The sequence below is a fragment of the Clostridium bowmanii genome (genome assembly GCF_018861315.1).
Lineage (GTDB): Bacteria > Bacillota > Clostridia > Clostridiales > Clostridiaceae > Clostridium_AD > Clostridium_AD bowmanii.
In genome coordinates, this window is the sequence record NZ_JAHLDL010000012.1 from 57,672 (window position 1) to 115,342 (window position 57,671).

General features: G+C 31.5%; 48 protein-coding genes, 5 tRNA genes and 3 other annotated features (2 of these 56 cut by a window edge). Of the genes, 44 read left to right on the forward strand and 9 right to left on the reverse strand.

Annotated elements, in window-relative coordinates:
* Positions 1 to 2,835 carry the 3' portion of a 2-hydroxyacyl-CoA dehydratase gene (locus KPL51_RS09895; protein WP_216160316.1) on the forward strand. Its footprint begins 1,446 nt before the window's first position, so 2,835 of the gene's 4,281 nt are visible here — the last part of the coding sequence; its start codon lies beyond the left edge, outside the window; its stop codon occupies positions 2,833 to 2,835.
* A 998-nt stretch (positions 2,836 to 3,833) separates the two neighbouring features.
* Here the strand turns inward: KPL51_RS09895 and KPL51_RS09900 are convergent.
* Positions 3,834 to 4,856, reverse strand: coding sequence for an ABC transporter substrate-binding protein (locus KPL51_RS09900; RefSeq protein ID WP_216160319.1), 1,023 nt, complete (start codon positions 4,854 to 4,856; stop codon positions 3,834 to 3,836).
* A 200-nt stretch (positions 4,857 to 5,056) separates the two neighbouring features.
* Positions 5,057 to 5,297: a binding site (T-box leader), on the forward strand.
* Between the two features lie 73 nt (positions 5,298 to 5,370).
* Here KPL51_RS09900 and KPL51_RS09905 point away from each other — a divergent pair.
* The 3 genes from KPL51_RS09905 to KPL51_RS09915 all read left to right on the forward strand — a co-directional run bounded on the left by KPL51_RS09905 (position 5,371) and on the right by KPL51_RS09915 (position 10,681).
* Positions 5,371 to 8,013 (forward strand): valine--tRNA ligase, encoded by a 2,643-nt coding sequence (locus KPL51_RS09905; protein WP_216160322.1) that lies wholly within the window; start codon positions 5,371 to 5,373, stop codon positions 8,011 to 8,013.
* Positions 8,014 to 8,200: 187 nt separating this feature from the next.
* Positions 8,201 to 9,553, forward strand: a complete 1,353-nt coding sequence (locus KPL51_RS09910) for a bifunctional folylpolyglutamate synthase/dihydrofolate synthase (protein ID WP_216160523.1) — start codon at positions 8,201 to 8,203, stop codon at positions 9,551 to 9,553.
* Between the two features lie 246 nt (positions 9,554 to 9,799).
* Positions 9,800 to 10,681, forward strand: coding sequence for a YncE family protein (locus KPL51_RS09915; protein WP_216160325.1), 882 nt, complete (start codon positions 9,800 to 9,802; stop codon positions 10,679 to 10,681).
* 41 nt (positions 10,682 to 10,722) lie between these two features.
* On the opposite strand, the gene KPL51_RS09920 is transcribed toward KPL51_RS09915, so the two are convergent.
* Entirely contained in the window at positions 10,723 to 11,250 is a 528-nt protein-coding gene (locus tag KPL51_RS09920) for a DUF4364 family protein (RefSeq protein WP_216160328.1), read from the reverse strand.
* Positions 11,251 to 11,486: 236 nt separating this feature from the next.
* On the opposite strand from KPL51_RS09920, the gene pdaB reads away from it, so the two are divergent.
* Positions 11,487 to 12,236 (forward strand): polysaccharide deacetylase family sporulation protein PdaB, encoded by a 750-nt coding sequence (gene pdaB, locus KPL51_RS09925; protein ID WP_216160331.1) that lies wholly within the window; start codon positions 11,487 to 11,489, stop codon positions 12,234 to 12,236.
* Between the two features lie 225 nt (positions 12,237 to 12,461).
* Positions 12,462 to 13,154: a single-stranded DNA-binding protein gene (locus KPL51_RS09930; protein ID WP_216160334.1), complete on the forward strand. Its 693-nt coding sequence runs from the start codon at positions 12,462 to 12,464 to the stop codon at positions 13,152 to 13,154.
* Between the two features lie 346 nt (positions 13,155 to 13,500).
* Here KPL51_RS09930 and dapD read toward each other — a convergent pair whose 3' ends face one another.
* Positions 13,501 to 14,211, reverse strand: a complete 711-nt coding sequence (dapD, locus tag KPL51_RS09935) for a 2,3,4,5-tetrahydropyridine-2,6-dicarboxylate N-acetyltransferase (RefSeq protein WP_216160337.1) — start codon at positions 14,209 to 14,211, stop codon at positions 13,501 to 13,503.
* A gap of 295 nt (positions 14,212 to 14,506) precedes the next feature.
* On the opposite strand from dapD, the gene KPL51_RS09940 reads away from it, so the two are divergent.
* The gene (locus KPL51_RS09940; RefSeq protein WP_216160340.1) at positions 14,507 to 15,670 is read left to right on the forward strand and encodes a pyridoxal phosphate-dependent aminotransferase; all 1,164 of its coding nucleotides are present in this window, start codon (positions 14,507 to 14,509) and stop codon (positions 15,668 to 15,670) included.
* A gap of 86 nt (positions 15,671 to 15,756) precedes the next feature.
* On the opposite strand, the gene dapB is transcribed toward KPL51_RS09940, so the two are convergent.
* Both dapB and dapA read right to left on the reverse strand, forming a co-directional pair.
* Positions 15,757 to 16,512 (reverse strand): 4-hydroxy-tetrahydrodipicolinate reductase, encoded by a 756-nt coding sequence (gene dapB, locus KPL51_RS09945; protein ID WP_216160343.1) that lies wholly within the window; start codon positions 16,510 to 16,512, stop codon positions 15,757 to 15,759.
* Positions 16,512 to 17,405 carry a 4-hydroxy-tetrahydrodipicolinate synthase gene (dapA, locus tag KPL51_RS09950; RefSeq protein WP_216160346.1) on the reverse strand — a complete coding sequence of 298 codons (894 nt, stop codon included), beginning with the start codon at positions 17,403 to 17,405 and terminating at the stop codon, positions 16,512 to 16,514. Before dapA ends, dapB begins: the two co-directional genes overlap by 1 nt.
* A gap of 1,318 nt (positions 17,406 to 18,723) precedes the next feature.
* On the opposite strand from dapA, the gene KPL51_RS09955 reads away from it, so the two are divergent.
* The 14 genes from KPL51_RS09955 (at position 18,724) to KPL51_RS10020 (ending at position 27,998) form a co-directional block, all read left to right on the forward strand.
* Entirely contained in the window at positions 18,724 to 19,659 is a 936-nt protein-coding gene (locus KPL51_RS09955; protein WP_216160349.1) for an ABC transporter permease, read from the forward strand.
* A 10-nt stretch (positions 19,660 to 19,669) separates the two neighbouring features.
* A complete protein-coding gene (locus KPL51_RS09960; protein ID WP_216160351.1) occupies positions 19,670 to 20,587 on the forward strand; it encodes an ABC transporter permease in 918 nt (305 codons plus the stop codon).
* A 12-nt stretch (positions 20,588 to 20,599) separates the two neighbouring features.
* Complete coding sequence (locus KPL51_RS09965; protein ID WP_216160355.1) at positions 20,600 to 21,619, forward strand: ABC transporter ATP-binding protein; 1,020 nt, start codon at positions 20,600 to 20,602, stop codon at positions 21,617 to 21,619.
* Positions 21,619 to 22,584: an ABC transporter ATP-binding protein gene (locus KPL51_RS09970; protein WP_216160358.1), complete on the forward strand. Its 966-nt coding sequence runs from the start codon at positions 21,619 to 21,621 to the stop codon at positions 22,582 to 22,584. Before KPL51_RS09965 ends, KPL51_RS09970 begins: the two co-directional genes overlap by 1 nt.
* Positions 22,585 to 22,941: 357 nt before the next feature.
* Complete coding sequence (locus tag KPL51_RS09975) at positions 22,942 to 24,639, forward strand: peptide ABC transporter substrate-binding protein (protein WP_216160361.1); 1,698 nt, start codon at positions 22,942 to 22,944, stop codon at positions 24,637 to 24,639.
* A gap of 182 nt (positions 24,640 to 24,821) precedes the next feature.
* The gene (locus KPL51_RS09980) at positions 24,822 to 25,061 is read left to right on the forward strand and encodes an alpha/beta-type small acid-soluble spore protein (RefSeq protein ID WP_216160363.1); all 240 of its coding nucleotides are present in this window, start codon (positions 24,822 to 24,824) and stop codon (positions 25,059 to 25,061) included.
* A 103-nt stretch (positions 25,062 to 25,164) separates the two neighbouring features.
* Entirely contained in the window at positions 25,165 to 25,908 is a 744-nt protein-coding gene (locus KPL51_RS09985) for a class I SAM-dependent DNA methyltransferase (protein ID WP_216160365.1), read from the forward strand.
* 26 nt (positions 25,909 to 25,934) lie between these two features.
* Entirely contained in the window at positions 25,935 to 26,816 is an 882-nt protein-coding gene (hslO, locus tag KPL51_RS09990) for an Hsp33 family molecular chaperone HslO (RefSeq protein WP_216160368.1), read from the forward strand.
* Positions 26,817 to 27,069: 253 nt separating this feature from the next.
* Positions 27,070 to 27,145 (forward strand) — tRNA-Val (locus tag KPL51_RS09995).
* Positions 27,146 to 27,150: 5 nt separating this feature from the next.
* Positions 27,151 to 27,227 (forward strand) — tRNA-Asp (locus KPL51_RS10000).
* Positions 27,228 to 27,274: 47 nt separating this feature from the next.
* Positions 27,275 to 27,350: transfer RNA gene (locus KPL51_RS10005), tRNA-Phe, on the forward strand.
* A 5-nt stretch (positions 27,351 to 27,355) separates the two neighbouring features.
* Positions 27,356 to 27,430 (forward strand) — tRNA-Gly (locus KPL51_RS10010).
* An 18-nt stretch (positions 27,431 to 27,448) separates the two neighbouring features.
* Positions 27,449 to 27,523 (forward strand) — tRNA-Cys (locus KPL51_RS10015).
* A 124-nt stretch (positions 27,524 to 27,647) separates the two neighbouring features.
* Positions 27,648 to 27,998, forward strand: coding sequence for a hypothetical protein (locus tag KPL51_RS10020; protein ID WP_216160371.1), 351 nt, complete (start codon positions 27,648 to 27,650; stop codon positions 27,996 to 27,998).
* 495 nt (positions 27,999 to 28,493) lie between these two features.
* Here KPL51_RS10020 and KPL51_RS10025 read toward each other — a convergent pair whose 3' ends face one another.
* Positions 28,494 to 29,189, reverse strand: a complete 696-nt coding sequence (locus KPL51_RS10025; RefSeq protein ID WP_216160374.1) for a DUF6873 family GME fold protein — start codon at positions 29,187 to 29,189, stop codon at positions 28,494 to 28,496.
* Positions 29,190 to 29,344: 155 nt separating this feature from the next.
* On the opposite strand from KPL51_RS10025, the gene ytxC reads away from it, so the two are divergent.
* From ytxC to KPL51_RS10135, 22 genes are all read left to right on the forward strand, one after another.
* Positions 29,345 to 30,247, forward strand: coding sequence for a putative sporulation protein YtxC (ytxC, locus tag KPL51_RS10030; protein ID WP_216160377.1), 903 nt, complete (start codon positions 29,345 to 29,347; stop codon positions 30,245 to 30,247).
* A gap of 141 nt (positions 30,248 to 30,388) precedes the next feature.
* Positions 30,389 to 30,499: a sequence feature (ribosomal protein L20 leader region), on the forward strand.
* 32 nt (positions 30,500 to 30,531) lie between these two features.
* Positions 30,532 to 31,059, forward strand: coding sequence for a translation initiation factor IF-3 (infC, locus tag KPL51_RS10035; protein WP_216160380.1), 528 nt, complete (start codon positions 30,532 to 30,534; stop codon positions 31,057 to 31,059).
* A gap of 20 nt (positions 31,060 to 31,079) precedes the next feature.
* Positions 31,080 to 31,277 (forward strand): 50S ribosomal protein L35, encoded by a 198-nt coding sequence (gene rpmI / locus KPL51_RS10040; protein ID WP_165414228.1) that lies wholly within the window; start codon positions 31,080 to 31,082, stop codon positions 31,275 to 31,277.
* 27 nt (positions 31,278 to 31,304) lie between these two features.
* A complete protein-coding gene (gene rplT / locus KPL51_RS10045; protein WP_216160383.1) occupies positions 31,305 to 31,664 on the forward strand; it encodes a 50S ribosomal protein L20 in 360 nt (119 codons plus the stop codon).
* 145 nt (positions 31,665 to 31,809) lie between these two features.
* Entirely contained in the window at positions 31,810 to 33,162 is a 1,353-nt protein-coding gene (locus KPL51_RS10050; RefSeq protein ID WP_376770083.1) for a TrkH family potassium uptake protein, read from the forward strand.
* Positions 33,163 to 33,173: 11 nt separating this feature from the next.
* A complete protein-coding gene (locus tag KPL51_RS10055; protein ID WP_216160388.1) occupies positions 33,174 to 33,833 on the forward strand; it encodes a potassium channel family protein in 660 nt (219 codons plus the stop codon).
* 12 nt (positions 33,834 to 33,845) lie between these two features.
* Positions 33,846 to 34,628 carry a TrmH family RNA methyltransferase gene (locus KPL51_RS10060; RefSeq protein ID WP_216160391.1) on the forward strand — a complete coding sequence of 261 codons (783 nt, stop codon included), beginning with the start codon at positions 33,846 to 33,848 and terminating at the stop codon, positions 34,626 to 34,628.
* Positions 34,629 to 34,705: 77 nt separating this feature from the next.
* Positions 34,706 to 34,919: a binding site (T-box leader), on the forward strand.
* Between the two features lie 68 nt (positions 34,920 to 34,987).
* A complete protein-coding gene (pheS, locus tag KPL51_RS10065; RefSeq protein WP_216160395.1) occupies positions 34,988 to 36,007 on the forward strand; it encodes a phenylalanine--tRNA ligase subunit alpha in 1,020 nt (339 codons plus the stop codon).
* A gap of 91 nt (positions 36,008 to 36,098) precedes the next feature.
* On the forward strand, positions 36,099 to 38,477 hold the full coding sequence (gene pheT / locus KPL51_RS10070; RefSeq protein ID WP_216160399.1) for a phenylalanine--tRNA ligase subunit beta: 2,379 nt from the start codon (positions 36,099 to 36,101) through the stop codon (positions 38,475 to 38,477).
* A 180-nt stretch (positions 38,478 to 38,657) separates the two neighbouring features.
* Positions 38,658 to 39,257: a cell division protein ZapA gene (locus KPL51_RS10075; RefSeq protein ID WP_216160402.1), complete on the forward strand. Its 600-nt coding sequence runs from the start codon at positions 38,658 to 38,660 to the stop codon at positions 39,255 to 39,257.
* A 259-nt stretch (positions 39,258 to 39,516) separates the two neighbouring features.
* Positions 39,517 to 40,335 carry a transporter substrate-binding domain-containing protein gene (locus tag KPL51_RS10080; RefSeq protein ID WP_216160405.1) on the forward strand — a complete coding sequence of 273 codons (819 nt, stop codon included), beginning with the start codon at positions 39,517 to 39,519 and terminating at the stop codon, positions 40,333 to 40,335.
* A gap of 36 nt (positions 40,336 to 40,371) precedes the next feature.
* Positions 40,372 to 41,022 (forward strand): amino acid ABC transporter permease, encoded by a 651-nt coding sequence (locus KPL51_RS10085; protein ID WP_216160409.1) that lies wholly within the window; start codon positions 40,372 to 40,374, stop codon positions 41,020 to 41,022.
* Positions 41,015 to 41,737, forward strand: a complete 723-nt coding sequence (locus KPL51_RS10090) for an amino acid ABC transporter ATP-binding protein (RefSeq protein WP_216160412.1) — start codon at positions 41,015 to 41,017, stop codon at positions 41,735 to 41,737. Before KPL51_RS10085 ends, KPL51_RS10090 begins: the two co-directional genes overlap by 8 nt.
* A 456-nt stretch (positions 41,738 to 42,193) precedes the next feature.
* Positions 42,194 to 43,828 (forward strand): S41 family peptidase, encoded by a 1,635-nt coding sequence (locus KPL51_RS10095; protein ID WP_216160415.1) that lies wholly within the window; start codon positions 42,194 to 42,196, stop codon positions 43,826 to 43,828.
* Between the two features lie 475 nt (positions 43,829 to 44,303).
* On the forward strand, positions 44,304 to 46,016 hold the full coding sequence (locus KPL51_RS10100; protein WP_224854061.1) for an ABC transporter substrate-binding protein: 1,713 nt from the start codon (positions 44,304 to 44,306) through the stop codon (positions 46,014 to 46,016).
* A 148-nt stretch (positions 46,017 to 46,164) separates the two neighbouring features.
* The gene (locus KPL51_RS10105) at positions 46,165 to 47,127 is read left to right on the forward strand and encodes an ABC transporter permease (protein ID WP_216160418.1); all 963 of its coding nucleotides are present in this window, start codon (positions 46,165 to 46,167) and stop codon (positions 47,125 to 47,127) included.
* 11 nt (positions 47,128 to 47,138) lie between these two features.
* Complete coding sequence (gene opp4C / locus KPL51_RS10110) at positions 47,139 to 48,056, forward strand: oligopeptide ABC transporter permease (RefSeq protein ID WP_216160421.1); 918 nt, start codon at positions 47,139 to 47,141, stop codon at positions 48,054 to 48,056.
* 12 nt (positions 48,057 to 48,068) lie between these two features.
* Positions 48,069 to 49,046 carry an ABC transporter ATP-binding protein gene (locus KPL51_RS10115; protein ID WP_216160424.1) on the forward strand — a complete coding sequence of 326 codons (978 nt, stop codon included), beginning with the start codon at positions 48,069 to 48,071 and terminating at the stop codon, positions 49,044 to 49,046.
* Complete coding sequence (locus KPL51_RS10120) at positions 49,047 to 50,012, forward strand: ABC transporter ATP-binding protein (RefSeq protein ID WP_216160428.1); 966 nt, start codon at positions 49,047 to 49,049, stop codon at positions 50,010 to 50,012.
* 80 nt (positions 50,013 to 50,092) lie between these two features.
* Positions 50,093 to 50,296: a hypothetical protein gene (locus tag KPL51_RS10125; protein WP_216160432.1), complete on the forward strand. Its 204-nt coding sequence runs from the start codon at positions 50,093 to 50,095 to the stop codon at positions 50,294 to 50,296.
* Between the two features lie 122 nt (positions 50,297 to 50,418).
* Positions 50,419 to 52,353, forward strand: a complete 1,935-nt coding sequence (locus tag KPL51_RS10130) for an ABC-F family ATP-binding cassette domain-containing protein (RefSeq protein ID WP_216160435.1) — start codon at positions 50,419 to 50,421, stop codon at positions 52,351 to 52,353.
* Between the two features lie 55 nt (positions 52,354 to 52,408).
* The gene (locus KPL51_RS10135) at positions 52,409 to 54,775 is read left to right on the forward strand and encodes an ATP-dependent DNA helicase (RefSeq protein ID WP_216160438.1); all 2,367 of its coding nucleotides are present in this window, start codon (positions 52,409 to 52,411) and stop codon (positions 54,773 to 54,775) included.
* 522 nt (positions 54,776 to 55,297) lie between these two features.
* On the opposite strand, the gene KPL51_RS10140 is transcribed toward KPL51_RS10135, so the two are convergent.
* On the reverse strand, positions 55,298 to 55,750 hold the full coding sequence (locus KPL51_RS10140; RefSeq protein WP_216160441.1) for a MarR family winged helix-turn-helix transcriptional regulator: 453 nt from the start codon (positions 55,748 to 55,750) through the stop codon (positions 55,298 to 55,300).
* Positions 55,751 to 56,081: 331 nt separating this feature from the next.
* On the opposite strand from KPL51_RS10140, the gene KPL51_RS10145 reads away from it, so the two are divergent.
* Positions 56,082 to 56,558 (forward strand): zinc ribbon domain-containing protein, encoded by a 477-nt coding sequence (locus KPL51_RS10145; RefSeq protein ID WP_216160444.1) that lies wholly within the window; start codon positions 56,082 to 56,084, stop codon positions 56,556 to 56,558.
* A 138-nt stretch (positions 56,559 to 56,696) separates the two neighbouring features.
* On the opposite strand, the gene KPL51_RS10150 is transcribed toward KPL51_RS10145, so the two are convergent.
* Both KPL51_RS10150 and KPL51_RS10155 read right to left on the reverse strand, forming a co-directional pair.
* On the reverse strand, positions 56,697 to 56,942 hold the full coding sequence (locus KPL51_RS10150; protein WP_125004371.1) for an AbrB/MazE/SpoVT family DNA-binding domain-containing protein: 246 nt from the start codon (positions 56,940 to 56,942) through the stop codon (positions 56,697 to 56,699).
* Between the two features lie 328 nt (positions 56,943 to 57,270).
* Positions 57,271 to 57,671: the 3' portion of a YajQ family cyclic di-GMP-binding protein gene (locus KPL51_RS10155; protein ID WP_216160447.1), read on the reverse strand. Its footprint extends 91 nt past the window's final position; 401 of the gene's 492 nt are visible here — the last part of the coding sequence; its start codon lies beyond the right edge, outside the window; the stop codon is at positions 57,271 to 57,273.

The window sequence follows — 57,671 nt, forward strand, 5'->3', positions numbered from 1 at the left end:
AGATGTACTGTATTTATGAATTCAAGAGTTAAGCAAGTTCAAAAGGAAGGTGCATCAGTAGGGGACATATCAGCAGGACTTTCTTATTCTGTAATTAAAAATGCACTGCTAAAGGTTATTAAAATAAGAGATCCCAAAGACATGGGCAAAAAGATAATTGTTCAAGGCGGAACCTTTTATAATGATGCAGTACTTAGGGCTTTTGAACTTATTTCTGGTAGAGAAGCAGTTAGACCAGACATTGCAGGTTTAATGGGCGCTTTTGGCGCAGCGCTTATCGCAAAAGAAAGAAATGAAGAGTGCAAAGTTTCTACATTATTAACACTAGAGCAACTGGATAGTTTTGTTGTAGAAACTTCCATGGGCAGATGCAAGCAATGCGCTAATCAATGCGTTCTTACTATTAATAAATTTGATAATGAAAGAAAATTTATATCTGGCAACCGTTGTGAAAAAGCACTAGGACTTAGCCATAAAAAAGAAGAAATACCAAATGTTTATGACTACAAATATAAAAGAATATTTAACTATATTCCACTAAAGAAGGAAGATGCAATTAGAGGGGTAATAGGTATTCCAAGAGTGCTTAACATATATGAGAATTATCCATTTTGGTTTACATTCTTTACTACTTTAGGTTTTAGGGTAGAATTGTCCCAAAGATCGTCTAAACAGATATATGAAATGGGAATAGATACAATACCCTCAGAATCTGCTTGTTACCCAGCTAAAATAGCACATGGGCATATAATGAGTCTTATTAATAAGGGAATAGACACTATATTTTATCCTTGTATTCCCTATGAAAAAAAAGAGCAAGCGGGAGCAGACGATCATTATAACTGTCCTATAGTAACTTCTTATCCTGAGGTAATTAAAAATAATATGGATATTTTGAAAGAAAGAAATATTGTTTTTCTAAGTCCGTTTATATCTTTAGACAATAATAAAAAATTGATTGTGAGATTAGCTTATGAGTTTGCTAGTTTTGGTATTGATAAAAGCGAAATAACCTCAGCAGTTAAAAAAGCATGGGATGAAACTGATAAGGTAAAATTAGATATTCAAAATAAAGGTGAAGAAGTAATAGAATATATTAGGCGCACTGGGAAAAAGGGAATAGTTTTAGCTGGGAGACCTTATCATATTGACCCAGAAATTAATCATGGCATACCAAGTGTTATAACGGATTTTGATATGCCTGTACTAACAGAGGATTCCGTAGCTCATTTAGGTGTTGTTGAAAGACCGCTAAGAGTGGTAGATCAATGGGTTTATCATTCTAGATTATATGCAGCAGCTAGTTTTGTAGCAAAACAGCCCAATATTGAGCTTATTCAGCTGAATTCTTTTGGGTGTGGACTTGATGCAGTTACTTCAGACCAAGTTCAGGAGATTTTAAGTAATAATGGAAAGATATATACAACACTAAAAATAGATGAAGGAAATAATTTGGGGGCAGCGAGAATTAGAATTAGGTCTTTAAAGGCTGCACTTAATGAAAGAGATAAAAATGGAACTTTACCCAAAAAAACTGAGGAGATCCATAGTAGGATTATTTTCACAAAAGAGATGAGGAAGAAACACACCATTTTATCTCCACAAATGTCTCCAATACATTTTCAATTTATACAGGAAGCTTTTAACTGCTCAGGGTACAATTTAGAGATTTTACCTTCAGTGGATACTCAGGCTGTAGAAGAAGGCTTAAAATATGTAAACAATGATGCTTGTTACCCAACAATAATTGTGGTAGGACAAATAATTGCTGCGCTAAAATCAGGTAAATATGATATAGATAATATCTCTGTTATAATTTCTCAAACGGGTGGTGGTTGTAGAGCTACAAATTATATTGGATTTCTTAGGAAGGCCCTTAAGGAAGCTGGATTTCCAAATGTTCCAGTTGTATCCTTAAATGCTGCTGGCCTTGAGTCAAATCCAGGGTTTAAATTCACACATTCATTGGTTAAGAAATCAATAATGTCTTTGGTGTACGGAGATTTACTTATGAGGGTACTTTATAAGGTTAGACCATATGAGAGGATACTGGGCTCGGCTAATTTGCTTTATGAAAAGTGGGTAAAAACTTGTAAAGAGTCAGTAATAAAGGGTAGTAGCAAAGAGTTTAAATATAATGTTTCTGCTATAGTGTCTGATTTTGATAATTTAGAACTTAAAAATGTTTCAAAGCCTCAGATAGGTCTAGTAGGAGAGATTTTAGTTAAGTTTCACCCTACAGCTAACAATAACATTATAAATGTTATTGAGAGTGAAGGCGGAGAGGCAGTGATGCCTGATTTAATTGATTTTTTCTTATACTGCGCTTTTGATGCCAACTTTAAATATGAATATTTGGGTAAGAGTAAGAAAGATCAAATATTAAGTAATATAGTAATTCGTTATATAGAAAGTTTTAGAAAACACATGAAGTCAGTGCTTAATAATAGTAAAAGATTTCATGCACCAAAAACTGTACGGGAATTAGCAGCGGGTGCATCCCCTATTTTATCATTAGGTAATCAAACTGGTGAAGGATGGTTTTTGACTGGTGAAATGGTTGAACTTATTGAAAGTGGTACAAAAAATATAGTGTGTATGCAGCCTTTTGCTTGTCTTCCTAATCACGTTACAGGTAAGGGAATGATTAAAGAATTAAAGAGAAGGTATCCTGGTGCAAATATAACTGCTATAGATTATGACCCAGGTGCTAGTGAAGTCAATCAAATTAATAGAATAAAACTTATGATGGCTGTTGCATTGAAAAATCTTAATAGTGAGGTAGAGGTTCAAGATGCACACGCAGAAGTAGCTAGTGATAAAAAAATAGATTAAAACAGAAATTACATTGAAAGATTTTTCTTAGATTATGCTTTAACGAAAAGTATAGTGCTGGAATGCTCTCGCTTCGCTAAGTAATTCTAAACTAATTTTATTGGAAGATACTAAAAAGTGCAAACTCGCATACGCTCAAACATGCACTTTTCTTAACGCATCTTCCACTAAAATTAGTTAAGAATTACTAAAGCTTGTTCGAATGCATTCTGCGCAATATATACTTTTGTTAGCATAATCCAAGAAAAATACATAGGTTTAACGACATTTCAGCAGGAAAGTCTCCCACGTCTATAAGTGGGAGTTACATACCCTAACAAGTAAGAAAACTTTAGGGGGTGATATAAATCTCCTTCTAAAGTCGTTAATATTGCAGCTCCGCAGGAGATGATTTAATGTTTATTGACGTATTAGTGCAAGTCACTGGGTGGAAATTTCATACTTTATTCTAAGTAGCCCTATGGGAATGTATTGGTAGGGTTAAGAGGGAGTTATATTTAGAAATTTAAAGCAGACCTCCGGGCATTGTGGGGGAGGGAGAGAACGACATAATAACTGTAAATTGTTATGGTTCCTAGGATGTTTACGGAAGTTGTCATTGCAGGGGAAATGAATGTAAATGTGTATAAGTAAAATATAATTATGAAGGTTCGGCATTTAGGAGTGTGAAAGATAGTATATAATGAGTCTGTTAACGAATTATATACTCCGTACAATAGGGGTTAAGATAAAAAAGTATGAAAATTATCCGTAGTGAATTGCAATAAGATGCGAATAAACATTGAAATTACATTTAGTAATTCTTCTTTTGCGAATATAAAATTTTCGTGAGCCTGCCAGGAAGGCGAATGCATAACAATTAATAATTGTTATGTCCCCCAGAGAACTACCCAGAGGAGAGCGACAGAGAATTTTATATTTGCAAAAGATTAGAACTTTTTAATGAAATTTATCGTTTCGAGCTCATATTGCAAGGCACGCAGGAAAATTTTCATACTTTATTTTAAATCTTTTACTGCCTTTTCACCAAAGGTATTGTTTACAATTTTATCAAAGGCAGGCCTTTGTGGGATTAAATCTGCTTTGTAAGATTGAATTATATCCATGAGCTTAGTTAAATCTTCTGATTTTAGTATTGGGTCTTGTGAAAAAGCATTTATATTTCTATAGTTTTTAATGGATCCAATAAGCGCCGTCTCATCTGCACCAGGGAAGAAAGACTTAATTGAAGTAATTACTTGCTCATCAGAATGACTATTTACCCATTTTTGACCTTTGTAAATGGCTCTTGTCATCTTTTCTATTATTACTGGATTTTTTTCTATATAGGATCTTGTTGCGAAAAAGCAGGTATAAGGCATAGTTCCAGCAGATGCACCGATGGAAGCTACAATATGTCCGGAATTATCTTTTTTGAGCATACTAGCAGTGGGTTCAAAAAGTGAAACATAATCACCAGTGCCACCTTTGAAAGCTCCAGCAGTAGCTGTGAAAGCAAGGTTAGTAATAAGTTTTATATCAGTATTGGGGTTAATTCCATGATTTTTTAAAACATATTCTAGAGCCATTTCGGGTACTCCACCAGGTCTTCCACCGATTATAGTTTTTCCCTTTAAGGATTCCCAGTTAAAATTTGTTTCATCATTTCTAGATACTAAAAAAGCCCCATCCTTTTGTGTTAATTGTGCAAAAATAACAGGATAGTCTTCCCGTTTCTGATTATAGATGTAAATAATTTGCTCTGGTCCGCAAAAACCTATATCTACAGCCTTGCTTAAAACTTGTTGCATGGTTTTGTCTGCGCCTTGTCCTGTTGATAAGTCAATTTCAATACCTTCTTCTTTAAAGAAACCTTCTGAAATAGCTGCATACATAGGTGCATAGAAAATAGATCGAACTACTTCATTTAATTTTATTTTTACTAAACTGTCATTATTGGCTTTTTTACAACCAGAAAATAAAGTGGTTATTAAGACAAGAGATAATGTTAGGGCAAAAATCGAACTTTTTTTTAATTTCATAGATACCTCCATATTATAAAGTTGTTATGTTTATATAATATGAAAGATTATTGAGTTGTGACATTGTAAATTTAAATTGTAAATTAAAAAATAAAGTATTATAAAATAAAAAATCATATATTGTAAATTTAAAAATCAAATATATTGACAAATAAATAATAAGAGGTATAATTAAAAATAAATGAAAATTTCATAAATATTAAAAAGCTTAGATGAAGAGGAGTAAAGGTAAATAATATTAAGAGAGGAAGATCCATAGGTTGTAAGGTCTTCTATATGAAAAACCTTGAAGGTAGCTTCGGAGCTTCTTTGTTGAACATAATTATGTGAATTTGTTATATAATAATTAGTAGACAAAGACGGTTATCTTAATCGTTAAATTATCAAGAGCCTGTAGATTTGCAGGAAAAAAGGTGGTACCGCGAGTTCTTCGTCCTTTTATAGACGAAGGCTCTTTTTGTTTTTTTGTAAATTAAAAAACATTAGATATGATATAAATGAGGAGGAATTAATTATGGAAGAAAATAATAATATTGCAAAGAATTATGACCCGAAAGATTTTGAAGAAAGACTTTATGCTTGGTGGGAAGAAAAAGGATACTTTACTCCAGATATGGATAAAAATAAAAAACCATTTACAATTATGATGCCACCACCAAATATTACAGGAAAATTACATTTAGGTCATGCGCTTGATAATACACTTCAAGATATTTTAATTAGAACTAAAAGAATGCAGGGATATAGCACATTGTGGCTTCCAGGAGAAGACCATGCTAGTATTGCAACAGAAGTAAAGGTAGAAAATGAACTTTTAAAGAAGGGGCTTGTGAAGAAAGAGATGGGAAGAGAAGCCTTCCTTGAAAAAGTTTGGGAGTGGACTGGTGAATATAGAGAAAAAATAAGAGGCCAATTAAAGAAAATGGGTTGTTCTGCTGACTTTACAAGGGAAAGTTTTACTATGGACGAAAACTTAAACCATGCAGTAAGAGAGGTTTTCGTTAAATTATATAAGGACGGACTTATTTATAAGGGAAATAGGATAACAAACTGGTGCCCTAAATGTATGACAGCAATTTCTGATGCAGAAATTGTATTTGAAGAACAAGCAGGTCACTTTTGGCATATAAAATATCCAGTAGCAGGCAGTGACGAATTCTTAGAAATAGCTACCACAAGACCGGAAACTATGCTTGGAGATACAGCAGTAGCAGTAAACCCTAAGGATTCACGTTATTCACATTTAGTAGGAAAAACATTGATTTTGCCACTAGTAAATAGAGAAATACCAATAGTTGCAGACGATTACGTTGATTTAGATTTTGGAACAGGAGCAGTTAAAATCACTCCAGCACATGATCCTAATGACTTCCAAATAGGTAAGAGACATAATCTGCCTGAAATAGTGGTTTTAAATGAAAATGCTACTATATGTGAAGGATATGGAAAATATTCAGGTCTTGACAGATATGAGGCAAGAAAGCTTATTGTAGAAGATTTAGATAAACAAGGACTACTAGTTAAAATAAAAGACCATGCTCATAATGTAGGCACTCATGATAGATGTTCTACTACTGTAGAGCCACTGTTATCCAAACAATGGTATGTTAAGATGGAATCACTTGCAAAGCCAGCTATAGATGCTGTACGAGAAAAGAAAACTAAGTTTGTTCCAGAAAAATTTGAAAAGACATACTTTAATTGGATGGAAAACATTCAAGATTGGTGTATATCAAGACAATTATGGTGGGGACATAGAATTCCAGTATGGTACTGCAAGGATTGTGGAGAAATAATTGTTGCATCAACAGAACCTACAAATTGTACTAAATGTGCTAGTGTAAATCTGCAGCAGGATAAAGATGTGCTTGATACTTGGTTTAGCTCAGCGCTGTGGCCTTTCTCAACACTTGGTTGGCCGAGTAGTACAGAGGATTTAAAATACTTTTATCCAACAAGTGTTTTAATAACCGGATACGATATTATATTCTTCTGGGTTGCAAGAATGATTTTTTCAGGACTTTATAACCTAGGGGAAGTACCTTTTGAAACTGTATTAATGCATGGAATGGTTAGAGATGATAAGGGAAGAAAAATGTCTAAGTCACTCGGAAATGGTACAGACCCACTTGAGGTAATAGAAAAGTACGGTGCAGATGCTCTGAGATTCTCACTTGCTACAGGAAATGCACCGGGCAGCGATATGAGATTCTATGAATCAAGAGTAGAGGCAGCGAGAAATTTTGCAAATAAAATTTGGAATGCTTCTAGGTTTGTTATGATGAATGTGAATGAGGATTTAATGGCACAATACAAAGATAATAAAAACTATACTATTGCAGATAAGTGGATATTATCAAGAATGAACACTGTAGTATACGAAGTTACAGAAAATATTGAGAAGTTTGAAATAGGTATAGCTCTTCAAAAGACTCATGATTTCATGTGGACAGAATTCTGTGATTGGTATATTGAACTTGTTAAGCCAGTATTGTATGCAGAAGATGGTGAGGCAAAAGGTATAGTATTAAATGTATTAAATAGGGTGCTCAAAACTGGACTTAAATTGCTCCATCCTGTTATGCCATTTATAACAGAAGAAATTTATATTCATTTAGATAACGAGTACGAATCTATAACCATTGCTAAATGGCCAGAGTATGAAGATTATATTAAAGATGAAAAAGCTGAAGAGTGCATGAACTATATTATAGAAGCAATAAAGGATGTAAGAAATGCTAGGGCAGATATGGATGTACCACCTTCAAGAAAAGCGAAAGTATTTATATATGCTACAGAAGGAAAGGCTGCATTTGAAGAAGGAATGGTGTATTTTCAAAAATTAGCATCTGCAAGTGAAGTAGTATTTTTAGATTCTAAAGACGAGGCTCCAGAGAATGTAGTTACTGTAGTAACTAAAGGTGCGCAGGTTTATATGCCACTACTTGATCTTGTAGACTTAGAGAAAGAATTAGAAAGATTGAATAAAGAAAAAGAAAAGCTAGAAAAAGAAATAGATAGAGTAGATAAAAAGCTTAGCAATGAAAAGTTTACAGCTAAGGCACCACTCGAGGTAGTTGAAGAAGAAAAGGCCAAGGGTGAAAAGTACAAAGAAATGTATAAATCAGTAATTGAAAGCATAGAAAATTTAAAATAAGGTTTAGTCAAAATCCTCCTATGTTTAAATAACATAGGAGGATTTTTAATTAAAATAAAAATATAAAATTAAAAGGTTGTTAACTGTCCATAAGATGGTATAGAATTTAAGAGAAAGTCAAAAGGTTGAAGCATAGAAGAGGATGATGTATGAAATGTCACTACCTAGTTTGAAAGGAATGATAAATATGAATTATGATGAGGCTATATCGTATATAAAAGACACAGCAAAGTTTGGTAGCAAACTTGGGCTTGAGAGAACCCGAAAAATATTAGAACTTTTAGGAGACCCACATAAAAAGTTAAAGTGTATACATATTGCAGGAACAAATGGGAAAGGTTCTACTACAGCTATGATAACAAATGTACTGGTGGAGGCTGGATATAAGGTGGGCTCATATATATCACCATTTATTGAAGAGTTTGAGGAACGAATTCAAATAAACAACAAAAATATTTCTAAAGCAGATTTAAGCAATATTATAACAGAGGTTTCCAAAGCAGTGGATAAGGTAGTGGAATTAGGGTATAGTAACCCAACAGAATTTGAAATTATAACTTGTGCAGGTTTTTTGTATTTTTATAAAAATGGTGTAGATTTTGCAGTGGTGGAAGTAGGTTTAGGAGGAAGGCTTGATTCAACAAATGTAATTATACCAATTTTAAGCGTCATTACATCTATTAGCTTGGATCATACTCTAATACTTGGAGATACAATCAAAAAAATTGCTTATGAAAAAGCAGGTATTATTAAGGAAGGAATCCCTGTAGTTATGTTCCCCCAAGAAAAACAAAGTGAGGAAGTAATAGAAAGTACATGCCGAGCAAGAAAATGTAAATTAATAAAAGTAACAAAGAATTCATCTCTATATTTAGGAAAGGAAAATTTAAATCAGGTTGCAATAACTTCATTGGAAGATGCAACATATAATAATATTACTACTATAACTCAAAAGATGAAAGTTAAAACTCCAAATGATAATTATATTATTGACTTGGCACTCCTAGGTAAACATCAATTACTAAACTGCTCTGTGGCGGTTCATGCTATAGAAGAACTTATAGAACAAGGTGTTAGAATTAGCAAACAAAACATTTTAAATGGTCTCCAAAACGTTAAGTGGCCAGCACGCCTTGAGGTAATGAATGAAAAACCTTTAGTTGTTATAGATGGAGCACATAATATAGACGGCATAAGAAGCCTTACTGAAAGTATTGACATGTATTTTAATTATAGCAAAATTGTATTAATATTAGGAATACTTGCAGATAAGCAGGTTGAAGAGATGATAAAAACAATAGTTCCAAAGGTAGGTAGAGTTATTACTGTTACTCCACATAGTGATAGAGCAGAACTTTCAGAAAAATTAAAAGTTCAAGTAGAAAAATATACTACTAACTGTGAGTCGATTGAAAATTATGGTGAGGCATATAAAAAGGCTTTGAGTTACTGTAAGCAAGATGATTTATTATTAGTGTGTGGTTCACTATACATGGTGGGAGATATGAGAAGAATAATACGAAATATGAAGAGTCATTAATAATTTTTAATTAAATAAAAAGGGAGCTGCGCCAAAGTAGAAATTAATTTCTATTTTGGCGCAGCTCCCTTTTTTAGAAATTGCCCTCCATCCTCTGTGATTTTAATAACCACAGAAGTTGTTATATACTATTGTTGATCACTATTTCAAGAAGAAGTGAAGCAAAATCAAATAATTTATTTTCATGAAAACAGTGTTAGCAGATTATTACTATTTTCATATTATGGTTATGAGGAGGTGGGGGATTTGAGAAAGTTATATGTGTGTAGTACTTCATCAGATAGCATATCAAAAGTTAATTTGGATTTCTTTGTAGAAGAAGAAAAAATATATTTGGATGAAAAAAATCTCAAAAGAATTGGTCCTCATGGTATATATGCTTATGAAAATAAAATTTTAACAGCTAATGGTTTTGACAATAGTATTTCTATGGTTAATATTGACAATTATGAAACTGAAAGTCATTTTATAGGTATGCACTGTAATGATTTATCAGTTTATGATAATAAAGCTTATGTTATTTGTGGAGATTGTGATGATATAATAGTTTTTGATTTACAGAAAAAACACATTGTGGAGGCGATTCCTTGTGGTAATTTACCGCATAGTATTTATATTTGTAAAAATAAGAACCTTATTATAGTAGCAAATATGAATAGTGATAGTATATCAATAATAGATTGTGCTCCAAATGGAAGTATTAAAAATATTAGGGTGGGTGCGTATCCTACTAAAGCAGTAATTACATCGGATGGGAACTATATTTTAGTTTGCGAAAGCAATATAGGTATGGATAGCAAGGGAAGTATAAGCATCATTTCGTTAAAAAATTACAATGTTTTGTATAAAATACCTGTTGGTAATTCACCTGTGGATATGTATTGTAATGAAAGATATTGCTATATATCAAATTTTGGAGAAGGTACAGTGAGTATATTAGACATAAATAATTATAGAGAAATAAAAAAAATTAAAGTTGGTGGTATGCCTAGAGGAATAATAGAAGATGAAAGATATTTATATGTTGGGGATAATTATAACAATTTACTTTTAAGAATTGATAAAATTACTGAAAATAAAAAAGCCATTTCTATTGGCAAAGAACCCACAGGAATGACATTTTTATAGTGCTCAATCATTTATCAGAAGGCTAATCCTTCATAAGAAGGCTAATCCTTCATAAGAAGGTTAATTATCTTAGTATAATATTCAGAAGGATTTTCTCTCCATTTACTGCATAATTCCCGTGCTTGCTTGTTAGAAGCAACACTAAGCTTTATATCTATAAGTGTAAATGTATCTTCAGAGGCAGTAAGGCTTACTAAGTAGTTGTTATTGTTTTCTATAGTGTAATCAGCACTAATTCTAAGTTCTTTTTTGATGTTTTCTAGATGGATTTTCAAGTAATCATCTATAAGCTGTATCTTAGTTTCGGAAATTCTTCCTTTAAATAAAGAGAGAACATTGTCACCCTTTTGTGTTATGACTAATCTATGTTTACCCTTTTGCTCAGTAGGCTTAAGAAGGTTAGATGCTATAAGTTCTGACATATATTGTTGCAAAGTAAAATAATTTATAAAATTATTTTCTAAAATAATTTGTGTTATTTGAATATTGGAAATAGGGAGTTTTATTTTATAAAATATATAGAGTAAAAGAAGCTTATTTTCAGCTAAGTCTAAAGCATCTTCAAACATACCGCACCCTCCTTGTAGTCAGCTTAGTAAAAACAATTATGAATTGTTTTATTTCATGTGAAATTAACTATAAACATTATAACATAAAAAGCATCGAAATGAATCGGTGCTTTTAATTTTTAAAGGTTTTATACATATATTTCGGCTTTTAGAATATAAATTTAAAGAATAAATGTATAAGAAAATAAAAGGTTATTAATAATATTCGTCTATACGTTATTTAAGGAGGGGCTAGGATGGGTTACATAAAAAAGAAGCTAATAATATCTTGTGCTATTTTTCTTGGAATTTTAACTATGTTAGGGGGGTATAATTTAAAAACTAAGGGTGTGTTTTTGGGAGAAGAACGCAAATTACCGATATATTCTGTAGATACTAAAGAGAAAAAGATTGCACTATCCTTTGATGCAAGTTGGGGGGATGATAAAACAGATGATATATTAAAAATATTAGATAAGTACAATGTTAAAGCAACATTTTTTGTAGTAGGAGCGTGGATAGATAAGTATCCTGACAAATTGAAGACCATTTACGAAAAAGGTCATGAGATAGGAAATCATTCTAATAAGCATCCTATAATGACTACGATATCTAAAGAGAAAATGATAAATGAAATAGCGATTACGGATGCTAAAATAATGTCTATAACAAGGCAAGCAACAACACTTTTTAGATGTCCATCTGGAGAGTATAATAATTTAGTAATTGAAACTGTAGAAGCCACTAACCATTACTGTATTCAATGGGATGCAGATAGTATTGATTGGAAGGCACAAGGGGCCGAAATTGAGCTGGATAGAATAATAAAAAAAACTAAGCCCGGGTCCATACTATTATTTCATAATGAGGCGAAATATACCCCTGAGAATTTGCCGAAAATATTGGAATATCTAAAAGGTGAGGGGTACGAATTTGTGAAAATATCGGACCTTATATATAAAAATAATTATTATATTAATGGACAAGGAAAACAAATAAAAAAATAAAAATAAAATGTGTTGAAATCTAGTAAGGATTTGTATTATAATGGAAACACCAAATAGTTATAATTTTGACAAAATATATATGAGATAGGTTCGAATGAATAAGGGGGTATTTATTTGAATGTCATAAACAAAATTATATTAATATTAGGTATATTACATTAAAAAACTGAATACTTATATTCTAAGGAAATTTTATTAAAAAAACTAAGGGAAAGAGGGGTTATGATGGATAATGTTATGTTAAATAACAAGATTTATTTAGAAGGAAAGGTAGTAACTGAACTAAAATTTAGTCATGAAATGTATGGGGAAGGGTTTTATGTATTTGATTTTGAGGTTTGGAGACTCAGTGAAACAACAGATATTTTAACTATAACAATTTCTGAAAGATTAATCGCAGGTATGAGTATTCACGTAGGAAATGAGTTTATAGTTGAAGGCCAACTTAGATCTTACAATAAATTTGTTGATGGATCTAATAGATTAATCTTAACAGTCTTTGCTAGGGATATTAAAATTTGTGAAGAACGAAGTAAAAATCCAAACCAAATATTTTTAGATGGATATATTTGCAAAAGTCCAGTTTATAGGACCACACCTTTTGGACGAGAGATTGCCGATATGCTTCTAGCAGTTAACAGATTGTATAATAAATCTGATTATATACCTACAATTGCCTGGGGAAGAAATTCTAGGTTTTGCAAAAGTCTTGAAGTAGGAGATAATATAAGGATTTGGGGAAGACTTCAGAGTAGAGAATATCAAAAAAAATTATCTGAAGATGAAGTTATAAGAAAAGTGGCATATGAAGTTTCTATATCAAAAATGGAAAAGGTTAATAAAGATGGTGAGAACATAGTAGAATCAGATACGATAATTGATGAAGAGCAAGATTTTGAAGCTCTAGACGTTATCTAATATAAATATAAATTTCAACTGTGGACTTTAGTCCATTGAAAACATTGTGAAAAATTCATTAAATTGATTTCAGATTCAACTTTCACTTTTAGCTGGTTGAAAGGGAATCTTATTAAGGAAAATTCATTTGAACAAGTTTTTTACGGCAAAAAAGAGCAAGTATTACGTAAAATGCATATGAATAAGCTTTAGTAATTCAAGCTAATTTTAATGAAAAATGCGTTAAGAAAAGTGCATGTTTGAGCGCTAGCGCGAGTTTGCACTTTTTAGCATTTCTCATTAAAATTAGATTAGAATTACTCAGCGATGTGAATTGCATTTATAGTAATACTTGCTCTTTTCCTTTTTATTTTCTTAAATCATCAAGTAATTTAGTTTTTTCTTTAGTGGCACTATCTACGTTTTTTATTATTTTTGCTGGGGTTCCAGCAACTACAACATTTTCAGGCACATCATTTACAACTACTGATCCGGCTGCTACTACAGAGTTTTTACCAATTTTTACTCCTTCGAGTATTACAGCATTTGCTCCAATTAGAACATTGTCGCCAATTTCACAAGGACTTTTGCTTGGTGGTTCTAAAACTCCTGCTACTACAGCACCTGCACCTAAATGAACTCGTCTGCCTAACTTTCCTCTTGCACCAACCACTGCATTCATATCTACCATGGTCTCATCGCCAATTTCAGCGCCTATATTAATTACAGCACCCATCATTATAACGGCATTTTTACCTATGCTAACCTTATCTCTTATAATTGCACCTGGTTCGATTCTGGCATCAATATTTTTTAGGTCTATTAAAGGAATGGCAGAGTTTCGTCTGTCTAGTTCCAGTTTAGACTTTTTAATTTTACCTTTATATTTTATTAGAAAATCAGATACCTCGTCACTTTCACCAAAAAGCATATAAAAATTGCCGCTACCAAAATTTTCTATATTTCCAAATTGGCATTGTGATAAATCGCCATCAATATAGAGTTTAATTGGAGTAGCCTTTTTAGCTTCTTTTATATATCTTGCTATTTCATAAGGGTCTGTTAAATCATAGTTCATAGTAATTCTCCTTCCGTATTATAAGTATTAATCCAAATTATTGTTTTTATGCATATATTTCATTTTATAATACCACATTTTGTTATTTATAATAAAAATATAGGTTAAATTAAAAACAAAATTTTAAGATAAAACTATGTATCCTATAAAGCATATAGTAAATCTTACATAATTTAAAGGGAAATATTAATATTATGTTTTAAAAATTCAAAAACTACTGTTTTTTATTCGTTTATATAGTAAAATGTTTATAATTAAACACTAAAAAGTAAAAACACTTGTAAAGGATGATATTATGGATAACGTATTTTCAAATAATGTAAAAAACCTAGAGATTTCTGGAATTAGAAAGTTTTTTAATAAGGTTACAAAGGTTCAAGGAGCAGTTTCACTTACTCTTGGGCAACCTGATTTCCCGGTACCTGAAAATATTAAAAATGCCATGATTTCTGCTATACATCAAAATAAAACAGAATACACAGCTAATGCAGGAATTCCCGAGCTACGACAGGAGATTTCTAACTTTTTAAGTGGAATGGACATTAACTATTTATTAGATGAAATAGTTGTTACTGTTGGTGGAAGTGAGGCACTAATGTGTGCGTTTGCTGCATTTTTAAACCCTGGAGATAAAGTTCTTGTGGCATCGCCAGCTTATCCTGCCTATGAGAGCTGTGTTAAGCTTTTTGGAGGGGAAGTAGTTAATTACAACCTTAACAGCGACTTTACTATTGATTTTGAAAATTTAAGTAAACTTATTAATGAAGAAAATCCAAAGCTTTTAGTGGTGTCATATCCTTCTAACCCCACGGGAGCAACACTATCACAGGAAGAAAGAGATAAACTTTTTCAACTTCTAAAAGAAAAAGATATTTATATAATAAGCGATGAAATTTATAGCTCCTTATGTTATGAAAACTATTACTCACTAGCTCAAATCCATGAATTAAGAGATAGGGTGGTTTTGGTCAGTGGGTTTTCTAAAATGTTTTCCATGACTGGCCTTAGAATTGGGTATCTTTGTGCTAGCAAATATATTATGGATAATATAATGAAAGTACATCAATATAATGTCTCTTGTGCAGCATCTATATCTCAATGGGGTGCCTACGCGGGATTGCGATGGAGTATGAATGATGTTAATAATATGAAAATTGAGTTCGAAAAGAGAAAAGAATATGTATATAAAAGATTGAGTGAAATGGGAATGGATGTAACCCTCCCTAAGGGAGCGTTTTATATATTCCCTTCTATATCAAAATTTTCTATGAGCAGCGAAGAATTCTGTAATAGACTGTTATATGAAGGTAAGGTTGCTGTTGTTCCTGGGTCGGCTTTTGGCGCAGGAGGCGAGGGTTTTATACGAATTTCCTATTCTTATAGCTTAGAAGTATTAAAAGAGGGTCTAGACAGAATGGAAAAATGGATTAATGATTTAAATAAAACTGAGCCGGTTTAAAAATCCATGAAACATTAAAGCAGTGTGATAAAAGATTTTATCACACTGCTTTAATGTTTCTAAGTCTATAATTCATTTTTAAAAAACTAATTTGACATAATAACTACATCATCCATGCTGTATAGACCACACTCTTTTTTGTATATATATTCACAGGCTTTTAATGCACCTATTGCGAAAACTTCTCTTGAGATTGCAGTATGCTTGATTTCAATACATTCTCCCTTTCCCGCAAATATGATTTCGTGATCACCTACAATATTTCCACCTCTTATAGCATGAATCCCTATTTCATTAGGTTGTCTTTTACTTATGCCATCTCGGCCGCATACGAAGGTGGTCTCTTCTTTAATAGAATTTTTAATTGTATTTGCAAGAAGCAGTGCAGTACCACTAGGAGCATCTACTTTTTGATTATGGTGCTTTTCAATTATCTCAATGTCAAAATCATTATAAAGCATATTACTGATACGTTTAAGCATATTATTAATAATATTTATGCCTATAGACATATTTGCAGAGTGAAATACTGCTATCTCGGTGCTAAGATCATGAATTTCACCTAATTGTTCTGGCGAATAACCAGTGGTGCAGAATACAATAGGAATATTCTTTTCTTTAACATACTTGCATAGTGAATTTAAAGCATCTGGTCTTGAAAAATCCAAAATTACATCTATTTCCTCTTTGCATTCATCTATGCTGTTGTAACACGGATAATCTATATTAGATGAATTTCTGTCAACACCAGAAACAATTGAAATAGTTTTAGATGCTTTAGTCATTTCAGAAATTACTTTACCCATTTTTCCATTACACCCGTTTAGAAGCATTCGAATCATTAAATCTCCTCCTTTAAAGGGATATTATATGCTTTTAATTCTTTTTTCAGAATTTGCAGCGTATTTTCTTCCATTTCACATAAGGGCAATCTTAAAGTACCCACTTTCATTCCCATAAGATTCATAGCTGTTTTTATAGGGATAGGATTAGTTTCTATAAATACAGCACTATTAAGAGGAAGATATCCTAATTGAATATTTAGTGCTTCTGTATGCTCACCCTTTAAATATAATTCACACATATTATGAATGTCTGTAGGAATTATATTTGCAAGAACAGATATAACTCCAATAGCACCTAGAGAAAGTATAGGTATAACTTGGTCATCGTTACCTGAATAAATATCTAAGTTATCTCCGCATAGAGATTTAATTTGTGCTATCTGACTTATATCACCACTTGCTTCTTTAATCGCAACAATATTTGATATTACGCATAATTTTAGAAGAGTTGCTGGAGTAATATTAAGACCTGTTCTTGAAGGAACGTTATATATTATTATTGGTGAGGTTACACTATTTGCAATTGCTTTAAAATGTTCAAATAGGCCTTTCTGTGTAGTCTTATTATAGTAAGGTGTAATTACAAGTAAACCGTCTACCCCTATTTTTTCTGCCCATTTGCTCATACTTATGGCAGAGGAAGTGTTGTTACTACCTGTACCAGCAATTACTGGAATCCTTTTGTTAACTACATCAACCACAAATTTTATAGTTTCTTTTCTTTCCTGTTCTGTCATAGTTGAAGCTTCACCTGTAGTACCACATACTATAATAGCATCTGTCTTACTGCTAATCTGCCATTCGATTAACTCTTCTAGTTTTTTGAAATCTACTCCTCTTTCATTAAATGGAGTAACTATTGCAACACCAGAACATTTAAAAATACTCATGTGATTACCTCCTCATAGTTTATTTAAGAATAATATTTATTAGTTTTTATTCTTAAATGACTATTTTATTTTTATTACTATATATTTATTAATTTAAATTGCTTTTAGTGATGTATTTTTAATATTAATTAATAATAATTTTCAATAATATATATACTATCACTAAAATATTCTTCTTTACTATATTATATAGCCCTCTTTATTATATTATATAGCCCATATGTGAAAATATATATACTTTTAAAAAAAAAGTTGAAAATTAGAAATATATTGCTTGCAAGAAAGAATTCATAATATTATAATTATGAAATAATAGCATGGATATTTTAAATAGCATCATTGCCTAACATGAATGGCGGCAGTTACAATTAGTAACGACAAATAAGTTTGACAACTTACAAAAACCGTGCTAGTATGATAACAGAAAAATGATAATAATCATGTGAAATAGTTCAAATTTCACATTGTTCAGTATAATGAAACTATAATTGAATATAAAAATTGGTATGATATAAATACCGTGAATAGGATTTTATGTTGCATTAAAGTCTATTAAAACTGTTTCGTTTATAACTTGAATTTACATATTTTTTTTATTCCTTGTTGTTTGTGAAAGTTACAATGCATTTAAAATTCAAAACTGATTTTAAAAAGTAGTTTTAAGGGTATATTTTTAAAATGATAGCATTTTATTCTGAAAAATCATAATTTGGGCTTAATAAGTATTTTACTTATTGCTATATAAACTCACATTAATATAAGGGGGAATTTTATTGAAAAGCAATAAAATATATTGAAAATGTTAATTTAGCGAAGCAAATAATTAAAATGAGAAAAACAACAGATAATGTCGTATACAAAGTTAAAATTTCAATCTAATTTTAATTGTGCTATAGAAAAACATCAAAATTACAAAAAACATTATAAGTTAACAAAATGACCATTATTAAAACGAAATTATCTTGATTTCCATTTTAATATGTTATATCATGTATCTTAAACCCAAACAAAAACAGTTTTCAGATAAATTACAAAGGATGGCTTAAGCTAACTATAGCTAATTATTTGTTAGTTTAAATTTTGATTAATGTTAGAATTTAAAATTGTTGGAATATTTACAATGTAAATATTTTTGCAATTAAGTAAATCCAATGTAATATATGATTATATTTTATTAATAGAAGAAGTGTTCATTATATTTTGTTTTTTAAATAATCATATAAAAATGAAAAGGTTTACTTGAGTTTTCTGCTTGATTTGTGATGAATGAAAATAAAATCAACTTTTTAAAAATTAATGATGGGGGGGAGTTTAAAAAATGTTTAAATTTATACTTAAGAGATTAGGATATATGTTTGTTACTCTATGGATAGTAGCTACCATCACGTTTATGTTAATACATGCTATCCCAGGAGATCCATTAGCAGGCATGGCAAGAAAATTGCCGGAACAAATAAGAGCAAATTTTATGGCAAAGTATGGATTAGACCAGCCAGTTATAGTACAGTATGGAAAGTTTATGGGGAACATTGTGCTTCATGGAGATTTAGGAGAATCTCTTGCTTACCAAGGAAGATCAGTTTCTGATGTTATAAAATTACATGCACCAGTATCAGCAAGACTTGGTGGACAGGCTCTTTCAATGGGATTTTTTATAGGAGTAACCCTTGGAATATTTGCAGCCTTTAATAGAGGCAAATGGCCAGATTATCTAGTTATGTTTATAGCAATAATAGGTATTTCTATACCAAGCTTTGTTATGGCATCTGTACTTCAATACTTCTTTACAGTTAAAAATACTTGGCTCCCAACAATGGGATGGGGTGGATTTGAATATACTATATTACCAAGTATAGCCTTAAGTTTTGTGTCTATAGCTACTTATGCAAGATATATGAGAGCAAATACTCTTGACATAATAGGGCAAGATTATATATTAACAGCAAAATCTAAAGGTGTCACAAAACTTAGTTTAGTATGGAAACATGTTATTAGAAATGCCATACTTCCAGCCATCACATTACTAGGACCACAAGTGGCGAATGTATTCGTAGGTTCTTTCGTTGTAGAAACTATATTTTCAATTCCAGGGTTTGGTTTTAATTTTGTAACTTCAATAACCGATAGAGATTACACTATGATTATGGGACAAACGGTTTTCTTATGTTCGTTAGTAATAATTGCATATGTTTTAGTGGACATATTATACGGAGTAATTGATCCAAGAATAAGATTAACTGGAGAAAAGAGATAGGGGGATAAGTATGGTACAGTTATCGAAAGAAAAGTTTGAAATAATTGGATGTGCAAATGCTAATGCTGAGGAAATATTAAGACCTAGTATCACCTATTGGCAAGATGCGTGGAGAAGATTAAGACAAAATAAAGTGGCTACTGCCTCATTAATAATACTGATTTTAATAACACTTATGACTATTTTTGGACAATATATTAATGGATTTAGTTTTGAAGCTAAAAATGACTCGTTATTAAATGCTGCACCAAATATGAAACATTGGTTTGGAACAGATAATCTTGGACGTGATATGTTTTCAAGGGTCTGGGCAGGAGGTAGAATTTCTATAATTATAGGACTTGTAGGAGCTTTTATAGACACTGTAGTAGGTGGTATATACGGCGGAATATCTGGGTTTTACGGTGGGTTTATTGATGACGTTATGATGAGAATAGTTGAGATACTCGCCAGTATTCCTTATTTAGTAGTTGTTATATTGGTTTCACTAATATTGCATAAAGGTATTTGGGCTATTATTATTGCCATGACTATAACAGGATGGGTTTCAATGGCAAGACTTGTACGTGGACAGTTATTACAAATAAAAGAACAGGAATATGTACTAGCTGCTGCGGCGCTAGGTGCTAATCCTTCAAGAATTATTGCGAAACACTTACTTCCAAATACTTTAGGTATAATGATTGTAGCTATTACTTTCGACATTCCAGCCTTTATATTTGGAGAAGCCTTCTTAAGTTATTTAGGGCAAGGGATTCAATCACCAAATACAAGTTGGGGAGCGCTAGCAGCTGGAGCACAACCAAACTTAATGTTTTATCCTTATCAGTTATTCTACCCATCGCTATTTATTAGTTTAACTATGTTAGCATTTACATTGCTTGGTGATGGTTTAAGAGATGCTCTAGATCCGAGATTACGTCAATAGGGAGGAAAAATCATGGAAAAAATATTAGAAGTAAATAATTTAAGAGTTTCATTTCATACTTATGCTGGTGAGGTACAAGCAGTAAGAGGAATTTCTTTTTACTTGAAAAAAGGAGAAACCTTAGCTGTAGTTGGAGAATCTGGATGTGGCAAAACTGTTACTTCGAAATCCCTTATGAGATTAATTCCAGAGCCACCGGGAGAAATAAAAAAGGGTTCAAAGATACTATTTGATGGCAGAGATGTTAGTCTTATGTCAGAAAAAGAACTTAGGGAGCTCAGGGGTTCAGATATTTCTATGATATTCCAAGATCCTATGACTTCATTAAACCCAACAATGACTATTGGAAAACAAATAGCAGAAAGCTTAATTATACACAGAGGCATGAGTAAGACTGAAGCTATGAATGAAGCAATAAAAATGTTAGATCTAGTTAACATTCCTGATGCAGATAAACGTGCACACCAATATCCACATGAATTTTCTGGTGGTATGAGGCAAAGGGCTATGATTGCTATAGCACTAGCTTGTAATCCTAAAATACTTATAGCAGACGAACCAACAACTGCACTAGACGTAACAATACAAGCTCAAATAATGGATCTTATTGCAGATCTTCAAGAAAAGCTTGGAACAGCAGTTATTCTTGTAACTCATGATTTGGGAATTGTTGCAGATGTTGCAGATAGGATACAAGTAATGTATGCAGGACAAATAATAGAGCATGGAACAGTAGACGAAATATTTAAAAATCCACAACACCCATATACTTGGGCATTGCTTCAATCAGTTCCAAGACTAGACACAAAAAATAAGGGCAAACTTTATTCGCTCCAAGGAACACCACCGGATTTACTTAAACCACCAGTAGGATGTTCATTTGCAGCAAGATGCGAGTATTGTATGCAAATATGTAGAGAAGAAATGCCAGAAGTTACAACTTTAAGTGAAAACCATGAAGTTTGCTGTTGGTTAAAACATTCTATGGCACCAAATATTGATATTCCGGAAGCATTAAGAGGTGATAGATAATGGTTAATAATAAAGAAATTTTAATAGAGGTAAAAAATCTTAAAAAATACTTTCAAGTTGGTAAACATGCTACCTTAAAAGCGGTGGATGATGTTAGCTTTTTTATAAGAAAAGGTGAAACACTAGGACTTGTTGGGGAATCTGGATGTGGAAAGACTACTTGTGGAAGAACTGTAATGGGTATGTATGGTGCAACTGGTGGTCAAGTATTGTTTGATGGAGTTGATGTTCATAAATTAAATAAGAAACAAAAAAAAGATTTTACAAGAAGGGCACAAATAATATTTCAAGATCCTTATGCTTCATTAAATCCAAGGATGACTGTTGGAGATATAATTGGTGAGGGTATAGATATTCATAATATTTACACTGGCCAAGAAAGGACTAATAGAGTATATGAACTTTTACAATTAGTAGGACTTAATAAAGAACATGGCTCAAGGTTTCCACATGAATTTTCAGGTGGACAAAGACAAAGAATAGGAATAGCAAGAGCACTTGCTATAGAACCAGAATTTATAGTATGTGATGAGCCTATTTCAGCTCTTGACGTTTCAATTCAAGCGCAGATTGTTAATTTATTGATACAACTTCAGCAGGAGCTAGGACTCACTTATTTATTTATAGCCCATGACTTATCAATGGTTAAACATATATCAGATAGAGTAGGAGTAATGTACCTTGGAGCAATGGTAGAGCTTGCAAGTAGCCATGATTTATATGAAAAACCATTACATCCATATACTCAAGCATTATTATCAGCAATACCAGTACCAGATCCAGAAGTTGAAAGAAATAAGGCTAGAATTAAACTAGAGGGTGAAGTACCAAGTCCTATAAATCCAAAACCGGGTTGTAGATTTACACCTAGATGTAGATATGCAAAACCAATTTGCAGCATTGAGACACCAATTCTTAAAGAAATAGAAAAAGAGCATTATGTTGCTTGTCACTTATTTGACTAAAATTACTGATTTGTGATATATAGAAAATTCCAAATATTTAATCAAATAAAATAAAATAAAAGTATTATTTCTATATTCAGAAAATTATACTTGATTTTCTGAAATAGATGGTATATTATGAGAATATGAATTTATGTAGTATGCAAAATTGGTGTGCTTAACATAAGTAATATGCACAATGCAGTGGACTTACTATATATGATGCAAATAAGTTTAAATAGGTTATATTGTCAATGTGTTTTTACACAGATTATATTGATAATAACATATATTCATTATCTAAATTTATTAGTAAGATTTCATAAATTCTTATTAATAGTCTAAACTAGTCTAAACATATTAAAGGGGGGTTTTTTCGTGAAAACAAAAAGATTAATGGCTACTGTACTAACACTTTCACTAACAGCTTCAGTTGCATTAATAGGTTGTGGAAAGAAAGCTACTGTAACACCTGAAGCAACACCTGGTACTGCAACTACAGTTAAAATGGACAAGGATCAATTTTTAAATGGTTATTTAAAGGCTGAGCCAAAGTCACTTGATCCATCAATTGCAACTGACTTATATGCATCAGAAAGTTTAGTTAACTGTATGGAAGGTTTAACTAGAATAGAGCAAGATGACACTGGTAAAGATCTCATAAAACCTGCAGCTGCTGAAAAATGGGAAACTAATGCAGATAAAACTGTATGGACATTCCATTTAAGAGATCTTAAATGGAACGATGGAAAAGCAGTAACAGCTCAAGATTTTGAATTCGCAATTAAAAGAGCTCTTAACCCAGACACTGGTTCAACATATGCATTTATTCTATTTCCTATAAAAAATGCTTTAGCATATAATTCTAAAAAAGCTAAGGCTGAAGAAGTAGGTATTAAGGCAGTTGATGCAAAAACGGTGCAATTTACATTAGAAAAAGCATGTCCATATTTCTTAGATTTGACATACTTTAAAGTTATGTATCCTCAAAGAGAAGATATAGTTAAAGCAAATGGAGATAAATTCGGTACAGAAGCAAGTACAATGGTATTTAATGGACCATTTATATTGAAAAATTGGGCACACCAAAGTAAGATGGAATTTGAAAAAAATCCAACTTATTGGGACAAGGATTCAGTTAAACTTGAAAAATTAACTCTTAATATTATGAAAGATGAAACAGCAAGAATGAACTCATTATCCAGTGGTACAATAGATTATACTTTAGTTGCTAAATCAGAGTGGATACAAAAATTAAAGGCAACGGATAAATTTAATGTAACAACATTTAATGAACCTTCAGAAAGTTATATGCATTTTAATCAAAAGGATAAATATTTTAAAAATGCTAAAATACGTCAGGCATTCAGTCTAGCTGTTGATAGAGAAGATTACGTTAAAGTTTTATATAAAGGATTAGCACAACCAGCATATGGATGGTGTCCACCAACACTTCAAATAGGTGGAAAAGATTATAGAGAAAAAGTTGCAGTAGAACCTCTTAAAGCATTTAAAACAGCAAATCCAGATGCTAAAAAATTGTTAGTTGAGGGTTTAAAAGAAATTGGAGAAAATGTAGATCCAGCAAAAGCAACATTTACATTATTAGAAGCTGGAACTGATGCTCAAGCTAGAGAATTTGCTGAGTATACTCAACAAATGTATAAGAAAAATTTAGGAATAGACTTAAAAATAGAATATGTTGATTGGGCAGTAGCTCAAAAGAGAACTGATCAATATGACTACCAAATAGCTGGTGTGGCATGGTCAGGAGACTACAACGATCCAAATACATTCTTTGATATGTTTATGACTGGAGCTAATATAATTGCAACTGGTTGGTCAAATGCAAAGTATGATAATTTAATTAAAGAAGCATCTAACACAATTGATCCAGAGAAGAGAACAGAATTCTTTAAACAAGCAGAACAGATATTATTAGTAGATGATGCTGTTATCGCTCCAACTGTATATAGAATTAAAAACAATTTTAGAGCTAAATATCTAAAAAAAGTAATGTCACCATTATTTGGAGCTAATGACTTCAAATATGCTTATACTGAAGGCAGAAAATAGATATAGGTTTATAAATAAAAAGATAGTGCGGTAAGTAAATTACTGCACTATTTTTTTTTTGTTAAGCGTAATAAATAAGTAATAATTTAAATATAAAAAAATGTGTATTTTATTTTTTAAATTATGAATAAAAGAACTCCAAATTGTAAAAAATATTAGATATTACAATTGGGAGGGGTATCATGGGAAAAACACCTTTAAAAAAAGTTATTAAAGCTAAATTAAGAACGAACAAAGTGTTAACTAAAAATGAAATGCTCAGAGAATCATTAAAATATGAAATAGCTGATGAGTTAGGTTTAATAGAAAAGATTGAGACTTGTGGCTGGAGTGGGCTAACAGCAGAAGAAACTGGTAGAATTGGAGGTCTAATGACTAAAAAAAAGAAGAGTATTAATCTCCCTAAAAACAAAGATTTTTAAAAAATGTTAAATTATTTTGGACAATAATTGGTGTATAGGTTAGAATATTATATATCATTATAGTTTCAAAATAAGAAATCTTTGAAAAAGGAGAAATTTTAAAATGGATTGTTATAAAGAGTTTGCTCATATATATGATGAACTGATTAATTCTGATATTGATTATAGTGCATGGGCTTCAAAGATATTAGGCATATGCAGTGAATATAACATTGATAGGAAGAACTATCTAGATTTAGCGTGTGGTACAGGAAATCTTACTATAGAAATTGTAAGTGAATTTAAGCATATATGGGCGGTTGATTTATCCAGTGATATGTTATGCGTAGCAGAAAAAAAAATCAGAGACGCAGGCATAAAAGCAAAATTTCTATGTCGAGATATTTGTGAGTTGAATTTAAATTTGAATAATACATTTAACCTCATAACTTGTTGTTTAGATTCTACCAACTATATATTAGAAGAGGAAAATTTTAAAAAATATTTATTGGGTGTATATGATTTATTAAAAGAAGATGGTTTGTTTGTTTTTGATGTTAACTCTTATTACAAACTTACCAAGGTACTTGGCAATAATACCTATAATTTTGATTCGGATAATCTAGTGTATATTTGGGAGAACTATTTAGAAAATGATATAGTAGAAATGAGTTTAACTTTTTTTGCAAAAGAAGGACAAGTGTACAGACGATTTGATGAGCAGCATTCAGAAAGAGCTTATAAGGAAGAATATATAGAAAGTGTTATAAAAGAAGTTGGACTCGAAATAATTAAAAAAATGGATAATTACGAAGATAAAATAGTATGCGAAAACACAGAGAGAATATGTTATGTGTTAAAAAAATAATGAAAGTTTATAGGGGGTTTTAGTATATGGATAAATTAGTTAGAGCTACTGCAAAGGATGGTCAGGTTAGAATAATTGCAGCCATAACTACGGATTTAGTAAATGAGGGAGTTACTATGCATTTATGTGCTCCTACTGCAGCAGCAGCTATGGGGAGAATGTTAACAGCTGGGACTCTTATGGGGACCATGCTAAAGTCTAAGGAAGATAGTTTAACACTTCAAATTGATGGAGGCGGAGAGGCTAAGGGTGTAGTAGTGACTGCACATGCTGATTCAAGTGTTAAAGGATATATAGGGAACCCTAATGTGGATTTACCTGCTAATAGCAAAGGAAAACTTGATGTAAGTGGAGCTATAGGTGTGGACGGTTATTTAAGAATTATAAGAGACATGGGGTTAAAGGAACCATATATAGGACAGGTGCCAATCTGCACTGGAGAAATTGGAGATGATTTAGCTTATTACTTTACTGTTTCAGAGCAGACCCCATCAGCTGTGGGCCTCGGAGTTTTAGTGGATACAGATATGAGCATAAAAGCTTCAGGAGGGTTTATAATTCAAATGATGCCGGATGCAAATGAATTTTTAGCTGATATGATAACCTATAGACTCGAAGAGATTCCATCTATAACTGAATTTATAGCAAAGGGTATGACTATTGAAGAGATTTTAGAATTTATATTTGAAGATATGGAACTTAAAATACTTGAAGAGATTGTACCAACATATAAATGTGATTGTTCTAGAGAAAGAGTTGAGAGGGCATTAATAAGTATAGGTAAAAAAGATTTAGAAGAATTATATAATGATGGTAAAACAGAACAACTTAAATGTCATTTTTGTAATAAGAATTATGATTTTAATCATGAAGATATTGGACAATTGTTAAAAAGTATCAATTCATAATTGAAATCCGAGTATATTACCATGTTTTATAAAATGGAGGAAAATAGAGTTAATTTGACATTTGAGGAGCATAAGTTAAATAACTATGGATACTCGCAATAGTTTATGTTGACAACTACGTCAAAATTATATAATATATAAATGTGCTTATAAGACGAAAAAGCAAACATTAAAGTAAAGAAATGGTTAGCATATAAAGTTGTTGACAAGTTTTATGAAATGATGTAGACTATAATAGTTGATGAAGACATGTGGGAGCATAGCTCAGCTGGGAGAGCATCTGCCTTACAAGCAGAGGGTCACAGGTTCGAACCCTGTTGTTCCCACCACATATGGCCCAGTGGCTCAGTTGGTTAGAGTGCCGCCCTGTCACGGCGGAGGTCGAGGGTCCGAGTCCCTTCTGGGTCGCCATTTAAATTTGGTGATTTTTATAAAAAGTAAATTTAAAAAACTAGTAAGGCTGGATAGCTCAGTCGGTAGAGCAGAGGACTGAAAATCCTCGTGTCCCTGGTTCGATTCCTGGTCTAGCCACCAATGTTGCGGGAGTGGCTCAGTGGTAGAGCGTCACCTTGCCAAGGTGAACGTCGCGAGTTCGAATCTCGTCTTCCGCTCCAATTACAGTTACAACTAATGGCGCTATAGCCAAGCGGTAAGGTCAAGGTCTGCAAAACCTTTATTCCCCGGTTCAAATCCGGGTGGCGCCTCCAAAGCAGAAAAAAAGTAGCCTAGATACTGATATTTCAGTATCTAGGCTACTTTTCTTATTATAATCATAAAGTTTGTTATTCCATCATATGAATTTAATAATGAATTAGGATGGAGATGATATTTGTGAAATTAAAATTAATAACAAGGGTATTAGAAATGCTTTCATTTATTGTTGGTTTGGCTGGATGTATAATGATATTTATGAAAATTGAATTGCCAACAATGATGTTTCCAATATGTACATTACTTTTAGTTATTACTAGTATGTCTGCATTTATAAAAACTCGAAAACTTATAAAATTAGCATATCCTTTATTTATAATATATTTTCTTTTAGCAATGCCAATCATATTGGACTTTATAAAAAATAAAATTCTGTCTTTTGGTTTTGTTGCACTAAGTTTTGTTATTGCTATCATATATATATATAGGGAATTAATAACAAGTAGCAAGGAAAAAGAATTATCACGTTAAGTAAGAAAATTATGATAAGTAAGATTGTACTTAATTGTGAAATCTTTTGTTGCGTTCGAAATCAATACTATTAAAACAAGGACTATACAAAGTGAATAATTCAAGACAATATATATAACTATACATGAGCTATAAAAAACAATGCTCAATTGCATTTATATTATCTTCTCTAGAAACTAAAATCTAAAGGTTATTTACCCTTCTAAAATAATAATTACTTTTCAAACTAACAATTTTTCTTATAAGATGCTAACAAAAGTATATGTTGCGTAAAAATGCGTCTGAACAAACCTTAGTAATTCTAATTTATTGTATTTGCATATGCGTAAGGAAAAATTCATGTTTGAGCGATAGCGAGTTTGAATTTTTTAGCAGATGCAAATACAATAAATTTTAGAATTACTTGGCGCAGTGAACGCATTTTAAGCAATATATACTTTTAGTTATAGCATCTTATAAGAAAAAACGTTTAGATTAGATTAGAATAGCAATTTCCTAAATTCTAAAAATACTACCTCTATCAATTAGTTTTCCATCTCTTAAATACACAGGTTCTACCTTATGCTTATTTAAAAATTTCAATATTTCATTTCCATATAAATAATGATCTAAGCTGCCATAAAAAGCTAAGACCCCTTCTTCAATAAGTCCCGTTGCACCACCAATAAAACCGTAGTCAAGGCCAGGAAGAAGAATATCCCCAGGAGGAATTAATAAAACATCGATTTTTTCAAGAATTAAAGATTTAGCAATAGAAGTATCACTAGTAATGATCGCATGATTATTTACTATACAAGTAGAACATTTTGTGTAACCCTGCCTCACATTAATTAATTTTTTGTTTGCTATAAGTGACAAAAGATTAGTATCAGTAAAATTTATTGAGTGAATAAAGAGATTTCCTATGCTCAATGCATTGAGACATATATTATTTGGGTATTTAGTTTGCAAAGTTGAATTTGATTTATAAACTTTGTAATTTAATGAAGTTAAGGTGTTTATAAATTCGCCATTCATATCCTTATGCACTATAATGCTATCGCCAGCAATATGCATCAACATATCAGGATGGCCAGATTCAACCTTATATAAGTCCTTGCTAGGTGGGCAAATAAGTAAGTTATACCCTAGGGAGAGTAAATATTCACTTTCTTCATTATGAATTCTAAAATCAACAATAAGATTTTTCATGCCATACTCCTATTTCATGTATATTTTTTTATTCGTATAGTTTACTTTATAACACACAACTATTACACATTGCAATATGTCGATAATTGTTTAATGTATTTTGCATATCCATTAATTTTACGCACATACTACTATATGAGAAGGGAGTGTGCGAAATGCTTTTATTAACTGTTGTATATAATAGCAGTATGGAGTGCATTATTGATGAAATCAAAGACATTAAAAAGTGTTTTGAACATAAAAAAATGATTTTAGGGATAGTCGAAAGTATAATAGACGATACTCACTTCATAAAATTTTTTTGCGGTGATGATAACTTAAGCTATAGTAGTATAAAAACATTTAATTTGAATGTTGCCAATATGTTATACAAAATAGTAACAATGGAATTTTGTAAAAAAGAAATGAATAATTTTTTAGCTGAAACTTATTTTTTTCTGCCATATGAGGAAATAAAACGAATTAAACCTAAGATACAAGAAGCCTTGCTTAGTGAAGGCGCAATATCCGGTCCCAGCATGGTATATTGTATAAACAGGAAAAACATTATTATGGATAAGATAACTAAATGTATCGAAGAAAATAATGAAATTAATATAAGTGGATTTTTAACATTTAGGACAAAAGAGCTAAGGGCGGATTTAGAATGTATAGTTGACAAAGTTGTAGAAGAGTATATGGTAGAAAAAGAATATAATGAGTTTATAAAATTATTGAAATACTTTGTTGAAGTTCAGGAGAGTAAGGTAGATGAGCTTAATATTCTCATTGAAAAAAATGGAGATTATTATTTAAAAGATGAAGATGGAAATGATTTAGTAGGAAATATGCAAATGGAGTTACCAAAAGTTCAATTTGATTTAAAAGAAAATAAAGAAGAACTTATAATTAGTACCATGATAACTACCGCCCCTAAGAAAATAATTATACACTGCGTAGAGAATTGTAAAAATAAAGAATTGATACAAACTATAAGCAAAGTATTTGAAAATAAGGTTTATTATTGTGATGAGTGTGCAGTCTGCGAAAAAATTAAAAAAGGAATTGAGGTCTGGTAGTTGTGCAATATTAAAAAAATATAAAAAATAAAATGAAAAAGTGTTGACAAACAGTGGTTTAAATAGTATAGTTTTAATTGTTGTGAATGAAAATATAAAAAAATATATTAATCTAATATGTTTTAATATAATATAATTATGTTTTACAAGAAGAAACAGCCGTTTCTCACCTAACAGTTATGCTAGTTAGGTTAATTAGTAATTTAAATTTGTTACTATTAAGGACGGCATTTGTCGTCCTTTTTGTTATTTGAATAAAAAAAGTTTCTAAATATGCCTAGGAGGTGAAAATTATTAGTAAAAACAAAGATTTCATGATGAATGAAGAAATAAGACATGCAGAAATAAGAGTCATAGGATTCGATGGTTCTCCATTAGGTGTTTTGAATACTAAAGATGCGTTAAAGCTTGCAGAAGAAAAAGACATGGATTTAGTTATGATGTCACCTACAGCAAAACCACCAGTATGTAGAATAATGGATTTCGGTAAGTTTATCTATGAACAACAGAAAAAAGAAAAAGAAGCTAAAAAGAAGCAAAAGGTTGTAAATCTTAAAGAAATACGATTAAGTGCAACTATAGAAGATCATGATATTGCAATTAAGGCTAGTAATGCGAAAAAGTTCTTGTTAGATGAAGATAAGGTTAAAATAACTGTAAGATTTAGAGGAAGAGAAATTGAAAACTCTAAAGTAGGACATAAGATATTAAAATCTTTTGTAGAAAAAATCGGTGATGTTTATATTGTTGAAAAACCAGCGAGGCAAGAGGGAAGAAATATGATAATGATTTTAGCTCCTAAAAGAGCATAACCGAGAGGAGGAATTTTATTATGCCTAAAATGAAAACACATAGAGGCGCAGCAAAAAGATTTAAGAAAACAGGTACAGGAAAGTTAAAAAGAGCGAAAGCTTTCACAAGCCATATATTAACAAAGAAAAGCCCAAAAAGAAAAAGAAATCTTAGAAAAACTGCATATGTTTCAACAACTCAAATAAAATCAATGAAGAAATTGTTACCATACTTATAATTGAATGGTGCTTAGGAGGTATATTAAATGGCAAGGATTAAGAGAGCAATTAACTCACGTAAAAAACATAAAAAGATATTAAAGCTTGCAAAAGGCTATTATGGTGGAAAAAGTAAGTTATTTAAAACAGCTAATGAATCAGTAATAAGGGCACTTAGAAATGGTTACATTGGAAGAAAATTAAAGAAAAGAGATTTCAGAAAACTTTGGATTGCTAGAATCAATGCTGCTTCAAGATTGAGTGACCTTTCATATTCAAGATTTATGAACGGAATGAAACTTGCAGGCATAGATATTAACAGAAAAATGCTTTCAGAAATAGCTATACATGATCCAAAAGCTTTTGCTGATTTAGTAGAAGTTGCAAAAAAACAATTAAAAGCTTAAAATTATTTATGAATGTAGCCTTTAGGCTACATTTTTTATTGCAGTTTTGGAAAACATATAGTAAATAATATTTTAAGTGGTATAATATAGCAATGTAATATAACATTATTGGTGAAATTTAGAGGTGATTAATTTGGAATTAGGTATTAAAGCGCTTAAAAGGAAAAATATATATACTCCTGTTCAGATACTCGCATTAGGGTTTGCTATAGTGATATTCACAGGTGCAATATTGCTCAGTTTACCTATAGCTTCTCAAAGTGGTAAGGTTACACCATTTATAGATTGTATATTTACATCTACTTCTGCTGTGTGTGTTACAGGACTAGTAACTGTGGATACTGGGACGCATTGGACATATTTTGGCAAAACAGTAATTATGTTACTTATAGAAACGGGCGGGCTTGGATTTATGACTGTAGGTACACTTGTTTTTTTCTTTTTAGGTAAGAGAATAACACTAAAGGAAAGACTAATAATGCAGGAAGCTATGAACGTAAATTCGCTACAAGGGTTAGTCAAAATGGTGAAATATGTATTGATATTTACATTTTCTGTTGAAGGAGTAGGCGCGGTATTATTCTCAACACAATTTATTCCTCAATTTGGAATCGCCAAAGGAATTTATTATAGTGTATTTCATGCTGTTTCTGCTTTCTGCAATGCTGGGTTTGATTTGATGGGAAATTTCAAAAGTGTTACTGCTTATGCTAATAATTCTGTAGTAATATTGACAATTGCATCATTAATCGCAATAGGTGGGTTAGGATTTTATGTTTGGGTAGAAATATATAATTCTAAAGGTACTAAAAGATTGTCATTACACTCTAGAATAATTATTTATACTACACTAGTGTTAATTTTTGGCGGTGCAATATTTATGTTCCTTTTTGAAATGAACAATCCTTACACTATGCAAGGAATGTCTATTAAAGGCAAAATTTTATCTTCAATCTTTGCATCAGTTTCTCCTAGAACGGCTGGATTTAACTCTATTCCATTGGATAAAATGACTCCAGCGGGGAATTTTCTCACAATAATCTTAATGTTTATTGGTGGGTCTCCTGGTTCAACGGCAGGTGGAATAAAGACTGCTACTGCGGTTGTGCTTTTTATGACTGTAGTGTCTATGGTTCGTGGACGGGAGGATACCGAAATATTTCAAAAGCGCATAAACAAGGAAACCGTGTATAAATCTTTAGTAATAACAGTACTTGGCTTAGTACTTGTTATAGCTGTTACAATGATATTATCTATTACAGAGCAGCGGGGCATTCCTTTTGAATACTTTTTGTATGAAGCTACTTCGGCATTTGCTACAGTTGGGTTAACACTCGGGTTAACTACGAAATTAACATTTGTGGGGAAAATAGTAATTGCACTTACCATGTATGCGGGGAGAGTAGGACCGCTTACCATAATACTAGCATTAGCTAAAAATAAAAGGGCTAAATCTGGAACTATAAAATACCCAGAAGACAAAATTTTAATTGGATAGGGGTGGGGTTAATGAGTAAAAGACAGTTTATTGTTATAGGTCTTGGAAGATTTGGAACCTCAGTTGCTGAAACACTATATTCCTTAGGAAATGATGTATTAGCAGTTGATTTTGATGAAGAGGTAGTTCAAAATATTTCAGATAAAGTGACTCATGCAGTTCAAGTTGATGCAAATGATGAAAATAGCTTAAGAGCTCTTGGTATTCGTAATTTTGATTGTGCAGTTATCAGTATAGGTACTAATATTCAGTCTAGTATTTTGGCAACACTTTTAGTTAAGGAACTGGGAGTAAAGTATGTAATTACAAAAGCTACCAATGCGTTACATGCTAAAGTGTTATATAAAATAGGTGCAAATAGAGTAGTTTTTCCGGAAAGAGATATGGGTGTTCGTGTTGCTCATAATTTAGTATCATCAAATATATTAGATTATATAGAATTATCTCCTGATTATAGTATAGCCGAAGTTGTTAGTCCAGAAGAGTGGCATAATAAGACCCTGAGAGAATTAAACATAAGAGCTCAATATGGCATAAATGTAATGGCTATAAAAAGAAACAATGATATCGATGTTTCTCCGTCAGCGGATAATATTGTTGAATCAGGCGATATTATTGTTGCTATAGGTAGCATTGAAGAATTAAATAAATTAGAAAGTTTAGTTAAGTAAGGAGTATTTAATTTGGAATATATTCTAAGTAAAGATAATTTATTGATTAAAGATATTAAGAAGTTAAAAGAAAAAAAACATAGAATAAGTAGTGATATGTTTTTAGTTGAGGGCTTTAGATTTGTAGAAGAGGCCTTAGAGTCAGATTTTGAAGTGATACATATATTTATAAGTGCTAGAGGTGAGTTTAAATATGAAGACTCCTCTTTGAAAAATAAGCTTCAGAAAAACACTAAGGTTTATGGTGTTAATGATAGTTTATTTAAAAGTATTTGTGATACAGAGCATCCACAAGGTATTATGGCTGTGGTTAGAAACAAACCTGTAGAGATTAAATATGACCATGGGTTCTATATACTCGCGGATAAGATACAAGACCCGGGCAATATGGGGACCATAATTAGAACAGCTCATGCGGCAGGAGCATTAGGGGTTTTAATTACAAAAGGAACTGTGGATATTTATAATGAAAAAACTTTAAGAGCCACCATGGGTTCTATTTTTAAAATACCCGTTATATGCGATAGTGATTTATCCAGAGTGCAAAAACTTAGGGATAGTGGATTTAAACTAGTTGCTAGCTCACTGGATACTGAAAAGAATTTCTATGATGTAGATTTAAAAGGAAAAGTTATTATATCAGTTGGAAATGAAGGTAATGGAATAAGCGCAGAAGTTTATGCACTATGTGATTTGAAAATCAAGATCCCTATGCCTGGTGGTGCGGAGTCTTTAAATGCTGCAGTTGCTGCATCGATTATGATGTATGAAGTAGTAAGACAAAAAAAAATATAGAAGTCACAAACTTATAGTTGAATTTTTTTGTAGCTTTGGTTATACTGATAGGTATACTTTAATAAATTAATGAATAGCAATTAACTGTGACGGAGAAAGTAAATATAAAAATACTTACAGGGATAAGAAGCCTTAGACTGAGAGCTTCATAAGAAATTTTTATATCGAAGTTCACTCCTGAGTTCTAATAGTGAAATAAAGTAGCTGTTAGCGGGTAGAATCGATAAATTTATCTAAGAGGACTGTTATTTCAGTCAATTAGGGTGGTACCGCGGATTTTCCGTCCCTTCGTTGGGGACGGTTTTTTTTGTTTTATAAAGAAATACGAAAATTACATAAATATGAAGGGAGAATTCATTATGAAGGAAAAGTTAGAAGCTATAAAAGCTGCAGCTCTACAAGAATTAAAAGAGTCTGTCATTAAAACAGAAATAGAAAATATAAGAGTTAAGTATTTAGGAAAAAAAGGAGAACTTACACAAATATTAAGGGGTATGGGACAGCTCTCAAATGAAGAAAGGCCAATAGTTGGTAAGTTAGCAAATGAAGTTAGGGGCGACATAGAAATTCTTATAACAAAAGCCTCAGATTTAATAAAAAACAAAGAAAGTGAACAAAAGTTAAAAAGTGAAGTTATAGATATATCTATGCCGGGTAAAAAACAAACAGTAGGAAAAAGACATCCATTAGATTTAACACTTGAAAAAATTAATGATATATTCCTATCTATGGGATTTGCTATTGAAGAGGGCCCTGAGGTAGAGACAGATTATTATAATTTTGAGGCACTAAACATACCTAAAGATCATCCTGCAAGAGGTGAACAAGATACTTTTTATATAAATGATAGTATGGTTTTAAGAACCCAAACATCAGGAATACAAATAAGAACTATGGAAATTCAGAAACCGCCTATAAAAATGATTGCACCAGGTAAAGTTTATAGATCTGATGCTGCAGATGCCACTCATTCACCAATATTTTATCAAATTGAGGGATTGATAGTAGATAAAGGCATTACCTTTGCTGATTTAAAAGGAACCTTAGAGCTATTTACTCAAAAAATGTTTGGAGACAAAATTAAAACTAAGTTTAGACCACATCATTTTCCGTTTACGGAACCATCCGCTGAGATGGATGCTACTTGTTTTGTATGTAATGGTGAAGGCTGTAAGGTTTGTAAAGGTAGCGGATGGATAGAGATTTTGGGCTGTGGAATGGTTCATCCTAAGGTTCTTCAAAATTGTGGAATAGATCCGGAAGTCTACAGTGGGTTTGCTTTTGGATTTGGCCTTGATAGAATCACAATGCTAAAATACGGAATAGATGATATTAGAGCACTTTATGAAAGTGATATGAGATTTTTAAAACAATTTTAAAATGAAAATTAATAATTGACTGTTATAAGAAGTACAGGAGACAAACAATGGATAATTGTTTTGTACTGCGTGTATGCTAGGAGGATATAAAATGAAAATTCCAGTTAAATGGCTTAAAGATTATGTAGATATAGATATTTCACCAAAGGAGCTTGGGGGCATTTTAACGATGTCTGGTTCAAACGTAGAAGAGGTTATTATATCAGGTGCTGAAATTGAAAATGTTGTTACAGGCAAAATAATAGAAATAGTAAAACATCCAGATGCTGATAAATTAGTTGTATGTCAAGTTGATATAGGACTGGACGTTCCAACACAAATTGTTACAGCAGCTACTAATATGAAGGAGCAGGACATTGTACCGGTAGCGCTTCACGGATCAAGTTTACATGGAGGTTTAAAAATAAAAAAAGGCAAGCTTCGTGGAATACTTTCAAATGGTATGTTTTGCTCTGAGGAAGAACTTGGAATCGCAGGAGATGAACCTGTTCATGGGCTAATGATACTGCCTGCTGATACTATAGTTGGAAAAGACATAAAAGAAGTTTTGAAGCTTCAAAGCGCAGTAATAGATTTTGAGATAACTTCTAATAGACCAGACTGCTTAAGTGTCCTAGGCATAGCTAGAGAAACAGCTGCAACACTAGGTACTCAGTATAGAAAACCAGCACTAGACTATAAAGCTACCCCAGGTGAAAACGTGGAAGATATTTATAAGGTTCATATTAAAGATGAACTTTGCAGAAGATACATGTTAAAGGGTGTAAAAAATATAAAAATAGAACCTTCTCCACAATGGATGCAAGAAAGGCTCTTAGAAGCAGAAATAAGACCTATAAATAACATAGTTGATATTACAAACTTTGTTATGATAGAGATTGGTCAACCTATGCATGCTTTTGATGCTAGGCAAATTAAGACTAATAATATAACTATTGAAAGATCTAAGCCACTAGAAAAATTTATTACCTTGGATAAAGTAGAGAGAGATTTAGACGAGTGTATTTTAAATATAAAAGATGGGGATAGAGCTATAGCTATAGCGGGTATAATGGGAGGCCTAAATTCTGAAATTAGAGAAGATACCAGCAGAATAATATTTGAGAGTGCAAACTTTGAGGGCGTTAATATAAGATTATCTTCTAAAAAATTATCGTTAAGAACTGATGCATCTTCAAGATATGAAAAAGATTTAGATCCTAATATGGCTGAGATGGCAATAGATAGGGCTTGTCATTTAATACAAGAATTAGGTGCAGGTGAAATAATGGAAGGATGTATAGATGTATATCCTAAACAACTTATTCCTCATACTTTAGAAGTTGATTCAAGTTGGATTAATAGTTTTTTAGGAACTGATATATCTAAGGGTAATATGAAAATGTACCTTGATAGATTAGAACTCTCTACAGAAATACAAGGTGATGCACTAGTTATACTAGTACCTACAAATAGATCTGATATAAACATCAGAGAAGACGTAGCAGAAGAAGTAGCTAGGATATTTGGTTATGATAATATACCATCTACTATACCTAATTGTACGGCAACAAAGAGTGGAAAAAGTGAAAAGCAAAAATTTGAAGATAAAGTAGTGGAGGCTTTAACTAGTAGCGCTCTTAATCAATCCATAAGCTATTCCTTTGTAAGCCCTAAGATATTCAATAAAATTTTAGTTCCTAGCGATAGTAAGCTTAGAAAAGTAGTTACTATAAAAAATCCACTAGGTGAAGATTTTAGTATAATGAGAACTACAATGGTAGCATCTATGATGGAATGTTTAGGACGAAATTATTCGAGAAATAATGAAGAAGCTAGATTATTTGAAATAGGTAAAGTCTATATACCAAATGAAGATGCGCAGAAACTTCCAGAAGAGAGAAATATATTAACCATAGGAATGTATGGAAATGTTGATTATTTGGATTTAAAAGGTGTAGTAGAAAATGTATTAGATATTTTAGGAATAAAAAACACTTCATTTAAAAGAGAAAATGAAAATCCAACGTATCATCCTGGAAAAACCTCTAATCTATTTGTAAAGAGAGAACTTGTAGGCACAGTTGGAGAAATTCATCCCGGTGTTTCAGAGAATTATGAGGTGGAACAAAGATGTTATATTGCAGAACTAAATTTAGATGTATTATATAAGTATGCTGATTTTAATAAGAAATATAGTGCGATTCCAAAATTCCCAGCTGTAACAAGGGATATTGCACTCATAGTTGATGAGGAAGTTTTAGTTCAAGATATTGAAGATATTATTGTAAAACAAGGTAGTAATATTCTAGAAAGTGCTAAATTGTTCGATGTGTATAAAGGCAAACAAATAGCAGATGGAAAGAAAAGTATAGCCTATGCTATAGTATATAGAAAAGAAGATAAGACTTTAACAGACGAAGAAGTAAACAAGGTGCACGAAAAAATATTAAGATCATTAGAACATAAATTAGGTGCTGAACTTAGATAAGGCACATTCAAATTAGAACTCCCTTAGAAATAAGGGGGTTTTATTCGTTCATGAAAGCATAAAATAATGGCTAGTATGTAAATTGTTTTATTTGCATACTAAATTTGAAAATATTGGTTTTATTAAAACATATATTGTGGTACAATGAATACAACTAATCTGTCTAAGAGGGTGTTTTAGATGAACATTGTAACAATAAAGATAAATGGTAATGAGTATAATTTAAAAGGCAATGAAAAAGAAGAATATTTACATATGGTAGCTAGTTATGTTGATAAGAAAATAAAGAATATAATAGAAAACAATGAAAAGCTTAGCACTTCCTCAGCAGCAATTTTGACTGCCTTAAATTTAGGTGATGATATGTTTAAAAGCCATTCACTTTGCAAGGAACTTTCAGATAAGAGTGAACTTCTAGAAAAACATGATAAGGAATCAATTAAGCAATTAGAAGATTATAAAAAACAGCTAAATAATATGGAAGCATATAACCAAGAATTACTTACTAAATGTAAAAACGTAGAAAATGGTGAATATGTAAAAACCTTAGAACAAGAAAATATAAAGATGCGACAAGAGTTAGAAACTATGCAATCATCTCCTAAAATATATATTGAAGAAAATAGAAAAGTAAAGGTAGAAAATAAAGAAATGAGATTTAAACTTCAATCTTATAAATACAAAATAATTGATTTGCAAAACAAACTGATAGAATATCAAATTAGTTTAGCTAAACAAAAGAAAATTAGTAATCCGCTTTTAACTAGGGATAAAAAATAAAAATAAATTCATTATAGAATGCAATTAAATCATCGTCGAAAGACGATTTTTTTTATGCATTAATATACATGTATAAATATTGTAGAAATAATAAAAGGTCTATTAACCATGTATCTAAAGGGTAAAGAACGTTTACAAGACTTAAAGACTATGGATCTGCGGGTGTTAATAATTTATAAATATTAAAAAAATACATTGCATATTTATGCAATATATTGTATTCTTATATATGTAATATATATATAGGGGGGAGTAACATATGAAAAACAATAACAGTAAAAAAATAATCAGTATGATAATAACAATTTTAATAGCCTTTAGTTTATCTGGGTGTGCAAAGGGAAAGGCAACGGCGGAGATTTCAAAGACGGCTGAAATTAAAGAAAATGGTAAAATAGTAATTGGTACAAGTGCAGATTATCCGCCTTATGAATTTCATAAATCAATTGATGGTAAGGACACAATTGTGGGTTTTGATATAGAAATAGCTAAAGAAGTAGCAAAGGACTTAGGCGTAAAGCTTGAAATAAAGGATATGAAGTTTGATGGCCTACTGGCTGCACTAGAAACTGGAAATATAGATTTTGTTGCGGCAGGTATGACTCCTACAGAAGCTAGAAAAAAGAATGTGGATTTTTCTAAAACTTATTATACAGCGGTTCAATGTATTGTTATAAGAAGTGAAGATGAAGGTACAATTAAATCCTTAAAAGATTTAAAAAGTAAGAAAATTGGGGTTCAAAAGGGTGCAATACAGGAGCAATTAGCAAAGCAGCAATTATCAACTTCTGAAATAAAACCACTTGGTAAAGTGTCAGATCTTATATTGTCTTTAAATACTAAAAAAGTTGATGCTGTAATTGTTGAATTACCAGTTGCGCAGGCTTATGTAAAGCAAAATAAAGCTCTAGCATTATCTAAAGCAGAGCTTAAAACCAAAGAAGAGGGTTCTGCTGTAGCAGTAAAAAAGGGTAATGAAGATTTAGTAGATTCAATAAATACTACTATTGCTAAATTAATTAAGGATAAAACTATTGATAAATTAGTTGAAGATGCTAATAAAAATGCAGAATATTAAAAAATAATTATATAAATTATTGGAGAAGAGGATTATATGGATTTTTCATTTTTAAGTGAGTACTACATGTTTTTTATAAATGGAGCTAAATTTACATTAATAATTGCGTTTTTCTCTGTGCTACTCGGAGTTATCGGTGGAACTATTTTTGCATTGATGAAAATATCTAAAAATGTGATTTTAAATGCTATAGCATCTACATACGTTGAGATTATTAGGGGAACACCGGTTTTGGTACAACTATATATTATCTTTTATGGCTTGCCTTATGCTGGAGTACAATTGCCAGATATGGTAGCGGGAATTATCGCTCTTTCTATAAATAGTTCCGCTTATGTAGCGGAAATTATTCGTGGAGGAATAAATTCTGTTAATAAGGGACAAATGGAGGCGGCTAGGTCGCTTGGTATGTCCTATAACATGGCTATGATTAATATTATAATTCCACAAGCTGTGAAGACTATAATACCAGTGCTAGGAAATGAATTTATAGTAATTATCAAGGAATCTTCTATAGTTTCCGTAATAGGAATTCATGAGTTATCCTATAATGCAGACACGGTGAGAGGAAATATATTCAAGCCTTTTGAGCCATTACTAGTTTCAGCTTTTATATATTTTGTTATGACATTTACACTTTCTAAATTCATGAAACGTGTGGAAGCGAGGTTGAAAATCAGTGATTAAAGTTTGTAACTTAAAGAAAGATTTTGGGAAATTGCAAGTGCTTAAGGGTATTGACGTTCATGTTGAAAAAGGGGAAGTTGTTGTAGTTATTGGACCAAGCGGTTCTGGTAAAAGTACTTTTTTAAGATGTTTGAATTTACTTGAACAGCCAACTTCTGGTGAAATATATTTTCAAGAGGTTTCAATAATAAGTAAGCATAATAATATCGATATCCAAAGACAGAAGATGGGTATGGTTTTTCAAGAGTTCAATTTGTTTCCTCACATGACAATATTGGATAACGTAGCTTTTTCACCTATTAAGGTTAAAAAACTTTCGAAAGAAAACGCAGAGAAATTAGCTTTGGACCTGCTTTTCAAGGTTGGACTTCGAGATAAGGCGAGCAGTTACCCATCCCAATTATCAGGGGGGCAAAAACAAAGAATAGCAATTGTTAGAGCACTTGCTATGAAACCAGATGTAATGCTATTTGATGAGCCAACCTCTTCTCTAGATCCTGAAATGGTAGGAGAAGTGCTGGAGGTTATGAAGGGACTAGCCTTGGATGGAATGACTATGGTAGTTGTGACACATGAAATGGGCTTTGCTAAAGAAGTGGGAAGTAGGGTGCTATTTATGGATGATGGATATATTGTTGAAGATGGAACACCAGAGGAAGTTTTTAATAACCCTACCAATCAGCGAACAAAAGAATTTTTAGCGAAAATTTTATAGGATAAGTTATATATTAAAGGGAACTAGAAATAGTTCTCTTTTTAGTTAAGTATGAAATCTCTCTTGCATGCCTTGCAATCGAACTCGAAACAAGAAATTCCATTAAGAAATTCTAATCTTTTACTCATATGAAATTCTCTATGCTCACATTCGGCTTCCTGCCTCAGGTTCGCTAGCCTGTCCTCTGGGTATTCCTCAAGGGCGCATAACAATTATTAATTGTTATGCATCATGGCAGGCTTACGAGAATTTTATAATTACGATTCACCTTGATAATAATAATTTGTCGCTGTATATATAAGTAAAAAATGTTTTTAAAAAAAATTGTATTTACGACCTACATTTAATTGTAGTATTATAGATTTATAACTATTTATTGGATTATAAAAATAGTTAAGTATTATATGGATAAGTATTATAACAAAGGTAAAATTATTATTTGATGGGAGATAGGGTATGAAAAAGCAATCGTTTATAAATATTAATAAGTTTCAAAAGGTATTAAGCATATTATTAATACTATTATTTTTAAATCCCATATATGCAAAAGTAGTAGCTCAGCCTACTGTACTTCAAGAAGGCAAAAATATTATAAAAAGCAATTATGTAAATACAGTATCGGATTACGTATTAAATGCACCAGATCTAACTGAAATGGTTAAGAGACTTAATGATCCCTATTCTGATTATTTTACAAAAAAAGAGTACTCAGAATTTACAGGCAGTATTAACAATACATTTAGTGGAATCGGTATCGGAATAGATCTGGTGCCAGAAGGAATAAGGGTGTCCAGGGTTATTGAAAACTCCCCAGCAATAGATGCAGGACTTGTGGCAGGAGATATTATTGTACAAGCAGATAACAGCAGTTTAGTTGGAATTACATCTACTGAGGAAGCAATAAAATATATAAAGGGTGAATCAGGTACTTATGTGAAGATAGTAGTGCATAGAGGTACAGAGGTACTTAATTTTAATATTCAGCGTAGAGAAATAAAGTCACCAACTGTAGAGTGTAAAATGCTAACAGGTAAGGTAGCATATATAACTATTGTGTCTTTTGGCGAGGATACTGGTGATTTGTTTTCGAAAGCCCTAACTAAAATGAATGATTTGGGAGCTAAAAGTTATATTATAGACCTAAGATATAATGGTGGTGGATATATGGGCACGGCACTAGATATAGCAGGCCATTTTATTGGGAATGAACCAGCGATTATTATAGAAGATAAAAATTCAGTACAATATAAGTATAAAGCAGTGGCCCATGATAAACTTATAGACAAGCCAATAATTTTTTTGATAAATCAATATTCCGCTAGTGCATCGGAGATATTAGCAGCAGCGGTTAAGGATTATGACAAGGCGTTGTTTGTAGGCACAACAACTTATGGAAAAGGTGTTGCTCAACAGATGTTTCCGTTGTCTGATGGCAGCTATCTTAAACTTACTGTGGAAAAATTTTTTTCTCCACAAGGTAATATAATTCATAAGATTGGAATATCTCCAGATTTTAAAGCAGCGGATGATGTAGTTGATTCATTAAAGGTGGCAAACTTACTTCTTAGTGGTGCAAGTGTGCCTAAAGACAAAAGTGGTTATATGAGAATTGATCTAGATGGTAAAGAGTTTTATATTGACCTTAAAATGGCTAGAAGTGAGGAGTATTGGACTACATTTACTTACATACTTAGCAAAAGTTCACTAAATAACTCCTATAGTGGAACTAATGTAGGTTGGGAGAAAATCACCAGTGATGAGTTAAGCAGTAATATTTTTCAGGGCTTTTCTAATTATAAAATATTAAGTGATTTAAAAAAAGACTTAGATGTAGATAAACATTTTACCATTAATTTTAATATGAACATAGATCAAGATAGTATAAAGGCACAAGGAATTGAACTTATGGAAGCGAGTACTGGAAAAAGAATTTCACTGAAATTAGAGGCTAACAAGAATACTGTAATAGCAACACCAATAGAACAACTAGAAAAAGGACAAACATATTATTTGATAGTCAATGATAGTGTATCGGATATAAATGGGAAAAAAATAAAACAAGGCACTGTGATTAAATATATAATGCCTTAATGTAGCATATTATTTTAAAAACTTATATAAGGTTTAAAACTTGTAAAAAATATGAAAAAATAATATTCATATAAGGTTCAAAGTTTTATAAAAAAGGCTCATCATTTTCTTTGAAAATGTGAGCCTTTTTTATGTTCTATACGCGTAGAAACCATTTATTAGGTTAGATTATAAACTTTGCTTGTATAAAGATAGTAAATGAATTAGGTAAGTGTATTTATGATGTAATAATTTTATTTTGTAGTATAGATATTTATACAATATAAAGACTGAAAATTGCAAAAAGAATTATTAATCTACAAAAGGATGTAAATATCTAAGGAAAATAGAAGTCGAAGAAAATATATTGCCAATTTATAACATATATACTATAATTTACTTAAATTGATGGACAATAACATTAAATTATTTTAAAACCATATAATTGTATTGGTATCAAAATTTGACTCTATTAAATTTAAAGGGGGAATAATGATTGAAAAGGAAAGTTGTTGCATTTTTAAGTTTAGCTATGTCAATGACATTATTGTTTTCGGCTTGCGGTAAAAGTGGTGCTGGGGGTGCAGGAAAGGATTTAAAAGCATCAGAGGTTATTGTTGCAGTAAATCCAGAAAAATTACCACCAACAGCAACAAATAGAAAAGATACTATAGTTATTGGATTTACAGCACCAGAAGGAAAATTCAACCCTATTTATGGAGGTACAATTGATGATAGTTATGTCACTGAATTAGTGTTTGAAGGGTTAATGTCAAATGATGTTCAAGGAAATCCTACAGGTCTTGTAGCTAAAAAATGGGAGATTTCAGAGGATAATAAAACTTATACTTTCATTATAAACAAGGGAATTAAATTTAGTAATGGTGAAGAATTAAAGGCTAAAGATATCGAATTTACTTATACAGCTCTTTGTGACCCGAAGTATGATGGACCAAGAGCGGACGCAGTAGAAAAATTAGCTGGGTACAAGGAATACAACAAAGGCGATGCTAAAACGGTTACAGGAATAAAGGTTATAGACGATTATACAATTTCCTTTACTTTAACGGAAGTTAAAGCACCAGCTTTAAGTGGTGATTTTGGTTATGGGATTATGTGTAAAAGCTATTACACTTTTGAAAAGGGTAATGTAGCAAAATTAAAAGAGTTATTCTTAAAACCAATGGGATCTGGTCCTTACCTTTTTAAAACATATAAAGCAGGACAAGAAGCTGACTTTGAGAAAAACCCTACTTATTGGAAGGGTGAAGCTAAGATTAATAAGCTAATACTAAAAGTTACTAATGCTCAGACTGCCATTCAATCATTATCCGCTGGTGAAGTAGATATTGATAGAATTGGAACCTCACCAGAAAATATTCAAATGCTTAAAACATCAGGGTTTGTAAATATGCAATTGTATCCAGCAAATTCATATGGATATATGGGTTTAAACCTTAAGGATGAAAAATTAAAAGATGTGAAAGTACGTAAGGCACTTATTTATGGACTCAATAGAAAAGGATTTATAGATGCTAAATATAAAGGCTATGCTGAAGTTTGTAATTCACCAGTATCGCAAGTCTCTTGGGCATATTCTGATGATGTAACCAAATATGCATATGATCCTGCAAAAGCAAATACTTTATTAGAAGAAGCAGGTTGGCTTAAAAAGGATGATGGCTTTAGATATAAGGATGGCAAGAAGTTTGAAATTCACTGGATGACTTACAAAGGAAGTAAATACGTTGATATGTTAATTCCAATAGTAAAAGAGAATTGGAAGGCTATAGGAATAGATGTTATTCCTGAATTAATGGAATTCAATACACTATGTACAAAGGTTTATGATGAGCAAAAGTTTGAAATGTTTAATATGTCTTGGAGTTTAAGTATTGATCCAGATCCATCAGGAATATTTTCAGCGAAACAAGCAGAGCTAGGTGGATTCAATGCAGGGAACTGGATAAATCCTGAAAGTCTAAAATTAATGACAGCTGCGCTTAAGACCACTGATACAAACGAAAGAAAGAAACTATATGGAGAATGGTTAAAACTATTTACAGAGGATGTTCCATATATTTTGTTGGATCAAAGTAAAGAAATGTGGGCTGTAAGTTCAAGAGTTAAAGGTATAAGCTTATCTCCATATATTAGGTTTACTTATCAAATTGCAGAGGCAGAATTAGTTGTTCCTAAGGCTAAATAGTTAAATAAAATTTTAACTACATCTCAGAAGAAATGTTTCCCACTTCTATATGGGGAATAACAATTGCTCCGCAGGAGATGATTTAATTATCTTAATATATTTTACTATGCTTGGCTAACCCCAAGCATAGTTTAAAAGGGGGATTATCATGAGGCAGTATATAACTAGAAGATTGCTGCAAATGATACCAGTTTTAATAGGGGTATCTATAGTAATATTTTTAATAGTGCAGCTAGCACCAGGGGATGCATTAACAGGTAAAATGGATAAGGGACTCACAGCAGAAAGAAAGCAAGAATTAAGACACCAAATGGGTCTAGATTTACGATTGGACCAGCAGTACCTTAGATGGGCAGGTGGAGTGCTCCATGGGGATTTTGGTGAGTCTACTAACTTTAAACAACCAGTAGGGAAAGTTATGAACACATATATATGGAATAGCTTTTACTTAGCTATCTTATCATTAATACTAAGTGTATTAATTTCAATTCCAATCGGGGTAGTTTCTGCTACCAAACAGTACTCAAGATTTGATGCATTTTTCACCGTGTTTGCACTGATAGGGATTTCTATGCCCTCTTTCTTTTTTGGAATGCTTCTTATAAAAATATTCGCTGTAGATCTTGGAGTACTGCCAGTTACTGGAATGACAACAGCGGGAAATGTAGCAACGGGCCTTTCATATTTTTTAGATGTAGCTCGTCATATGATACTTCCATTAATTGTACTTACTTTAGGTAGTGTTGCAGGTCTTATGAGATACACAAGGTCTAGTATGTTAGAAGTTATAAGGCAGGATTATATAAGAACTGCTAGAGCTAAAGGCCTTAAGGAAAAGGTGGTTATATATAGACATGCTCTTAGAAATGGAATGATTCCTGTTATTACACTACTTGGATTTTGGCTTCCTGGATTATTTTCTGGAGCTTTTATTACAGAGACAATTTTTGGTTGGCCTGGTATAGGACCTATAGCAATTAATGCAGTAAGTGGACGCGATTATCCACTACTTATGGGTATAAATATCTTACTTGCAGCATTAACGTTGTTTGGAAACTTAATTGCAGATGTAACTTATGCCGTAGTTGATCCGAGAATAAGGCTAAAATAGGAGGTATCAAAATGCAATTAGAAGTAAAACCAAAAGGGAAGGATGCTAAAAAAGAAGAAATTTTGAGCCCTTGGAAGATAATAAGAAAAAGATTAAAGAAGAATAAACTAGCTATGTTTGGAATGTATATACTGCTTTTTATGATACTTATGGCGGTGTTTGGTCCAATCATATCACATTATAAAATGGATACCATAGATTTATTTAATGTATCAGCATCTCCATCTTTTAAACATATTTTGGGTACTGATGATGTGGGGAGAGATGTTTTAGTAAGAGTTATGTATGGTGGCAGAATATCTCTTTCAGTAGGAGTGCTTGCCGTACTTGTTGAAGTACTAATTGGAAGCATACTAGGGGGCATAGCAGGCTTTTATGGTGGAATGGTGGATAGCATAATAATGAGGATAGTTGATATATTTTTATGTTTTCCAAGCTTACCACTACTTATAATGCTTGCAGCGGTAATGTCAGATTTACAAGTTCCACCACAGTATAGGATGTACGTGGTTATGTTTATTATAGGCATACTTGGATGGCCAGGGCTTTGTCGTATTGTTCGTGGGCAAATATTATCTCTTAGAGAACAAGAATTTATGCAGGCGGCGGAAGCATTAGGTCTTAGGGACAAAAGAAAAATATTTAGTCATTTACTACCAAATACTTTTTCCTCTATTATAGTTTCAGCTACTTTAGGTATAGGTGGTGCAATACTAACGGAGTCGGCATTGAGTTTTCTAGGACTTGGAGTTACTCCACCAACACCATCTTGGGGTCAAATGATTCAGTCAGTTAATGATGCATATATATTGCAATTTCAACCTTGGGTCTGGGCACCTCCTGGTATATGTATATTTTTAACCGTAATGGGTATAAATTTATTTGGAGATGGACTTAGGGATGCCATTGATCCAAAACTAAAGGTTTAGGGGGCATGCTATATGAGTAAGAATTTAGTTGAAATAAAGAATTTAAAAACCTATTTTTATACAGAAGATGGCATTGTAAAAGCAGTTGATGATGTTAGTTTTAATATTAGGGAAGGTGAAATAATAGGTGTGGTTGGGGAATCGGGTTGTGGTAAAAGTGTTACAGCAATGTCAATAATGAGACTTATTCCGTCACCGCCAGGAAAAATAGTTGGCGGAGAAATTCTATTTGAAGACAAAAAGATATTAGAACTTAAAGATGATGAAATGAGAAAAATTAGGGGCAATGAAATAGCCGTAATATTTCAAGAACCTATGACCTCTTTAAACCCAATATTTACTATAGGGTACCAAATAGAAGAAGTAATTCAACTTCATCAAAAGTTAAATAAAATTCAAACTAAAAAAAAGGCGGTAGAAGTGTTAAAGCTAGTTGGGGTGCCAAGATCAGAAGACATTGTGAAGTGCTATCCTCATGAGCTTAGTGGGGGCATGCGTCAAAGGGCTATGATTGCAATGGCAGTGTCTTGTAATCCAAAGCTTTTAATAGCAGATGAGCCAACAACTGCCTTGGATGTAACCATTCAAGCACAGATACTTGATATTATGAAGGATTTAAAGAAAAAGCTTAACACCTCAATAATGCTTATCACTCATGATCTTGGTGTAATCGCCGAAATGGCAGAATATGTAGTAGTTATGTATGCTGGTAAGGTTGTTGAGGAAGCACCTGTAATTGAATTATTTAAAAATCCTATGCATCCATATACTGAAGGCTTAATGAAATCAAAACCGTCATTAGATAAAGATGTAGATAGATTATACTCAATACCGGGACAAGTTCCAAACCCAATTAATATGCCAGAAGAATGTTATTTTTGCGCCAGGTGCCCTAATGCTATGGATATTTGCAGGGTGCAGCAACCACCCATTAAAGAGATAAGACCAGGGCATAAGGTAGCTTGTTTTTTATATGAGGGAGGGAAATAAGTGAGCGATTCAATAGTGAGAGTAGAAAATTTAAAAACATATTTTCCTATTAGGGGTGGAATACTTCAAAAGACCGTAGGGTATGTTAAAGCTGTAGATGGCGTATCTTTATATATAAAAAAAGGAGAAACTTTGGGACTAGTTGGTGAATCTGGCTGTGGTAAGACTACAGTTGGTAGAACTATTTTAAGGCTTTTAAACAAAACAGAAGGAAATGTATATTTTAAAGATAAAAATGTATTTGAACTTTCTAAAAAAAATTTGAGAAATATACGGCCTAAGATGCAAATAATTTTTCAAGACCCATATAGTTCACTTAATCCAAGGCTTACTGTAGGGCAAATAGTTGGGGAAGCGCTTTTAGACCATGGGTTATTACCTAAAAGTGAAATTGCTGGTAGAGTGCAAGAAGTGCTAGAGATTTGTGGACTTGCCCCTTATCATATAAGAAGATATCCTCATGAATTTTCAGGTGGACAAAGGCAGAGAATAGGAATAGCAAGAGCTCTTATATTAAATCCTGAATTTATAGTTGCAGATGAGCCTGTGTCAGCTCTTGATGTGTCTATTCAATCTCAAATAGTAAACTTAATGTGTGATCTTCAAGAACAAATGGGCTTTTCATATTTGTTTATTTCACATGACTTAAGTGTAGTTAAACATATAAGTCATAGAATAGGGGTTATGTATCTAGGATCATTGGTGGAACTTGCATTAAAAAATGAACTATACAATAATCCTCTTCATCCATATACGAAGGCTTTGCTGTCAGCTGTACCAATGCCAGATCCGACACTTAAGAGAGAGAGAATTATACTGCAAGGTGATATACCAAGTCCTGCAAATCCACCGCCAGGCTGCAAATTTCATACCCGCTGCCCTTATGTTATGGAAAGGTGCAAAAGTGAGTGTCCCCAGTATAAAGATGTAGGTGGGGAACATTTTGTAGCATGCCATTTGATGTAGGTTTTACTTAGATATTAAGAACATGTATTTATTATAAGGTAAATTTATTTGGGATGCAAAATTAGAGGAGGGAGATTGCTATGAAAACGGAAAGAGAATTCAAAGGGATAGTAGCTGGCGATTTGTTATGTAAAAAAGTTAAATATGATGATGGTGTAGGCTGGAAGGATATTGTAGCCATTATGATAGCACAATTTCAGATATTGATGCCTATAATGCTTGTAGCTGCAATATTCATGACTTTGTTGTTATTCATTATAATGAAAGTATGGATTAGAGCTTAATATAAATAATAGACCCCAGTAATAGTGAAGAATTTGCCTTCTGCAAATTTACACTATCACTAGGGTGTTTATTTGGGTATAATTAAAGTATAATGTTATAACATGAAAAGGGTGGTACATATATGAATTTATTAACAGTAGAAGAAGTGAGTAAAAGTTATAGTGAGAGAATACTCATTAATAAAGCATCACTTGGCATAAGTGATGGTGATAAAATTGGATTAATCGGAGTTAATGGTACTGGAAAATCTACTTTTTTAAAAATAATAGCTGGACTTGAAGTTCCGGATACCGGAAGAATTTTAAAGGGCAGTATGGTCAATATAGAATATTTACCGCAAGATCCTGAATTTGATTCAGAAGCTACAGTGCTAGAACAGATTTTTAAAAGTGATACTGATGTAATGAAGGTTATAAGAGAATATGAAGCTGCTATAGAAAAATTACAAAAAAATCCAGAAGATGAAACACTTCAAAAATCATTGATGAACTACAACAATAAAATGGATGCCTGTAATGGATGGCAAGTTCAAAATGAAGCTAAAATTATATTAACAAAGCTTGGCATAACTAATTTTAAGGAGCGTATAGGGAACCTTTCCGGAGGACAAAGGAAGCGAGTTGCCCTATGTAGTGCACTAATTACTCCTTCTGATTTATTGATCTTAGATGAGCCTACAAACCATATGGACAATAAAATAATAGATTGGTTAGAGAATTATTTGAATAATAGAAAAGGCGCACTACTTATGATTACCCATGATAGATATTTCTTAGATAGGATAACAAATAAGATTTTAGAACTTGATAGGGGGGTCTTATATAGTTATCAGGGGAATTATAGTGTTTTTCTAGAAAAGAAAGTTGAAAGAATGGCTTTAATGGATGCGCTAGAGAGAAAAAGACAAGGTTTATTTAAAAAGGAACTAGCATGGATAAGACGTGGGGCAAAAGCTAGAACTACAAAGCAAAAGGCTAGAATAGATCGTTTTGAGGATCTTCAAGATGCCAAAATAGATCTTTCAAATGATAAGTTAGAATTATCTTCAGCATCAACTAGGCTTGGTAAAAAGATTATTAATGTAGAGAGCATTTATAAAGCCTATGGTGAGAATAAGTTAATCGCAGATTTTAGTCACATATTTACCAAGAGAGATAAAGTGGGCATTATAGGACCTAATGGTATAGGAAAGTCTACACTTATGAATATTTTAAGTGGAATGATAAAACAAGATAGCGGACTTATAGAATGGGGCGAAACTGTTAAAATTGGCTATTTTCATCAAGAGAATGGTGCTATGGATGAAAATATGAGGGCCATTGATTATATTCGTGAAGCAGCAGAATATATATCTACAGGGGATGGAGAAAAGATTACAGCTTCTCAAATGCTTGAGAGATTTTTATTTGATGGAACCACCCAGTATTCTTTTATTTCTAAATTGTCAGGTGGAGAAAAGAGAAGATTATACTTATCAAGAATTCTTATGGAAGCTCCAAATGTTTTGTTTCTAGATGAGCCTACCAATGACTTCGATATTCAGACCTTGGCAGTACTAGAAGATTATTTAGATGGATTCGCTGGAGTGGTTATAACTGTATCCCATGATAGATATTTTTTAGATAGAGTTGCAGAAAAAATATTCAGTTTTGAAGGAAATGAAAAAATAATCCAATTTGTAGGAAATTACTCAGAGTATCAAGAATATATAGAAAAAAATTCAAACTTACTTGAAGTCAATGAGAGTGTAATTAAAGTGGACAAAAAAGATGAAGATAAGGAAAAGAAAAGCTACGATTCTAAAAAAGATAAGCCATTAAAGTTTACATTTAAAGAGCAAAAGGAATTCGAAGAAATTGATGGCAGAATTGAGGAAAAAGAAGCAGAACTGGAAGAGGTTAGTAAAAAAATCAATGGTGGCAGTAGTGATTTTGAATATTTAGAGAAACTAGTTAAGCAACAAAAGGATGTAGCAAGAGAACTGGAACAGTACATTACAAGATGGACATATTTAAATGAATTAGATGAGGAAATAGAGGCGCAGAAAAATAGTTGAAATTATTAAAAAGTTTAAATTATAAAGAAGTTAAAATTGCTAAGAAGGTAAAATTATGGGTAAAAATAAAGAAATAAAAATATCTGTGCGTAATTTAGTGGAATTTGTACTAAGATCTGGGGATTTAGATACCAGGTTTATGGGTAGCAGTAGAGCTGTTGAGGGTACTAAAGCACATCAGAAAATTCAAAAGGAAAACAGAGAAAAATATTCTGTTCTCCTTGGAGAAGAATATTTGTCCGAAGTTAGTTTAAAACATATAGTATCATATGATGGAGGTAACATCGTAATTGACGGGCGTGCTGATGGTATTCTAATAAAAGATAAGGTCGTCACCATAGATGAGATTAAAACAGTTACTAAAGATTTAGATTTGCTCCATGAGGATTATAATAGTCTTCACTGGGCTCAAGCAAAGTGTTATGCATATATATATGGAATGCAAAATAATCTGAAATTTATTAACGTGCAATTAACTTATTATCAAATTGATAATGAAAAGATCAGAAGATTCTTAAAGATCCTTTCTATTGAAGAGCTACAGGATTTCTTTAATGAAATTATTTCTAGTTATTTTATATGGGCAAACATAACCAGTGATTGGAATGAAAAAAGAGATAATACTATAAAAGATTTGAAATTTCCTTTTGATAATTATAGAGCTGGTCAAAGAGAACTAGCTGTTTCTGTGTATAGAACAGTATTAGAAGGTAAGAAAATGTTCCTTCAAGCACCCACTGGGGTAGGTAAAACAATATCTACCTTGTTTCCAGCTGTGAAAGCCATGGGTGAAGGATGTACTTCAAAAATTTTTTACTTAACAGCTAAAACTATAACAAGACAGGTTGCTGAGGTTGCCTTCCATAAGATGAAAGAGCATGGACTTAAATTTAAAACCATTATAATAACTGCCAAGGATAAAATATGCTTTAGTAAAGGTAGCGCTTGTAATCCTGACCAATGTAAATTTGCAAAAGGACATTTCGATAGGGTTAATGAGGCTATAATTGATATTTTAAAGAATGAAGATACATATAGCAGAGAAATAATTGAGAACTATTCAATTAAGTATAACGTTTGTCCCTTTGAATTTTCATTGGATTTAACACTATGGTCTGATTGTGTTATATGTGATTATAATTATGTTTTTGACCCTAGAGTTTACCTAAAGAGATTCTTTATGGACAACAATGGAGATTATACTATTTTGGTTGATGAGGCTCATAATTTAGTGGACAGAGCTCGCGAAATGTTTTCGGCGCAGTTTCATAAAGAACCACTTTTAGCATTGAAAAGAGAAATAAAAGGTGCAGATGGTAGTTTGTATAAAGCTTTGAATAAGCTAAATGCTTTTATGCTAAGTATGAAGAAAATGTGTAATGAAGAGGGATATTATAAGCAAAATGCTGAGCCGGCAGGTATATACAACCTCCTTAACAATCTTACTAAAATATTAGAAGTATGGCTTACAAAAAATGAAAAATCTAAGGTGTATGACAATTTTTTAGAATTGTATTTTAATTCTTTGAGTTTTATTCGAATAGCTGAACTTTATGATGATAAATACATAACATATGTGGAATGCACGGAGGATGATGTGGTATTAAAGATGTTTTGTTTGGATCCATCTAAACTTTTAAGAGAGGCATCTAAAAGAGGTAGGTCTGTGGTTTATTTCTCTGCAACTCTGCTACCACTATTATATTTTAAAGAAATTTTGGGTGGAGAAAGTGAAGATTATCATTTAACTTTAGATTCTCCCTTCAATAAAAATAAACTTAAATTAATGATAGCTAGGGATATTTCTACTAAATATAAATATAGAGAAAATAGTTACTCAAAAATAGTAGAATACATTTATGCTGTGGTAAGTGCTAAGAGTGGAAATTACTTGGCGTTTTTTCCATCATATAAGTATATGGATGCGGTGAGTAATTTGTTTGCTGAAAAATATCCGCATATTAATATAAGGATTCAAAGTAATTTTATGACTGAAGATGCCAGAGAAGCTTTTCTACAAAATTTTAGTGATAGTGATTCTAAAAATGTTTTAGGATTTGGAGTTTTAGGTGGTATCTTTTCTGAAGGTATTGATTTGAAAGGTGATAGATTAATTGGTGTAATAATAATCGGTGTTGGACTTCCGATGATTTGCTTTGAAAGAGAAATCATTGCGGAGTACTATGATAATAAAAGTAATTGTGGTTATGAATATGCTTATATGTACCCAGGTATGAATAAAGTATTACAAGCAGCGGGAAGGGTAATTAGAACAGAGGAAGATAGAGGCATTGTGCTTTTAATAGATGATAGATTCCTTCATCAAAGGTATAGAAAACTATTTCCAAAGCAATGGGAGTGTTATCTTAAAATAACTAATAACACTGTTGCAAAAAAAGAAATTTGTGAATTTTGGGAATAAAGCAAAAAAACTTGAGCATCTGCTCAAGTTTTTTTATATAATTAATCAAAATTATATAATGTGTATATTGGGGGGGGGGGGATAAAGAAAAGGAAAGAAATTACTCATAATTGCTACAAATATATCTACATTAATATAAGATATTTACAACCGTGAATACGATAATTGTTCTCTGTTTGTTAGCATCAATATTAGTACAAATAATCACCATCATTGTTAAATATTTATAAAGTAAACAGTTTCCTTTTTATCTTTTGTTTTGGGGAATTTTAATCTTTGTAGATTTATATCGAAATAAGTTTTATCGTTTGTAGTTACATCATTGTTGTGTTTCGACTTATTTCTTATTTATAGAGTAACATGATTAACACAAATAGTCAATACGTTTTTTAAAAATTTAATATGACAAACAGTAAAAGCAAAAAATGATATATAAATTCGACAAAAAGTATAAAATTTGGGATTTAGAATATGCGAATTTAAAAAAATGCAATATATTTCAACAATTTATTTACTAGTAAACTATTTATTTTCAAAAGAACAAAAGGAAGAATTATATACAATGTCTAAATGTTTTATGAACTCTATTTTATCATCAGAATCTATTAATTTTAATGCTTCATTTACAAATTCACATCTTTTATTTAACACTTTATTGATAATATTGTAACCCTTTTGCAAAACATTAACTTTAACTACTCTTCTGTCGAATACATCCCTTGATCTTTCTACAAGATGACTATTTTCCATTCTATCAACTAAATCAGTAATAGTACTAGGAGCTTGAAAAAGTTTTGTGCTAAGGTCACTTATGCTTAATCCTCCATTGTTTATTAAACATTGAAGGGCATCAAATTGAGGAGGTGTAATTTTATAGTCGTTAAGTATGACTCTCCCTCTTTTTTTTATACCAAAACAAATTTTTCTTAATAAAAATTCGATTTTTATTATATTTTCATCATAATTTTCATTCATATTAATCCTCTCCTAATTTTTCTAGAATAAAAAACAACAATTATTTTCACTCATAGGGCATATAATTATTTCGTAACACGAATAATTATATACCCGTAGAATTATTCGGTCAATAAAAACTCCATAAAATGATGTTATTAACAATTATTTCTTGAATTTTCTTGAAAAAAAAACATCCATACAATATTATGAATTATTTTCTGATAATTTTTACAGAAAATTAATAATGATTTAAGGGTTAAAGTGCTAGAATTGTATTATAAGAATAACAAGGGTTATAAAAATTGTAAATTGGTATGTACTTCAGAGAATAATAGGAGGAATCGTATAAATGTCTGTTAAGTTTTCTAGAGAAGTTTATGGCTGGGATAGATTTTCAAAAATATCCTTAACGGTAGGAATATTTTTGTTTGTAACTAGATATGCAATGATTTTAGGAATAGCAATTATTATTTACTCTATTTGGAGAAGCAAATCATCTAGGGTACGGGGTAGAAATAATACAAAATTTGTTTTTGAAAATACGAAAAGAGGGGTCCATCATAACATGGATAATTTGAAAAAAAACATTAAATTAATTAATATTAAAAAAAATATGGAATTAATCAACAAAAAAATTAAAAATGATATGGAATTAATTAGTAATAAAATTAAGAAATACAAACCTATGGAATCATTAAAACAAAGAAGAAAGTATATAATAACTAGTTGCCCTAAATGCCAACAAAAATTAAGACTACCAAAGGGAAAGGGTAAGATTATTGCAACTTGCTCAAAGTGTTCTAGTGTGTTTAGGCTAAAAACATAAAAAATAAAAAATAAAAGCCAAAAGAGATATTCCTAAGATAGGATATTTCTTTTGGCTTTTATAGTTCATTCAATAAATTATAGATATTTCATAGTTTATAAATAAGCTATGAAATATCTAATAAAAAATTATCTTAAATTATTTACCTGAACCTAATTCAGCAAGACAGTCTTTACAAATGTTTTTGCCTTTGTAGTTTACAACGTCTCTTGCATTTTGACAGAAAATACAAGCTGGTTCATATTTTTTAAGAATAATTTGCTCACCATCTACATAAATTTCTAAAGCATCTTTGATATCTATATCCAAAGTTCTTCTCAATTCTATAGGAATAACAATTCTTCCAAGTTCGTCCACTTTTCTTACAATACCTGTTGATTTCATATAATTTCCTCCTCAAACATCTTTCGACTTATTTATATTTAAATTATAGCAAAACTAACATAAAACGTCAATAGGTTTATGAAAATATTTAATAATAATAATTAAAATTAATAAACTTTTACGTATTATGCAAAAAACCTATAATAGTCTGTCATTTTAAACAGTTTTATAATACCTTCTACATTATACATAATTTTTTATAAAAATACAATAATTATAATGCACTGTAATTAGTGTAAAATATTAGGAGTATAAAATAATTTGAGAAATAAAAAAGAAGAAAATAAAAAAAGGCTAGCACCAATGGCACTAACCTTTAAATTTGTAACTATCTATAATTAGTAAACTGAAGTGCAATTCCAAAATCTTTTGATTTTATAAGTGCCATTACTTGTTGCAAATCGTCTAGGTCCTTACCAGTAATCCTTAATTGATTATCCATAATTTGCGCTTGAACCTTAATTTTAGTAGCTTTAATTTCCGCAATTATTTTTTTTGCCTTTTCCGTAGAAATACCCTTTACAATTTTAGCAGTTTGTCTTGCAGAGCCTAAAGTAGCTTCATCTTGCTTTCCAAGGTCTAATGCTTTTCCAGATATACCTCTTTTAATTAATTTACTTACAAGAACTTCTATAACTGATTTCAATTTATAGTCATCATCAGATATTATTTTAATATCTTCTTTTACTACCTTAATTTCAGTAATAGTGTTTTTAAAATCATACCTTT

Coding starts and splice junctions, on each gene's coding strand:
- KPL51_RS09900 (WP_216160319.1), bottom strand. CDS start 4,856: ATGAAATTAAAAAAAAGTTCGATTTTTGCCCTAACATTATCTCTTGTC.
- KPL51_RS09905 (WP_216160322.1), top strand. CDS start 5,371: ATGGAAGAAAATAATAATATTGCAAAGAATTATGACCCGAAAGATTTT.
- KPL51_RS09910 (WP_216160523.1), top strand. CDS start 8,201: ATGAATTATGATGAGGCTATATCGTATATAAAAGACACAGCAAAGTTT.
- KPL51_RS09920 (WP_216160328.1), bottom strand. CDS start 11,250: ATGTTTGAAGATGCTTTAGACTTAGCTGAAAATAAGCTTCTTTTACTC.
- pdaB (WP_216160331.1), top strand. CDS start 11,487: ATGGGTTACATAAAAAAGAAGCTAATAATATCTTGTGCTATTTTTCTT.
- KPL51_RS09930 (WP_216160334.1), top strand. CDS start 12,462: ATGGATAATGTTATGTTAAATAACAAGATTTATTTAGAAGGAAAGGTA.
- dapD (WP_216160337.1), bottom strand. CDS start 14,211: ATGAACTATGATTTAACAGACCCTTATGAAATAGCAAGATATATAAAA.
- KPL51_RS09940 (WP_216160340.1), top strand. CDS start 14,507: ATGGATAACGTATTTTCAAATAATGTAAAAAACCTAGAGATTTCTGGA.
- dapB (WP_216160343.1), bottom strand. CDS start 16,512: ATGATTCGAATGCTTCTAAACGGGTGTAATGGAAAAATGGGTAAAGTA.
- dapA (WP_216160346.1), bottom strand. CDS start 17,405: ATGAGTATTTTTAAATGTTCTGGTGTTGCAATAGTTACTCCATTTAAT.
- KPL51_RS09955 (WP_216160349.1), top strand. CDS start 18,724: ATGTTTAAATTTATACTTAAGAGATTAGGATATATGTTTGTTACTCTA.
- KPL51_RS09960 (WP_216160351.1), top strand. CDS start 19,670: ATGGTACAGTTATCGAAAGAAAAGTTTGAAATAATTGGATGTGCAAAT.
- KPL51_RS09965 (WP_216160355.1), top strand. CDS start 20,600: ATGGAAAAAATATTAGAAGTAAATAATTTAAGAGTTTCATTTCATACT.
- KPL51_RS09970 (WP_216160358.1), top strand. CDS start 21,619: ATGGTTAATAATAAAGAAATTTTAATAGAGGTAAAAAATCTTAAAAAA.
- KPL51_RS09980 (WP_216160363.1), top strand. CDS start 24,822: ATGGGAAAAACACCTTTAAAAAAAGTTATTAAAGCTAAATTAAGAACG.
- KPL51_RS09985 (WP_216160365.1), top strand. CDS start 25,165: ATGGATTGTTATAAAGAGTTTGCTCATATATATGATGAACTGATTAAT.
- hslO (WP_216160368.1), top strand. CDS start 25,935: ATGGATAAATTAGTTAGAGCTACTGCAAAGGATGGTCAGGTTAGAATA.
- KPL51_RS10025 (WP_216160374.1), bottom strand. CDS start 29,189: ATGAAAAATCTTATTGTTGATTTTAGAATTCATAATGAAGAAAGTGAA.
- ytxC (WP_216160377.1), top strand. CDS start 29,345: ATGCTTTTATTAACTGTTGTATATAATAGCAGTATGGAGTGCATTATT.
- rpmI (WP_165414228.1), top strand. CDS start 31,080: ATGCCTAAAATGAAAACACATAGAGGCGCAGCAAAAAGATTTAAGAAA.
- rplT (WP_216160383.1), top strand. CDS start 31,305: ATGGCAAGGATTAAGAGAGCAATTAACTCACGTAAAAAACATAAAAAG.
- KPL51_RS10055 (WP_216160388.1), top strand. CDS start 33,174: ATGAGTAAAAGACAGTTTATTGTTATAGGTCTTGGAAGATTTGGAACC.
- pheS (WP_216160395.1), top strand. CDS start 34,988: ATGAAGGAAAAGTTAGAAGCTATAAAAGCTGCAGCTCTACAAGAATTA.
- pheT (WP_216160399.1), top strand. CDS start 36,099: ATGAAAATTCCAGTTAAATGGCTTAAAGATTATGTAGATATAGATATT.
- KPL51_RS10075 (WP_216160402.1), top strand. CDS start 38,658: ATGAACATTGTAACAATAAAGATAAATGGTAATGAGTATAATTTAAAA.
- KPL51_RS10080 (WP_216160405.1), top strand. CDS start 39,517: ATGAAAAACAATAACAGTAAAAAAATAATCAGTATGATAATAACAATT.
- KPL51_RS10085 (WP_216160409.1), top strand. CDS start 40,372: ATGGATTTTTCATTTTTAAGTGAGTACTACATGTTTTTTATAAATGGA.
- KPL51_RS10095 (WP_216160415.1), top strand. CDS start 42,194: ATGAAAAAGCAATCGTTTATAAATATTAATAAGTTTCAAAAGGTATTA.
- KPL51_RS10105 (WP_216160418.1), top strand. CDS start 46,165: ATGAGGCAGTATATAACTAGAAGATTGCTGCAAATGATACCAGTTTTA.
- opp4C (WP_216160421.1), top strand. CDS start 47,139: ATGCAATTAGAAGTAAAACCAAAAGGGAAGGATGCTAAAAAAGAAGAA.
- KPL51_RS10115 (WP_216160424.1), top strand. CDS start 48,069: ATGAGTAAGAATTTAGTTGAAATAAAGAATTTAAAAACCTATTTTTAT.
- KPL51_RS10125 (WP_216160432.1), top strand. CDS start 50,093: ATGAAAACGGAAAGAGAATTCAAAGGGATAGTAGCTGGCGATTTGTTA.
- KPL51_RS10130 (WP_216160435.1), top strand. CDS start 50,419: ATGAATTTATTAACAGTAGAAGAAGTGAGTAAAAGTTATAGTGAGAGA.
- KPL51_RS10135 (WP_216160438.1), top strand. CDS start 52,409: ATGGGTAAAAATAAAGAAATAAAAATATCTGTGCGTAATTTAGTGGAA.
- KPL51_RS10140 (WP_216160441.1), bottom strand. CDS start 55,750: ATGAATGAAAATTATGATGAAAATATAATAAAAATCGAATTTTTATTA.
- KPL51_RS10145 (WP_216160444.1), top strand. CDS start 56,082: ATGTCTGTTAAGTTTTCTAGAGAAGTTTATGGCTGGGATAGATTTTCA.
- KPL51_RS10150 (WP_125004371.1), bottom strand. CDS start 56,942: ATGAAATCAACAGGTATTGTAAGAAAAGTGGACGAACTTGGAAGAATT.